This window comes from Rhizobiaceae bacterium (assembly GCA_023953845.1).
Classification (GTDB): domain Bacteria; phylum Pseudomonadota; class Alphaproteobacteria; order Rhizobiales; family Rhizobiaceae; genus Arvimicrobium.
The window spans coordinates 1,746,300-1,803,970 of the sequence record JAMLJC010000001.1; the positions used below are offsets into that span (position 1 = coordinate 1,746,300).

General features: G+C 64.8%; 50 protein-coding genes and 1 tRNA gene (2 of these 51 cut by a window edge). 24 read left to right on the plus strand and 27 right to left on the minus strand.

All coding sequences use genetic code 11. The features are described 5' to 3' along the window. Both M9955_08670 and M9955_08675 read left to right on the plus strand, forming a co-directional pair. Positions 1 to 178 carry the end of an ABC transporter permease gene (locus M9955_08670; GenBank protein ID MCO5081715.1) on the plus strand. 767 nt of this gene lie to the left of the window's left edge, so the window shows 178 of its 945 coding nt (coding positions 768-945); the start codon falls outside the window, past its left edge; its stop codon occupies positions 176 to 178. After that, positions 175 to 1,461, plus strand: a complete 1,287-nt coding sequence (locus M9955_08675) for an amidohydrolase family protein (protein ID MCO5081716.1) — start codon at positions 175 to 177, stop codon at positions 1,459 to 1,461. Before M9955_08670 ends, M9955_08675 begins: the two co-directional genes overlap by 4 nt. 4 nt (positions 1,462 to 1,465) lie before the next feature. On the opposite strand, the gene M9955_08680 is transcribed toward M9955_08675, so the two are convergent. Next, positions 1,466 to 2,263 (minus strand): SDR family oxidoreductase, encoded by a 798-nt coding sequence (locus M9955_08680; protein MCO5081717.1) that lies wholly within the window; start codon positions 2,261 to 2,263, stop codon positions 1,466 to 1,468. Between the two features lie 148 nt (positions 2,264 to 2,411). On the opposite strand from M9955_08680, the gene uxuA reads away from it, so the two are divergent. Both uxuA and M9955_08690 read left to right on the plus strand, forming a co-directional pair. Then, complete coding sequence (gene uxuA / locus M9955_08685; protein MCO5081718.1) at positions 2,412 to 3,611, plus strand: mannonate dehydratase; 1,200 nt, start codon at positions 2,412 to 2,414, stop codon at positions 3,609 to 3,611. Positions 3,612 to 3,721: 110 nt separating this feature from the next. After that, positions 3,722 to 3,997 carry a hypothetical protein gene (locus M9955_08690; GenBank protein MCO5081719.1) on the plus strand — a complete coding sequence of 92 codons (276 nt, stop codon included), beginning with the start codon at positions 3,722 to 3,724 and terminating at the stop codon, positions 3,995 to 3,997. A 12-nt stretch (positions 3,998 to 4,009) separates the two neighbouring features. Here the strand turns inward: M9955_08690 and M9955_08695 are convergent, their stop codons facing one another. The 7 genes from M9955_08695 to M9955_08725 form a co-directional block, all read right to left on the minus strand. Then, positions 4,010 to 4,915, minus strand: a complete 906-nt coding sequence (locus M9955_08695; protein ID MCO5081720.1) for a phosphotransferase family protein — start codon at positions 4,913 to 4,915, stop codon at positions 4,010 to 4,012. Then, positions 4,912 to 7,329 (minus strand): FAD-dependent oxidoreductase, encoded by a 2,418-nt coding sequence (locus tag M9955_08700; protein MCO5081721.1) that lies wholly within the window; start codon positions 7,327 to 7,329, stop codon positions 4,912 to 4,914. Before M9955_08700 ends, M9955_08695 begins: the two co-directional genes overlap by 4 nt. A gap of 223 nt (positions 7,330 to 7,552) precedes the next feature. Further along, positions 7,553 to 10,006, minus strand: coding sequence for an FAD-dependent oxidoreductase (locus M9955_08705; GenBank protein MCO5081722.1), 2,454 nt, complete (start codon positions 10,004 to 10,006; stop codon positions 7,553 to 7,555). Continuing rightward, positions 10,003 to 10,893 (minus strand): phosphotransferase family protein, encoded by an 891-nt coding sequence (locus tag M9955_08710; protein MCO5081723.1) that lies wholly within the window; start codon positions 10,891 to 10,893, stop codon positions 10,003 to 10,005. Before M9955_08710 ends, M9955_08705 begins: the two co-directional genes overlap by 4 nt. A gap of 187 nt (positions 10,894 to 11,080) precedes the next feature. After that, positions 11,081 to 13,102 (minus strand): ABC transporter permease subunit, encoded by a 2,022-nt coding sequence (locus M9955_08715; protein ID MCO5081724.1) that lies wholly within the window; start codon positions 13,100 to 13,102, stop codon positions 11,081 to 11,083. Between the two features lie 178 nt (positions 13,103 to 13,280). Next, positions 13,281 to 14,288 carry a betaine/proline/choline family ABC transporter ATP-binding protein gene (locus M9955_08720; protein MCO5081725.1) on the minus strand — a complete coding sequence of 336 codons (1,008 nt, stop codon included), beginning with the start codon at positions 14,286 to 14,288 and terminating at the stop codon, positions 13,281 to 13,283. Positions 14,289 to 14,308: 20 nt separating this feature from the next. Continuing rightward, positions 14,309 to 15,268 carry an ABC transporter substrate-binding protein gene (locus M9955_08725; protein ID MCO5081726.1) on the minus strand — a complete coding sequence of 320 codons (960 nt, stop codon included), beginning with the start codon at positions 15,266 to 15,268 and terminating at the stop codon, positions 14,309 to 14,311. Positions 15,269 to 15,487: 219 nt separating this feature from the next. Between M9955_08725 and M9955_08730 the strand changes: the two genes are divergently transcribed. From M9955_08730 to M9955_08780, 11 genes are all read left to right on the plus strand, one after another. Further along, on the plus strand, positions 15,488 to 16,270 hold the full coding sequence (locus tag M9955_08730; protein MCO5081727.1) for a DeoR/GlpR family DNA-binding transcription regulator: 783 nt from the start codon (positions 15,488 to 15,490) through the stop codon (positions 16,268 to 16,270). Between the two features lie 58 nt (positions 16,271 to 16,328). Then, positions 16,329 to 17,237, plus strand: coding sequence for a LysR substrate-binding domain-containing protein (locus tag M9955_08735; GenBank protein MCO5081728.1), 909 nt, complete (start codon positions 16,329 to 16,331; stop codon positions 17,235 to 17,237). Positions 17,238 to 17,336: 99 nt separating this feature from the next. Beyond that, on the plus strand, positions 17,337 to 18,347 hold the full coding sequence (gene gnd, locus M9955_08740; protein MCO5081729.1) for a decarboxylating 6-phosphogluconate dehydrogenase: 1,011 nt from the start codon (positions 17,337 to 17,339) through the stop codon (positions 18,345 to 18,347). Positions 18,348 to 18,500: 153 nt separating this feature from the next. Beyond that, positions 18,501 to 19,658: an ABC transporter substrate-binding protein gene (locus tag M9955_08745; GenBank protein MCO5081730.1), complete on the plus strand. Its 1,158-nt coding sequence runs from the start codon at positions 18,501 to 18,503 to the stop codon at positions 19,656 to 19,658. A 154-nt stretch (positions 19,659 to 19,812) separates the two neighbouring features. Next, the gene (locus M9955_08750; GenBank protein MCO5081731.1) at positions 19,813 to 20,811 is read left to right on the plus strand and encodes an ABC transporter ATP-binding protein; all 999 of its coding nucleotides are present in this window, start codon (positions 19,813 to 19,815) and stop codon (positions 20,809 to 20,811) included. Positions 20,812 to 20,816: 5 nt separating this feature from the next. After that, complete coding sequence (locus M9955_08755) at positions 20,817 to 21,764, plus strand: ABC transporter permease (protein ID MCO5081732.1); 948 nt, start codon at positions 20,817 to 20,819, stop codon at positions 21,762 to 21,764. Next, positions 21,754 to 22,569, plus strand: a complete 816-nt coding sequence (locus tag M9955_08760) for an ABC transporter permease (GenBank protein MCO5081733.1) — start codon at positions 21,754 to 21,756, stop codon at positions 22,567 to 22,569. The genes M9955_08755 and M9955_08760 overlap by 11 nt, the downstream gene beginning before the upstream one ends. Positions 22,570 to 22,670: 101 nt before the next feature. Further along, entirely contained in the window at positions 22,671 to 24,095 is a 1,425-nt protein-coding gene (locus M9955_08765; protein ID MCO5081734.1) for a gamma-aminobutyraldehyde dehydrogenase, read from the plus strand. Positions 24,096 to 24,204: 109 nt separating this feature from the next. Then, complete coding sequence (gene gabT / locus M9955_08770; GenBank protein MCO5081735.1) at positions 24,205 to 25,491, plus strand: 4-aminobutyrate--2-oxoglutarate transaminase; 1,287 nt, start codon at positions 24,205 to 24,207, stop codon at positions 25,489 to 25,491. 75 nt (positions 25,492 to 25,566) lie between these two features. Next, positions 25,567 to 26,421: a sugar phosphate isomerase/epimerase gene (locus M9955_08775; GenBank protein MCO5081736.1), complete on the plus strand. Its 855-nt coding sequence runs from the start codon at positions 25,567 to 25,569 to the stop codon at positions 26,419 to 26,421. 93 nt (positions 26,422 to 26,514) lie between these two features. Next, positions 26,515 to 27,084, plus strand: a complete 570-nt coding sequence (locus tag M9955_08780) for an NAD(P)H-dependent oxidoreductase (GenBank protein MCO5081737.1) — start codon at positions 26,515 to 26,517, stop codon at positions 27,082 to 27,084. A 41-nt stretch (positions 27,085 to 27,125) separates the two neighbouring features. On the opposite strand, the gene M9955_08785 is transcribed toward M9955_08780, so the two are convergent. The 6 genes from M9955_08785 to M9955_08810 all read right to left on the minus strand — a co-directional run bounded on the left by M9955_08785 (position 27,126) and on the right by M9955_08810 (position 34,353). Continuing rightward, the gene (locus M9955_08785; protein MCO5081738.1) at positions 27,126 to 27,473 is read right to left on the minus strand and encodes a formate dehydrogenase subunit delta; all 348 of its coding nucleotides are present in this window, start codon (positions 27,471 to 27,473) and stop codon (positions 27,126 to 27,128) included. After that, positions 27,463 to 28,308 carry a formate dehydrogenase accessory sulfurtransferase FdhD gene (fdhD, locus tag M9955_08790; protein ID MCO5081739.1) on the minus strand — a complete coding sequence of 282 codons (846 nt, stop codon included), beginning with the start codon at positions 28,306 to 28,308 and terminating at the stop codon, positions 27,463 to 27,465. Before fdhD ends, M9955_08785 begins: the two co-directional genes overlap by 11 nt. A gap of 52 nt (positions 28,309 to 28,360) precedes the next feature. After that, on the minus strand, positions 28,361 to 31,276 hold the full coding sequence (gene fdhF / locus M9955_08795; GenBank protein MCO5081740.1) for a formate dehydrogenase subunit alpha: 2,916 nt from the start codon (positions 31,274 to 31,276) through the stop codon (positions 28,361 to 28,363). A gap of 9 nt (positions 31,277 to 31,285) precedes the next feature. Then, positions 31,286 to 32,842: an NADH-quinone oxidoreductase subunit NuoF gene (locus M9955_08800; protein MCO5081741.1), complete on the minus strand. Its 1,557-nt coding sequence runs from the start codon at positions 32,840 to 32,842 to the stop codon at positions 31,286 to 31,288. Then, entirely contained in the window at positions 32,839 to 33,318 is a 480-nt protein-coding gene (locus tag M9955_08805) for a formate dehydrogenase subunit gamma (GenBank protein ID MCO5081742.1), read from the minus strand. The genes M9955_08800 and M9955_08805 overlap by 4 nt, the downstream gene beginning before the upstream one ends. A gap of 108 nt (positions 33,319 to 33,426) precedes the next feature. Beyond that, positions 33,427 to 34,353, minus strand: coding sequence for a LysR family transcriptional regulator (locus M9955_08810; GenBank protein MCO5081743.1), 927 nt, complete (start codon positions 34,351 to 34,353; stop codon positions 33,427 to 33,429). A 183-nt stretch (positions 34,354 to 34,536) separates the two neighbouring features. On the opposite strand from M9955_08810, the gene M9955_08815 reads away from it, so the two are divergent. Next, complete coding sequence (locus tag M9955_08815) at positions 34,537 to 35,697, plus strand: P-loop NTPase (GenBank protein ID MCO5081744.1); 1,161 nt, start codon at positions 34,537 to 34,539, stop codon at positions 35,695 to 35,697. A gap of 15 nt (positions 35,698 to 35,712) precedes the next feature. On the opposite strand, the gene M9955_08820 is transcribed toward M9955_08815, so the two are convergent. Beyond that, complete coding sequence (locus M9955_08820; protein MCO5081745.1) at positions 35,713 to 36,162, minus strand: carbon monoxide dehydrogenase subunit G; 450 nt, start codon at positions 36,160 to 36,162, stop codon at positions 35,713 to 35,715. 302 nt (positions 36,163 to 36,464) lie between these two features. Between M9955_08820 and M9955_08825 the strand changes: the two genes are divergently transcribed. Continuing rightward, on the plus strand, positions 36,465 to 38,267 hold the full coding sequence (locus tag M9955_08825) for a dihydroxy-acid dehydratase family protein (GenBank protein ID MCO5081746.1): 1,803 nt from the start codon (positions 36,465 to 36,467) through the stop codon (positions 38,265 to 38,267). 51 nt (positions 38,268 to 38,318) lie between these two features. On the opposite strand, the gene M9955_08830 is transcribed toward M9955_08825, so the two are convergent. Further along, complete coding sequence (locus M9955_08830; protein MCO5081747.1) at positions 38,319 to 38,789, minus strand: SRPBCC family protein; 471 nt, start codon at positions 38,787 to 38,789, stop codon at positions 38,319 to 38,321. Positions 38,790 to 39,010: 221 nt separating this feature from the next. Here M9955_08830 and M9955_08835 point away from each other — a divergent pair, with 221 nt between their 5' ends. Further along, on the plus strand, positions 39,011 to 39,292 hold the full coding sequence (locus M9955_08835; protein ID MCO5081748.1) for a hypothetical protein: 282 nt from the start codon (positions 39,011 to 39,013) through the stop codon (positions 39,290 to 39,292). An 82-nt stretch (positions 39,293 to 39,374) separates the two neighbouring features. After that, positions 39,375 to 41,606 (plus strand): caspase family protein, encoded by a 2,232-nt coding sequence (locus M9955_08840; GenBank protein ID MCO5081749.1) that lies wholly within the window; start codon positions 39,375 to 39,377, stop codon positions 41,604 to 41,606. Between the two features lie 9 nt (positions 41,607 to 41,615). Here the strand turns inward: M9955_08840 and M9955_08845 are convergent, their stop codons facing one another. After that, the gene (locus tag M9955_08845; protein ID MCO5081750.1) at positions 41,616 to 43,205 is read right to left on the minus strand and encodes a trimethylamine methyltransferase family protein; all 1,590 of its coding nucleotides are present in this window, start codon (positions 43,203 to 43,205) and stop codon (positions 41,616 to 41,618) included. 179 nt (positions 43,206 to 43,384) lie between these two features. Continuing rightward, positions 43,385 to 44,878, minus strand: a complete 1,494-nt coding sequence (locus M9955_08850) for a PLP-dependent aminotransferase family protein (GenBank protein MCO5081751.1) — start codon at positions 44,876 to 44,878, stop codon at positions 43,385 to 43,387. A gap of 251 nt (positions 44,879 to 45,129) precedes the next feature. On the opposite strand from M9955_08850, the gene pgi reads away from it, so the two are divergent. Both pgi and M9955_08860 read left to right on the plus strand, forming a co-directional pair. Then, on the plus strand, positions 45,130 to 46,767 hold the full coding sequence (gene pgi / locus M9955_08855; protein MCO5081752.1) for a glucose-6-phosphate isomerase: 1,638 nt from the start codon (positions 45,130 to 45,132) through the stop codon (positions 46,765 to 46,767). Positions 46,768 to 46,771: 4 nt separating this feature from the next. Beyond that, positions 46,772 to 47,482, plus strand: coding sequence for an HAD family hydrolase (locus tag M9955_08860; GenBank protein MCO5081753.1), 711 nt, complete (start codon positions 46,772 to 46,774; stop codon positions 47,480 to 47,482). Here the strand turns inward: M9955_08860 and M9955_08865 are convergent. Continuing rightward, positions 47,479 to 47,997: a disulfide bond formation protein B gene (locus M9955_08865; GenBank protein MCO5081754.1), complete on the minus strand. Its 519-nt coding sequence runs from the start codon at positions 47,995 to 47,997 to the stop codon at positions 47,479 to 47,481. The genes M9955_08860 and M9955_08865 overlap by 4 nt on opposite strands. Positions 47,998 to 48,024: 27 nt before the next feature. Then, positions 48,025 to 48,618: a DedA family protein gene (locus tag M9955_08870; protein ID MCO5081755.1), complete on the minus strand. Its 594-nt coding sequence runs from the start codon at positions 48,616 to 48,618 to the stop codon at positions 48,025 to 48,027. A 204-nt stretch (positions 48,619 to 48,822) separates the two neighbouring features. On the opposite strand from M9955_08870, the gene M9955_08875 reads away from it, so the two are divergent. Further along, positions 48,823 to 48,909: transfer RNA gene (locus M9955_08875), tRNA-Leu, on the plus strand. Here M9955_08875 and M9955_08880 read toward each other — a convergent pair. From M9955_08880 to M9955_08910, 7 genes are read right to left on the minus strand one after another with little or no spacing between them, the layout of a single operon-like run. Then, entirely contained in the window at positions 48,872 to 50,431 is a 1,560-nt protein-coding gene (locus M9955_08880) for a recombinase family protein (GenBank protein MCO5081756.1), read from the minus strand. The two genes, M9955_08875 and M9955_08880, sit on opposite strands and share 38 nt — an antisense overlap. 36 nt (positions 50,432 to 50,467) lie before the next feature. Next, positions 50,468 to 50,950: a recombinase family protein gene (locus tag M9955_08885; GenBank protein MCO5081757.1), complete on the minus strand. Its 483-nt coding sequence runs from the start codon at positions 50,948 to 50,950 to the stop codon at positions 50,468 to 50,470. Continuing rightward, the gene (locus M9955_08890; protein MCO5081758.1) at positions 50,947 to 51,282 is read right to left on the minus strand and encodes a hypothetical protein; all 336 of its coding nucleotides are present in this window, start codon (positions 51,280 to 51,282) and stop codon (positions 50,947 to 50,949) included. Before M9955_08890 ends, M9955_08885 begins: the two co-directional genes overlap by 4 nt. Continuing rightward, the gene (locus M9955_08895; protein ID MCO5081759.1) at positions 51,279 to 51,725 is read right to left on the minus strand and encodes a hypothetical protein; all 447 of its coding nucleotides are present in this window, start codon (positions 51,723 to 51,725) and stop codon (positions 51,279 to 51,281) included. Before M9955_08895 ends, M9955_08890 begins: the two co-directional genes overlap by 4 nt. Positions 51,726 to 51,727: 2 nt before the next feature. Next, the gene (locus M9955_08900) at positions 51,728 to 51,994 is read right to left on the minus strand and encodes a hypothetical protein (protein MCO5081760.1); all 267 of its coding nucleotides are present in this window, start codon (positions 51,992 to 51,994) and stop codon (positions 51,728 to 51,730) included. Continuing rightward, positions 51,991 to 53,388 carry a type IV secretory system conjugative DNA transfer family protein gene (locus M9955_08905; GenBank protein MCO5081761.1) on the minus strand — a complete coding sequence of 466 codons (1,398 nt, stop codon included), beginning with the start codon at positions 53,386 to 53,388 and terminating at the stop codon, positions 51,991 to 51,993. The genes M9955_08900 and M9955_08905 overlap by 4 nt, the downstream gene beginning before the upstream one ends. After that, on the minus strand, positions 53,381 to 54,058 hold the full coding sequence (locus M9955_08910) for a recombinase family protein (protein MCO5081762.1): 678 nt from the start codon (positions 54,056 to 54,058) through the stop codon (positions 53,381 to 53,383). Before M9955_08910 ends, M9955_08905 begins: the two co-directional genes overlap by 8 nt. A gap of 299 nt (positions 54,059 to 54,357) precedes the next feature. Here M9955_08910 and M9955_08915 point away from each other — a divergent pair, with 299 nt between their 5' ends. Both M9955_08915 and M9955_08920 read left to right on the plus strand, forming a co-directional pair. Then, complete coding sequence (locus M9955_08915; GenBank protein MCO5081763.1) at positions 54,358 to 55,074, plus strand: DNA methyltransferase; 717 nt, start codon at positions 54,358 to 54,360, stop codon at positions 55,072 to 55,074. A 135-nt stretch (positions 55,075 to 55,209) separates the two neighbouring features. Then, a protein-coding gene (locus M9955_08920) for a CHAT domain-containing protein (protein MCO5081764.1) crosses the window boundary here: on the plus strand, positions 55,210 to 57,671 show its 5' portion. The gene runs 1,135 nt beyond the window's last position; only the first 2,462 of its 3,597 coding nucleotides appear in the window; its start codon is at positions 55,210 to 55,212; its stop codon lies off the right edge, out of view.

A 57,671-nucleotide genomic window follows, 5' to 3' on the forward strand; every position in this document is an offset into this window, starting at 1 on the left:
CTTCGCCGCCTTCGATGCCTACCAGATCCGCCTGCAACAGCTTTCCGGCGGCGTCGTGCCCTATCAGGTCTTCCTGATGCTGCCCTACATCCTCTCCATCGTGGCCCTTGTGCTCGTCGCGCGCCGCGCGACATATCCCAAGGCGCTGATGATCCCTTACCAGAAAGGCGAAAGATGAGCTTTGACCTGATCGTCAAGGGCGGAACCCTGCCGGATGGCCGCGTCGCCGATATCGGCATCAGCGGCGAGACGATCGCCGCGATCGAGCCGAAGATCGATGCCGAGGCCGGGTGCGTCATCGATGCCGCCGACGATCTCGTCTCGCCGCCCTTCGTCGATCCGCACTTCCATATGGACGCGACGCTCAGCTACGGCATTCCGCGCATCAACAGGTCCGGCCTCCTGCTGGAAGGCATCGCGCTTTGGGGCGAGTTGAAGCAGGTGATGACCTATGAGGAGGTGCGCGACCGCGCGCTCGCCTATTGCGACTGGGCGGTCTCGATGGGCCTGCTCGCGATCCGCAGCCATGTCGACACCTGCGACGACCGGCTGCTCGGCGTCGATGCCTTGCTGGAGGTGAAGAAGACGGTCGCGCCCTATATCGACCTGCAGCTCGTCGCCTTCCCGCAGGACGGGTTCTACCGCGACCCGACCGCGCGCCAGAACACCATCCGCGCGCTGGACAAGGGCGTCGATGTCGTTGGCGGCATTCCGCATTTCGAGCGTACCATGGCCGACGGCACCCGCTCCGTCACCGAACTCTGCGAGATCGCCGCCGAGCGCGGGCTGATGATCGACCTGCATTGCGATGAATCCGACGATCCGCATTCGCGCCATATCGAGCAGCTTGTCTACGAGACGCAGCGGCTCGGGCTTCAGGGCAGGGCCAACGGCTCGCACCTGACCTCGATGCATTCGATGGACAATTATTACGTCTCGAAGCTTCTGCCCCTTATGGCGGAGGCCGAGGTGAGCGCGCTCCCCAACCCGCTCATCAACATCATGCTGCAGGGCCGGCACGACACCTTTCCGAAGCGGCGCGGCCTCACCCGCGTGAAGGAGATGCAGGCGCTCGGCATCAAGGTGGGCTGGGGCCAGGATTGCTGCATGGACCCGTGGTATTCGCTGGGCACGGCCGACATGCTCGACGTCGCCTTTATGGGCCTGCATGTGGCGCAGATGTCGTCGCCGGCCGACATGGCGAAGTGTTTCGACATGGTGACCAGCGTTAACGCGCAAATCATGGGCCTCGACCATCTCGGCCTTGAGGTCGGCAAGCGCGCCAGCCTCGTCGTGCTCGATGCCGGCAACCCCATCGAAGCAGTGCGGTTGCGCCCAGACCGGCTGTGCGTGATTTCGCGCGGCAAGGTGGTTTCGGAAAAGCCGAAACGCGATGCGAAGCTGACGCTCCCCGGCCGGCCGGGTATGATCAACCGGCGGCACGCTGTAGATTACTCGTAGCGGGCTACTTCACGCCCACGCCGGCCATCAGCCCACCATCGACAAGATAATCGCCGCCGGTGGAGAAGGCGGCGCGGTCGGAGGCGAGAAACGCCACCATCTCGGCCACTTCCTCCGGTTCGCCGACGCGGCCGAGCAGATGCGCCTCGCCGAAGCGGCGGATGACGGCGTCGACATCGGCATCCGGACCGTCGAAGACACGCGCGGCCATTTCCAGAAGCGGCGTGCGGATCGATCCCGGACTGATCGAATTGACGCGGATGCCCTGTTTCGCGTGATCCACCGCCATGGCACGCGTCAGCGCATGGATGGCGCCCTTGCTCGCCACATAGGCCGCGACATTGGGCTGGCAGTTGTAGCCCTGCACGGAGGAGATGCTGACGATGGCCCCGCCGCCGCGCTTCTCCATCAGCGGGATGCCGAAATGCGCGGTGAGATAGATGGAACCGACATTAACGGCGAGGCAATGATTCCATGTCTTCTCGTCGGTCGAGGTCACGGTGCCGTAGGGATGCGCGGCGGCTGCGTTGACGATGATGTCGAGACCGCCGAACTCCCGTTCGATCCGGCCGATCACCGACTCGACGGCCTTGCTGTCCGACACGTCGGCTTTCGCCACGGTCACCTTCAGCCCATCGTCCGCCGCGAGTCGCGCCATCGCGGCATTGACCTTCTCGTCGATGCCACAGGCCAGGACCACCGCCCCCGCGCGGGCGAGCCTGAACGCGGACGCGCGGCCGATGCCGCTGGTGCCGGTGACCAGCGCCACCTTGCCCGAGAACTCCGTGGCCAGATCCTTCATGTGACGTCCTCCCATCATCGTCGGCTATATCCGCAGCGCTTCTGGTAGACCTCAAAGCCGATGGGCGGACAAGAGGTTTTGGCTGCTGCCTCTTGTACTTTTCACGACCCTTTGGTTAGGAAAGCCGGTTCCGAGCGAGGAGATGAAAATGCGGCAGACATGGCGATGGTTCGGCGAAGACGACCCGGTGTCGCTCGACAACGTCAAGCAGGCGGGAGCCGTCGGCATCGTTTCCGCATTGCACCACATCTATGACGGCTCCGCCTGGCCTCAGGCCGAGGTCGATCGCCGGCGCGACGTCATTCAGGCGGCTGGGCTGACGTGGGACGTGGTGGAAAGCATTCCCGTCCGCAACGAGATCAAGATCGCGGACGGGAAGCGGGCGCAGGCGATCGATAGCTGGAAGGATTCCATGCGCGCCGTCGCCAAGGCCGGCGTGAAGACCATCTGCTACAACTTCATGCCCGTTGTGGACTGGACGCGCACGGATCTGCGCTGGCCGCTACCGACGACGGGGCTTGCCCTGCGCTTCGACGCCATCGACTTCGCCGCCTACGACATCTTCGTGCTGGAGCGCCCCGACGCGGACGGGAGCTACACGCCGGAACGGGTGAAGGAGGCGAAGGCGCGTTTCGAGGCGATGAGCGAGGAAAAGCTCGCCACCGTCGAACGCAACCTGATCGCCGGGCTGCCCGCGACGGAGCGCAAGTTCGACAGGCCGGCCTTTAGGCAGGCGCTGCTCGACTTCACCTCGATGAGCGACGACGAACTGCGCTCCAACCTGTTTTATTTCCTCAAGGAAATCGGGCCGATCGCCGACGATCTCGGCGTGCGCCTCTGCATCCATCCGGACGATCCGCCCTTCTCGCTGTTCGGCATGCCGCGCGTCGTCTCCACGGCGGCGGATGCGCGGCGCATCCTGAAAGCCTATGACTCGCCGAACAACGGCCTCACTTTCTGCACCGGTTCCTACGGCACGCGCGCCGACAACGATCTGCCGGCCATGGTGAAGGAGTTCGGCGACCGCATCCACTTCGCCCATCTGCGCAATATCACCATCGAGCCGGACGGCTCCTTTTACGAAGCCGAGCATCTCGAGGGCGGCACCGACATGGTGGCGGTGCTCGATGCGTTTCTCGCGGAACAGCAGAAGCGCAAGGATGTCGGCCGCGAGGACTGGATGATCCCCATGCGTCCCGACCATGGGCACCTGCTCGCCGACGACATCGACAAGACCCGCATCAACCCCGGCTATTCGCTGATCGGCCGGCTGAAAGGTTTGGCGGAACTGCGCGGCATCATGCGGGCGCTCGGCGCGACCAAATACCCGTCGCTCGGTCTGCACTGAGAATTTCGGCGCCGGCCGGTCTCCGCGAGGCCGAAGGAGGTTTCGCAGGCGCGGGCTCGACCTCTCGCGATAGTGGACTATTATAGTCAGCAATCGTGACGGAGGCGTCCATGCGTTCGAAAATTCTGATTGCGATCGCTCTGGCGGCGTTTGCCGCCGGCTGCACGACGATGACGCCGGAGGAGCGCCGCGCGGCGGACGAAGCGCAATGCCGTTCCTACGGTTTCTCGAAAAAGAACGACGCCTTCGCCGCCTGCCTGCAGCGCATCGAGCTTGACCGCCGCGCCCAGCGTCGCGCCGACGCGCTTACCTTCCATCGAGGCTACTACGACCCGTGGCTTTACCGACCAGTCATCGTCTATGCACGGCCGCCTGAGGCGAAATAGCACCGCGAGGGCTCAGCCCCGTCTCACCGCTTCGACATGCCGGGAAAAGTCGCGGGTCTCCATCAGCGCCTTGCAGCGCGCGAAGCGCCCGTCCGCATAGGCGCGGAAATCGTCAGCCGGATTGCCGCTGGCCAGCTGGATCAGCCCCCAAAGCGTCCACAAGAGGTCGCACATCGCCTTGTAGATGACGATGCGGCCCCGCTCGCCCAGCCGCGCCTCTCCACCGAAATAGGCACGGATCATCTCCTCCTCCTGCGCCTCTCCGAACTTGCCTTCGACGGAAAGGTCGCCAAGGTCCCACATCGGATCGTTCATGCCCGCATATTCCCAGTCGACGATCCACATGCGGTCGCCTGTGTCGAGAAAATTCTCGCAGAGCGGGTCGCAATGGCAGGCGACGTTTGGCAGGGGATGGGCAGCCAATGCGGAGCGGATGTCCTCAGCCTCGCGCACCACGTCGTGATAGCCGGAGGGGAGCGCGACATCCTTGGTCGACAGCACCTTGAGATAGTCGTCGATCATGGAAAACAGCTCGAACCGGAACGGGAACACGGCGCTGGACGTATGCAACCGGCGAAACGCTTCTCCGGCTCGCCCGGCTGCCCCCGCATTTAGCTTGAAGGTCGCCGGCGACATGGTCTGCGCACCCGCGATGAAGCGCGTGACCATCACCCCGTCGCGCGCGTCGAAATACAGCACTTCGGGGCTGACTCCGGCTTTTGCCGCTTCGCGCGCCGCCACGGCTTCATGCGCGCGGTTGATATATTCCTCAGTGCCCTTGCCGGGAATGCGCAGGCAGTAGTCGCTGACATGGAAGACGAGATTGGTGAGGCCGCCGAGCCGCGTGATGGGACCGACGTGATCTTCGAGCAGCGGGATGGCCGCCATGGCCTTGCGTGCGATGGCGATGTCCGTCATGCCTTCAGCCTCTCCATCCTTGAATCGTAGAGCACACGCGGCCCGCGCTGTGCCGGGTACGCCTTGCCGAACGCCTCGATCATGAAGTCGGTTCGGTCGGCAATCTCGACCGGCAGGTAGCCGAAGGCGATCGTCCTGCCGAGCGTGAAGCCGAACCCGGTCGAGGAGGTGGAGCCGACCACCTTGCCGTCAAGCAGGATCGCCTCGCCGCCATGCAGCGGCGCGAAGCCGTCCATGGTGAAGGAGCACAGTTTTCGCTTCACCCCCTCGGCCTTGATCCGCGCCAGCGCCTCGCGGCCGATGAAGTCGCCTTTCTCCAGCGCGACGGCAAAGCCCAGTCCCGCCTCGTAAGGATTGTAGTCGGGCGTGATGTCGCCGGACCAGTAGAGATAGCCTTTTTCCAGCCGGCAATGCTCGACGGCGCGATAGCCCGCATCGGCGATGCCGTGCGCCTCGCCCGCCTCGCGCAACGCCTCGTAGACATGAGCGGCGTATTCCTGCTCGACATAGAGTTCGTAGCCTAATTCGCCGACATAGCCGACGCGGACGGCAAGCGCCCGCGCATTGCCGACCTCGATCTCGCGTACCGTGAGGAACGGGAACGCGGCGTTGGAAAGGTCGTCGTCGCTGACGGCCTGCAACACGTCGCGGGCGCGGGGGCCGCATATGTTGATGGTCGCGATACGGTTTGTGACGTCCCGGATCGTCACATCCGCCGGCAGATGGCGCGACACCCAGTGGCGATCGCGTATGCCGAAGCCGGAACCGGTGATGAGGTAGAAAAGGTCATCGGCGACATGCAGGATGGTCACGTCCGCCTCGATGCCGCCTTTCTCGTTGCAGAGCTGCGTGTAGACGGCCTTGCCCGGCGCACCGGAAAGGTCGTTCGCGGCGATCCGTTGCAGCGCTTCGAAAGCACCCCTGCCGGAAATCTCGAATTTCGAGAACGAGCTTTGGTCGATCAGCGCCGCACGTTCGCGAATGGCGCGCGCCTCGCCGCCGACCGCGTCGAACCATCCCGGCTTGCCCTCGAATCTGCCGAGCTCGACGGCCTCGCTGCCCGGCAGGAGGAACCAGTTCGGCCGCTCCCAGCCGAATTTCGAGCCGAACACCGCGCCGCGCTCGCGCAACGTTTCGTGCAGCGGCGAGCGGCGCAGGCCGCGGGCGGCGTGCATCTCCTCGGCCGGCCAGTGGATCTTGTAGTAGGCGCCATAGGCCTCGATCGCGCGTTCCTCCAGATAGCGGCCCTGCGCCTGCACGGCGCCGAAGCGCCGCACGTCGAAGGGCCAGAGATCCATCCCGGCATCGCCGTGCAGGATCATGTTGGAGAGAGCGAGGCCCGCGCCGCCGGATGCCGCGATGCCCGCCGTGAAGCCGCAGGCGACATAGAAATTGTCGAGTTCCGGAGCCAGTCCCATGATCGGCTCGCCATCATAGGACACCGGGATCGGGCCGTTGATGACGGTCTGGATGCCGATCTCGTTGAGAACTGGCAGGCGATCGGCGGCCGGCAAAGCAAACAGCTCCAGCCGTTCCATGTTCGGCGCGAACAGCTCGCGGCCGAAATCGAGCGGCGGCTCGCCGCGCCAGCAACCTTTCGAGCCGTCCTCCCAGCCGCCGATGGCGAAGCTGCCGGTATCCGGCTTCAGGTAGAAATTGTTGTCGGGATCGCGCAGCGTGGTCAGGCCGGGATCGAAGGTGAGCTTCTTCTCGGTCAGGAAATACTGGTGCTCGACGATGCCGGCTGCCAGCGGCACGCCAGCCATCCGCCCCACGCGCTTGGCCCAGAGGCCGGCGCAGTTGACGAGGATGTCACAGGCTATGGTGCCGCCATTCGTCACCACGCCCACCGCCCGGCGTCCCTCGACAACAATTTCTTCGACGCAGACCCCTTCCTCGATCCTTGCGCCGTTCTGCCGCGCGCCCTTGGCATAGGCCATGGTCAGCGAATAGGGGTCGATATAGCCGTCGCCCGGAATGTAGGCCGCACCCTCGATGCCGTCCTTGACGATATAGGGGAAGTGCTTTTCCGCTTCGTCGGGCGTCAGCGAATGGCACTCGACGCCAAAGCTCTTGGCCTGGCCCATGGAGCGGCGGATTTCGCTCCAGCGCGCCGCGCTTCCGGCCAGTCGGAGCGAGCCGACCTTCTTCCAGGCGATGTGCTGGCCGGTCTCTTCCTCCAGCCGGTCGAAGACCGCGACGGAATTCTGCATCAGGCGGGTAAGGTTGCGTTTTCCCCGCAGCTGTCCGACGAGGCCGGCCGCATGCCAGGTGCAGCCGTGGGTGAGCATCGCCTTTTCGACGAGCAGGACGTCCTTCGCGCCGTCCCGAGCGAGATGATAGGCGAGCGACGTGCCGATGGCACCGCCGCCGATGACGAGGATATGGACATGACGGTCGGCGCGGAAGGTCATGAGCGGTTTCCTCCTGCGGCGTGTCCCCTTACACCCCCCTCTGTCCTGCCGGACATCTCCCCCTCAAGGGGGGAGATCGGCAGCTTGAGCGCTGTCGATTTCGTCCAACGTTGGCGATTTACGTGAACCGACCTGACAGCCGATCTCCCCCCTTGAGGGGGAGATGTCCGGCAGGACAGAGGGGGGTGGTGCGGAGCACCGGCTTTGATCATCGCAAAGATACTCACCCCTTCACCCTCTCGGCTTTGGGATCGTAGAGCGGTTCGAGATGGATTCTCGCCGGCGTCTTTTCCATCGCCACGACCAGTTCGTAATCGCCGCCCGTCAGGAAATCGTCGGATACGCCATCGGCATTGCGCACATAGCCGTAGCCGATGTTCCGGCCGATCGTGTAGCCGAAGCCGCCGCTGGTGAGGTAGCCGACCGGCTGGCGGTTGCGCAGGATCGTCTCGCGACCGACGAGAACGATGTCGGGGTCGTCCACGGTGAAGCCCGCGAAGCGTTTCGTGAGGAGCGCGCCGTTCACCTTCTCCAAGGCCCGTCGCCCGAGGAAATCGGTGTTCTTCCTGAGCTTCACCGCCCAGCCGAGGCCCGCCTCCAAAGGCGTGTCGTTCGGCGTGATGTCCGACCCCCAGGCGCGATAGCCTTTTTCGAGCCTGAGCGATTCGAGCGCGCGGTAGCCGACCGGCCGGATGCCGGAGGGCTTGCCCCCGGCCATCAGCGCGTCGAACACCTCGCCGGTCGCGTCGATCGGTATATGCAGTTCCCAGCCGAGTTCGCCGACATAGGTGACGCGCAGCGCCCACACCGTGCGACCGGCAATGTCGATCTCGCGGACATGACCGAATGGGAAGGCGGTGTTTGACACATCCGCGTCGGTGACAGCCGCGAGCACGTCGCGAGCCCTGGGCCCCATCAGTGACAGCGCGCCGAAATCCTCGGTGACGTCGGTCAGCGTCACCTTCATGTCGCTGCCGATATGATCCCTGATCCAGCCGAGATCGTGCGCGCGGAAGCCGGTGCCGGTGACGATGTAGAACTTTTCCTCGCCGAGCCGCGCGACGGTCAGATCCGCCTCGATGCCGCCGCGCGTGTTGAGCAGTTGCGTGTAGGTGAGACGGCCGACGGGCTTGGCCACGTCGTTGGCGCAGATCCAGTCCAGCGCGCGCTGCGCGTCCGGTCCCGTCAGTTCGTATTTCGCGAAGGACGACTGGTCGAAGACGCCGACCGCCTCGCGCACGTGCCGATGCTCGTCGCCCACCGGTCCGAACCAGTTCTGGCGGCCCATCGAGTAGACGTCCTCGACCGCCATGCCGTCCGGCGCGAACCAGTTCGGCCGTTCCCAGCCGAGCTTCGAGCCGAACACCGCGCGATGCGCCCTCAGCCTCTCGTAGAGAGGCGAGACGATATAGGGTCGACCCGACTGGTATTCCTCATGCGGGAAGGCAATGGTGTAGTGCTTGCCATAGGCTTCCAGCGTGCGGTCGCGCACCCAGTTCCGGTCGCGATGCAGGCCGGAGAACCGGCGGATATCGACCACCCAGAGGTCGAGCGGCGCCTCGCCGTCCACCACCCATTGCGCCAACACCCAGCCGGCGCCGCCGCCGCTGGCGATGCCGAAGGCGTTGAAGCCGGCGCCGACGAACATGTTCGGACATTCCGGCGCGACGCCGAGGATGAAATTGCCGTCCGGCGTAAAACTCTCCGGGCCGTTGATCATCTGCTTGACGCCGACTTTCTCCAGAGCCGGCACGCGTGCGATGGCCTGCGTCATATGTTGTTCGAAATGATCGAAATCGTCGTCGAACAGGCGGAATTCCCATTCGTTCGGGACGTCGCCGCCGGGCAACCCGGTTTCCCAAGCCTGCGGGTTCGGCTCGTAGCCGCCCATGACGAGGCCGCCGACCTCCTCCTTGAAATAGGTAAGGCGGTCCGGGTCGCGGATCGTCGGCGCGTCGGCGGCCAGCCCCTCGATCTTCTCGGTGATGATGTATTGATGCTTCACCGGCTGCAGCGGCACGTTGATGGCGGCCATCGCGCCCACCTGCCGCGCCCACTGGCCCGCGCAGTTCACGACCTTCTCGCAGGCAATGTCGCCCTGATCGGTCTTCACCGCAACGATGCGGCCGTCCTTCATGTCGAAGCCGGTGACGCGAACGCCCTCGAACAGCTTCGCGCCGTGCATGCGCGCGCCCTTGGCGAGCGACTGCGTGATGTCGGAGGGCGAGGCCTGCCCATCCGTCGGCAGCCAGGACGCGCCGACCAGATCGGACGTCTCCATCAGCGGCCACATCGTCTTGACCTCGGCCGGGGACAGCAGCGCCATGTCCATGCCGAAACTCTTTGCCGTGGTGGCAAGCCGGCGGAACTCGGTCCAGCGGTCCCGGTTGGTCGCGAGCCGCAGGCAGCCGGTCATCTTCCAGCCGGTTTCGAGCCCGGTCTCGTCCTTCAGGGTCTTGTAGAGCTCGACGGAATATTTGAGCACGCGCGTGATCGAGGCCGACGAGCGGAGTTGCCCGACCAGCCCGGCCGCATGCCATGTCGAGCCGGACGTCAGTCTGCCCTGTTCGAGCAGGATCACGTCCGCCCTGTGGTCGCGCGCCAGATGATAGGCGGTGGAGCAGCCGATGATGCCGCCGCCGATGACGACGATCTGGGCATGGCTGGGCAGGGTCATGAGCGGTTCGTCCCGTATTGTGTTCTGTAGGCGTCCAGCGCGGCGTCGAGCCGGGCCAGATTCTCTTCCGTGTAAGCGACGTAATCGACGCCCGGCGCGTCGAGATGGAGTTCCGACACCATGCTCCACATGGCCTCGCGCAGCAGCGAGGCGACCTGCATGGCGGCGAAAGAATGGCGGATGCCGGCATCGGGCTTGCGGCCAAAATAGGCCGCCATCAGCGTTTCGGATTCTTCCGCGTTCATTCCTGAGTTCGAGGCCGCGCCGGCAAGATCGAACATGGCCGTGTTGAAGCCGGCATACTCGAAATCGATCAGCCAGAGCTTGTCGCCGTCATCGAGAAAATTGGCCGGCAAAAGATCGTTGTGGCCGAAGATGACCGGCAGCGGCGCCTGCGCCTTCTCCATCTCGTCGGCGAGGTCGAGATAGCGCGGAAGCTCCAGCGTCAGGCGGCTGCTGCTGGCGGCCAGCGTGCGCGCATAGTCGCGGATGACGTGGAACACCCAGAACATGAAGCCCGCGCCGGACACATGCTTTGGCATCTCGTCATGGAAGCGGCGGACAAGCTTGCCGATACGCTCGGCATTTGCCCGGACATCGTCCCCATCGAAGGTTTTGGCGCCCAGAAATTGCGTCACCAGAACGCCGGTTTCGGAAAAATGCACCGCAGGCCCGAAACCGGCCGCGTGGGCGGCGCGCGCCGTCATCGCCTCGCGGTCGCGATAGACGTGATGGAACGGATAATCCTTGCCGAACCGCACGACGTGACCGCCCGCTGCGTCGCGCACGAAATAGTTCGCGTTGGAAAGCCCGCCGGACAGCGGCGCAATTTCGATCGCACCGTTCCAGCAGGGCAACGCCCGGATGCGGTCCTCGGCGGCGGTCATGTCGGGAGTCGGACCATGAATATGGAAGCAGCGAAGGCGCTCCTCGAAGTACCCCCACCCCGTACCCCTCCCCACAAGGGGGAGCGGGATTCTGAGACGTCGACGCCTCCCTCCCCCTTGTGGGGAGGGGTACGGGGTGGAGGCCCCGATACCGAGCATTGGAGCGCGAACACAGGACGACGCACGATCACACCAGCCCCAGCCGCTTCTTCACCCGTCCCGCGCCGGCGGAGATCAGGCGGTCGGCGATGATGGCGATGAAGGCGATGGCCAGTCCCGCGACGATGCCGCGTCCGGTGTCCGCCTTGGTCAGCGCGATATAGACCTCCTGGCCGAGGTCGCGCGTGCCGACCAGCGCGGTGATGACGAGCATCGACAGCGCGAACATGATGGTCTGGTTGATGCCGAGCAGGATTTCCGGCAGCGCCAGCTTCAGCTTGATCTTTGTGAGAAGCTGCCATGGCGTGCAGCCCATGGCGCGGCCTGCCTCGATCAGCCGCCGGTCGACCCGTCTGATGCCGAGCACCGTGTAGCGAATCGCTGGCACCACCGAATAGGCGACCACCGCGATCATGGCGGTGAAATCGCCGACGCGGAACAGCATCACCACCGGCATGAGATAGACGAAGGACGGCAGCGTCTGCAGCGTGTCGATCACCACCTGCACCCAGCGCCAGAGCTTTTCGCGCTCGGCGGTGAGGATGCCGATGGGAATACCGATCAGCGCCGCCACGATCACCGAGATGCCGCAGAGATAGACGGTGATCGTCGCCTTCTCCCACTGGCCGGTCGCCGCGATGAGCGTTGCCAGCGCGGCGACGAGCGTAGCCAGCCGCCAGCCGCCGAGCCGCCAGCCCGCGAAGGCGAGAAGGCCGGTCACGCCGAGCCACGGCAGTTCGCCAAGGAACCGCTTCGCCGGCACCAGCACGTTGAGCAGCACGGCGTTCTTCACGGCTTCCAGCGTGTCGAAGAAGTTTATGTTGATCCATTTGACGATCTCGTCCCAAAAGCTTCCGGTCGAGAGTTCGTGCACCTTTGGATAGTTCTGGATCGCCGGCAGGATCAAGCCGGCGAGCGCGGTGACGACAACCAGCGCCAGCGCGGCGAGCGTGTAGGGATGTCGTGCCGCGAAGCCGGCGTCGCCTCCGGCCGCCTGCGGCTGCGACGCCTTTCTCGCGAAAGCCTGGCTTAGCCGGTCGAGGGCGATGGCGAGCGCGACGATGGCGAAGCCGGCTTCGAGCCCCGCCCCGATCTGCAGGCGGCGAAGCGCGCCGAGCACGTCGAAACCGAGCCCGCCCGCGCCGATCATGGAGGCGATGATGACCATGTTGAGGGACAGCATGATCACCTGGTTGACGCCAACCATCAGGCTGTCCTGCGCGCTCGGCACCATGACGCGCCACGTCATCTGCCTGCGCGTGCAGCCGATCATGCGGCCGAGATCGAGGACTTCCGAAGGCACGCCGCGCAGCGCCAGCGCGGTGATGCGCGTCATCGGCGGCATAGCGTAGATGACGGTCGCGATCACGGCGGCGGTCGGGCCGAAGCCGAACAGGACGAGGATCGGCACGAGATAGGCGAAGACGGGAATCGTCTGCATCAGGTCGAGCAGCGGCGTGATGGCGCGTTCGACCGCCGGCCAGCGATAGGACGCGATGCCGAGCAGCAATCCGCCGATCACGCCGATGGGAACCGCGACGAGGATCGAGGCCAGCGTCACCATGGCGCTGTTCCACTGGCCGAACACGGCAAGGAAGCCGAAGCAGGCGGCGACCAGCAGGGCGAGCCTGCGCCCGCCGGCATGATAGCCCATCAGGGCGACGATTCCGATCACCGCGATCCATGACAGCGGAGGCACGATCTGCACCGCGCTCGACCCCTGTCCGGAGAGGAAGCCGGTGGAGAGCAGGCTGAGCGCGAAGCGGTAGGGCACGTCGATGATCGCGGCGATGAAACGCGTGAGTTCGGCGAAGGTGAAGAGGCCGAAATTGGCCTCGTTCACCAGCCATTTCATGAAATTGCCGATCCACTTTGCTGCCGGAACGAGCCATGCCTTCGGCCAGACGAAGGCCCAGCCGGCGTTTTGCTTGCCGAGAAGGCAGAGCCCGACGAACAGCACGCCCGCGACCAGCCAGAGGAGCGAGATGCGGCTCGTCATGCGCGGGGCGATGACGTCGCGGTGCGCGGTGTCGAGGACAGGAAGGGTCATGGGGAGGCGCCACCAGCTCCCTCCCCCTTGCGGGGAGGGTGGCCGGACGTAGTCCGGCCGGGTGGGGTACGTGCGGCAGTGCTCGACGTTCTGTTGGCGTCGTGCGGGTGGAGGGCACCCCACCCTCCCCTCGAGAGGGAGGGAGCGCCGGCCACAAGGTAGCTCACGTCGCTCACAATCATCCCCGCATCATCAGATCGACGACATCCGCGCGCTGGAGCGCCCCGGCGGTGTTCCCGTCGGCATCCTCCACGCGCAAGAGGTCAGCGCCGGACTGGAAAAGCGGCGCCGCTTCCGCCACCGTCGCGCGCTCTTTCACCGCCGCGCCGTTTAGCCCCGCCGGCGCTGCCTTCATGATCGAGCCGACGCGCACGACCTTCGCCCTGGTGACGCTGCGCGTGAACTCGGCCACGTAGTCGGTGGCGGGGCTGAGCACCAGCTCTTCGGGCGTGCCGCATTGCACGATCGCGCCGTCCTTCATGATGGCGATGCGATCCGCCAGCCGGATCGCCTCGTCGAAATCGTGCGTGATGAAGACGATGGTTTTCCGCAGCACCGATTGCAGCCGCATGAACTCGTCCTGCATCTCGCGCCGGATCAGCGGATCGAGCGCCGAGAACGGCTCGTCGAGAAACCAGAGCTCCGGCTCGACCGCCAGCGAGCGCGCGATGCCGACGCGTTGCTGCTGGCCGCCGGAAAGCTCGCGCGGAAAGAAGTTCTCCTTGCCGGCGAGGCCGACGAGCTCGACCATCTTTCGTGCCCGCACCTCGCGCTGGCTGCGCTCCACGCCCTGCACTTCCAGCGGGAAGGCGACGTTGGACAGCACCGTCATGTGCGGCAGCAGCGCAAAGTTCTGGAATACCATGCCCATCTGGTGACGGCGGATTTCGACCATCCGGCTTTCGGACGCCGCGAGCAGGTTCTCGCCGTTGAACAGGATCTCGCCCGCCGTCGGCTCGATCAGGCGCGAGAGACAGCGGACAAGCGTGGACTTGCCGGACCCCGACAGGCCCATGATGACGAAGATTTCGCCGGTCTCGACTTCGATATTGACGTCACGGACCGCGCCGACGAGACCGGCGCGCGCCAGATCCTCACCCGAAGGCTGGCGCCCGCCGGAAAACTGTTCCGCGGCGCCGGCGCCGAAAACCTTCCAGACGTTCCGGCAGACGAGTTTACCAGTCATCGCGCGGCTGTGGCGGGCGTCTACTTCTTGATCCAATCCGACCAGCGCGGCTCGTTGGCGGCCATCCACGCCTGCACCGTCTCGCTCACCGACTTGCCGTTGATGTCGACGTCGGTGATCATCTGGCCCATCTCGTCATTGTTGACGGTGAAAGCCTTGATCGCCTGGTAGGCGCCTGGCCACTTGTCCTTCACGCCGGCCCAGCCGACCTTCCAGATCTCGCCGAAGGGTTTTCCGCAATCGTAGAGCGCATCCGGGTTGGAGCCCCATTTCGGGTCGGTGTAGCACTCCTTGGTGTATTGCGGGAATTCGATCCACTCGCCCTTGTACTTGGCCGGCGCCCAATGCGGCGCGTAGATCCATAGCAGGATCGGCGCCTGCCGCTGATAAGCGCTTTCCAGCTCGGCGAAGAGCGCGGCGTCGGTGCCGGCATGGATCACCTCGAAAGGCAGGTCGAGCGCCTCGACGCGCTCGTCGTCGAAGCCGCCCCATGTGACCGGCCCGCCGAGATAGCGGCCCTTCGGCGCGGTCTCCGCCGTCGAGAAGGCTTCGGCGCAGGCCTCATCCTTCAGTGCTTCCCAGTTGGGCAGGCCGGGGCATTTCTCCTTCATATATTCCGGAAACCACCATTCTTCCTTGGCCTGCATGCCGGTCGGGCCGAAATTCTCCGTCTTGCCGGTGGCGAGCGAGGCGTCCATGGCGTCACGGCCGGTCGTCTCCCACATTTCCATCGCCACATGCAGGTCGCCGGTTTCCAGCCCGGCGAACTGCGCCAGATAGTCGGCCTGCACATATTCGACGCTGTAGCCGGCCTTCTTCAGCACTTCGCCCATGATCTCGGTGGTGATGAGCTGACCGGTCCAGTCATGCAGCGTCAGCTTGATGGGATCGGTGGATTCCTGTGCGACGGCCGGCGTCAGCGCGACGGCGCTGGAAAAGGCCAGCGCGAACGCGGCATGTTTCAATGAGAAAAAGCGCATATGGAGCCTCCTGCTCGCCCGATGGCTATTGTTAGCGACATGCCGGCTCTCGTGTCCGGTTCTGCCTGGTTCCCGTTCCCACTGTCTTGCACTTGGTGTTGAGTTGTCAACGCAACTCTGTGGTTTTCTTTGTGATTTTGTGACGAACCGGTTGTAATTAGCCTGGAGTGCGGGGAATATGCCCGCAAAATCGGGCAGCTCATCGGGTCAGGGAACGACATGAACCATTCCAAGCGCCATGGCGAGATTCTGCGCCTGCTGCAGGAGGAGGGGACGATCACCATCGCCGCTCTGGCGGAGCGGCTGAACGTGTCGCTGGAAACCATCCGCCGCGACGTGAAGCCTCTCACCAATGACGGTTCGGTGCTGAAGATGCACGGCGCGATCAGCCTGCCGTCGCTGGCGGGCGAGGCGCCGTTCGAGCGGCGCATGCGCGAGAACGCCGAGGCCAAGCGCGCCATCGCGCGCCGGGTCGCGGCGACGATACAGGACGGCGATTCCGTCATGCTGGACACCGGCACGACGACGAGCTTTCTGGCCCGCGAGCTGATCGGCCACCGCCGGCTCACCGTCATCACCAATTCGTCCGACATCGCGCGCACGCTCGCCACCGTAAACGGCAACAAGGTCTATATGGCCGGCGGCGAGCTGCGCAGCGACAGCGGCGCGGCCTTCGGCGTCTCGGCGATCGAGTTCGTCAGCCGCTTCACGGTCGCGCATGCGGTCATCTCGGTCGGCGCCATTGATGCCGCGATCGGCGTCATGGACTACGATCTCGACGAGGCGGAATTCGCCCGCATGGTGCTTTCGCGCGGCGCCCGCACCATCGTCGTGACGGACCATACGAAATTCGGCCGCCATGGCCTCGTCAAGGTGTGCGACTTCGCGGATGTCCGCGAATTGTTTACCGACCGCCTACCGCCCCGCGATGTCGCACTGGCGTTGCAGGAGGCCGGCGTGCAGGTGACCGTCGCCAACGGCTTGCGCGAGGCGGCGGCCTGATCGGGTAAGAGGCAGCCGGCGCTGGCGCGTCGGCGCGGCTTCGTTATGATCGCGCCTCATGGCCTTCACGCTCCGCCAGCTCCAGTTCTTCGTAGCGGTCGCCGAGCGCGGGTCCGTGCTGCGGGCCGCGCAGCATCTGTCGATCTCGCAATCCTCCGTCACCGAGGCGATCAAGGAGCTTGAGCGCGACCTCGGCGTCGAGCTTTTCGACCGCCATCCGCGCGGCCTGACCATCACGCACAAGGGCCATCAGTTCCTGCGTCATGCGACCAAGATCCTGGCCGACGTGTCCGACGCCCGCCGCACCTTTTCCGGCGAACAGGCGGCGGCCGGACGCCTGCAGCTCGGCGTCACCTCGCTCGTCGCCGGCTATGTGCTTTCCGATCTGCTCGCGCGCTACCGCCGTGCCTTTCCCGGCGTCGAGGTCACAGCGATCGAGGACAATGGCGACTATCTCGAACATCTGCTCATCGGCGGCGAACTGGATGTCGCCGTCATGGTCATCTCGAATTTGCGGGACCGCATGGCGTTGCAGGCCGAGATCCTGGAGGTCTCGCCTTACAGGCTCTGGCTGCCGCTCGGCCACAAGCTGTCCTCTGCCGAGATCATCGGCATCAACGACGTCGCCAGTGAGCCGCTGATCATGCTCACCGTGGACGAGATCGAGGAGAATACGGGCAAGCTGCTGGTGGCGCTCGGTGCGCGGCCGCATGTCGCCTTCCGCACGCGCTCCGTAGAGGCCGTGCGCAGCCTCGTCGCCACCGGCGCCGGCATCGCGCTGCTGCCCGATCTGGTCTACCGCCCGTGGTCGCTGGAAGGAGACCGCATCGAGTCCCGCGACGTGTCGGGCTCGCTGCCGGTGGTGCAGGTAGGCATGGTCTGGCGGCGCGGCTCCAGCCTGCCGGAATCGGCGCGCGATTTCATCGGCATCGCCCAGACCCACCGCAGCGGGCGCCAGCGTTCTTAGGATTGTGCGCTGGACTTGCCGGCCGGAAGACTGTCACCATGTTCTTTCGTCTTAGGCACCTGAATGCCGTCGACATCCTTGCGAAAGACCGGAGCGAACATGCAGATCGGAATGATGGGACTGGGGCGGATGGGCGCCAACATGGTGCGCCGGCTGATGCGCGGCGGTCATGATTGCGTCGTCTACGACATCAATCCGGCGAGCGTCGAGGCGTTGGCGAAGTCGGGCGCGACCGGTGCCTCTTCCGTGGAAGAGTTCGTCGGCAGGCTTGAAAAGCCCCGGGTTGTCTGGCTGATGCTGCCGGCGGCGATCACCCGGCGCGTCGCCGAGCAGGTCGCCGCCTTGCTGGAGCCGGGGGACATTGTCATCGACGGGGGCAATTCGCACTATCATGACGCCGTCGATCAGGCGGCGAAGTTCGCCGAGCGCGGCCTGAGCTTCGTCGATGTGGGCACCAGTGGCGGCGTCTGGGGGCTCGACCGCGGCTACTGCCTGATGATCGGCGGGCCGGATGCGGCCGTCCGTCACCTCGATCCGGTCTTCGCGGCGCTCGCCCCCGGATCCGACGAAGGCGTTCCCGCTGCCTCCGGGGACCTTGGCACCGCGCATCTCGGCTACCTGCATTGCGGTCCGAGCGGCGCCGGCCACTTCGTGAAGATGGTTCACAACGGCATCGAATATGGCGTGATGGCCGCCTATGCCGAGGGTATGAACATCCTCAAATCCGCCAATGCAGGCAAGCGCCCGCGCGAGGCCGACGCCGAGACCAGCCCCTTGCCGACGCCGCAATATTATCAGTTCGACATCGATCTGGCGGCAGTCGCCGAGGTCTGGCGGCACGGCAGCGTCATCGGCTCGTGGCTGCTCGATCTCACCGCCGCAGCACTCAAGGACGACCCGGCACTGAAGGCTTTCGGCGGACGCGTGTCGGATTCCGGCGAGGGTCGCTGGACGCTGAAGGCTGCGATCGACACCGGCGTGCCGGCGCCTGTCCTGTCTTCAGCCTTGTTCGACCGCTTCAGTTCGCAGGGGGAGTCGGAATTCGCCGACAAGCTGCTCTCGGCGATGCGTTTTGCCTTCGGCGGACATGCTGAGAAACCGAAGGGCTGAGATCAAGTCGCCGCATCCGAGCGGTTTAGGTATCGGAATTTCCGATAACTCGGTTCTCTCGAATGGAAATTGCGAAACCTCTAAATTCGTATCACGTTGACGATCAGAGTTACGCCGCCACCGGAGAGCGGCCCTCGAATGGGAGACGTGACGATGAAATCCTTTCTGAAGACGTGTACGGCATTGACGCTTTCGCTCGGCATGGCCGGACAGGCGCTGGCGCAGGTGAAGGAGATCGGCGCAGGCGAAGGTCAGGTGAACATCATCGCCTGGGCGGGCTATATCGAACGTGGCGAGACCGACAAGGCGTTCGACTGGGTCACCAAGTTCGAGGAAGCGACGGGCTGCAAGGTCAACGTCAAGACGGCGGCCACCTCGGACGAGATGGTCGCGCTGATGAACGAAGGCGGCTTCGACCTCGTCACGGCGTCCGGCGACGCCTCGCTTCGCCTCATCGCCGGCAAGCGCGTGCAGCCGGTCAACGTGGACCTCATCAAAAGCTGGTCGGCAGTCGACGACCGCCTCAAGGACGCCCCGTGGCACACGGTCGACGGCGTCCACTATGGCGTCCCCTACATGTGGGGTCCGAACGTCCTCATGTATAACACCAACGCCATCAAGACGAAGCCGACTTCGTGGAAGGTGGTGTTCGAGGAGACGACACTGGACGACGGCAAGTCGAACAAGGGACGCGTGCAGGCCTATGACGGCCCGATCCATGTCGCCGACGCCGCGCTCTATCTGATGACGCACAAGCCCGATCTCGGCATCAAGGACCCGTATCAGCTCAACGAGGACCAGTACAAGGCGGCGCTCGAACTACTGCGCCAGCAGCGCACGCTCGTCGGCCGCTACTGGCATGACGCCTTCATCCAGATCGACGACTTCAAGAACGAGGGCGTGGTCGCGTCCGGGTCGTGGCCGTTCCAGGTCAACCTGCTGAAGGCCGACAAGCAGCCGGTCGACTCGGTGTTTCCGGACGAAGGCGTGACAGGGTGGGCCGACACGACGATGATGCATGTCGACAGCGCCAACCCTAACTGCTCCTACATGTGGATGGAGCATTCGCTGTCGTCGAACCTCCAGAGCGATCTCGGCGTGTGGTTCGGCGCCAACCCGTCGGTTCCGGCGGCCTGCACGGATGGTCGCGGCATGCTGACCAAGGAGACCTGCACTGCCAACGGTTTCGACAATTTCGAGAAGGTCCACTTCTGGACGACGCCGACCACGAAATGCGCCACCCAGAACGACCAGTGCGTGCCGTACTATCGCTGGGTCTCCGATTACATCGGCGTGATCGGCGGCCGCTGATCAACTCCTACCCTTCCCCCTTTTGGGAAGGTCGACACGAGGCGGCGGGGTGAAGTCAGACAAATCTGTCCGCTCACCCTTGCTCGCTCCTGTGGCGCGACCTCTCGCATGAGGGAGGTGAGGCGCAGCCACGCTTCCGCAGTGTAGAAGAGCCATGACCGCAGCCGTTTCGTTTCAGAAAGTCTCGCGCCATTTCGGCTCCGTCCGCGCGGTCGACGCCGTCGATCTCGACATCAGGCCCGGCGAGTTCTTTGCCATGCTCGGGCCTTCGGGCTCCGGCAAGACGACCTGCCTGCGCCTGATCGCCGGTTTCGAGCAGCCCACCGCCGGCCACATCGAGATATTCGGCGAAAGTGCGGACGGGGTGCCGCCCTACCGGCGCAATGTCAACACGGTCTTTCAGGACTATGCGCTCTTTCCGCACCTCAACGTGCTGGACAATGTCGCCTACGGCCTGATGGTGAAGGGTGTCGGCAAGACGGAGCGGCTGGCGCAGGCCGAGGATGCGCTGAAGCTGGTGCAGCTTCCCGGATATGGTGCGCGCCGGCCGGGTCAACTGTCCGGCGGCCAGCGTCAGCGCGTGGCGCTTGCCCGCGCGCTCGTCAATCAACCCAAGGTGTTGCTGCTCGACGAGCCGCTGGGAGCGCTCGACCTCAAGCTGCGCGAGAACATGCAGGAGGAGCTGAAGCTCCTGCAAAAATCGCTCGGCATCACCTTCGTCTTCGTGACCCACGACCAGGGCGAGGCGCTTTCGATGGCCGATCGCGTCGCCGTCTTCAACGACGGCAGGATCATGCAGGTCGGCACGCCGGAGGAAATCTACCAGAAGCCGCAAACCCGCTTCGTGGCGGATTTCGTCGGTTCGTCCAACGTGCTGCCGCCCGACTTCGTGCAGCGCTATTCGGGGCAGCGGCGCTGGGGCAGCCTGCGGCCCGAGCAGATTCGCGTCGCCCGCGCCACAAGCGGCGACGGCGTGCCGGCCCGTGTCGTTGCGAAGAACTATCTCGGGGCGGCGACGCGGCTCGCGCTCGATGCATCGGGCCTGCGCCTGCACGCCACGCTGCCGGCCGGCGCTCCGGTGCCGGAGGCGGGCGAAGACGTGATCCTCACCTTCAATCGCGAGCATCTGCACGTCATGGAGGGTGAGGGGTGAGCGCTCTGCAGGCTTCCGCCCCGGCCATCCAGCCATCGACCGGCGGCATTGCCGGTGCGCTGTCGGATCTTTTCTGGCGGCGGCCGAAGGTGCCGCTGCTTTTGATGCTGCTCCCGCCGGTTCTCTGGCTCGGCATCGTCTATCTCGGCTCGCTCCTTGCGCTTCTGCTGCAGAGCTTCTTCTCGATCGACGAGTTCTCGGGCCTCGTGAACCGCGAGTTCACGCTGAAGACCTATGGGGAATTGCTGCAGCCTTCCAATCTGGACATCATCGTCCGCACGGTGTCGATGGCGGCGCTGGTGACGCTGGCTTCGGCCGTGATCGCGTTTCCCATCGCCTATTTCGCGGCCCGCTATGCGCGGGGCAAATGGAAGGCGCTGTTCTATCTCGGCGTGATGATGCCACTGTGGTCGAGCTATCTGGTCAAGATCTATGCCTGGAAGCTGATCCTCGCCAAGGAAGGCATCCTGACCTGGTTCCTCGGCAAGGTGCATCTGAACTGGCTGCTCGACGCATGGCTGTCGCTGCCGGTCGTCGGCGGCAATTCGCTTTCGGTATCCTTCACCGGCACGTTCATCGTCTTCGTCTATGTCTGGATGCCGTTCATGATCCTGCCGATACAGGCCGCACTCGAGCGCGTGCCCGGCAATCTGGTCGAGGCGTCGTCCGACCTTGGCGCCTCGCCCAGCCAGACGTTTCGCAACGTGCTCTTTCCGCTGGCGCTGCCTGGCATCGTGGCCGGCTCGATCTTCACCTTCTCGCTGACGCTCGGCGACTACATCATCCCGCAGATCATCGGCACGTCGCGGCTGTTCATCGGCCAGGCCGTCTACGCCCATCAGGGCACCGCCGGCAACATACCGCTCGCCGCCGCCTTTTCCGTCGTGCCGATCGTCGTGATGGGTATCTATCTCTGGGGCGCCAAACGCATGGGGGCGTTCGATGCGCTCTGATCCCAACACCCGCGCGCCGCTGGCGTTGAAGATCGCCGCCGCCGGCGGGCTGCTTTTCCTGCATCTGCCGATCCTGCTGATCTTCGTCTACGCCTTCACGACGGAAGAGAAGAGCTATCAGTGGCCGCCGCCGGGGCTGACGCTGCAATGGTTCGCCGTCACCTGGAACAGGCCGGACGTGTGGGAGGCCCTGAAACTGTCCGTGCAGGTCGCGTCCATTGCCACGGCCATCGCGCTGGTGCTCGGCACGCTGTGCGCCGCCGCCATCTCCGGCACGAAGTTCTTCGGCCGCGAGGCGATCTCGCTGCTGGTCATCCTGCCGATCGCACTGCCCGGCATCATCACCGGCATCTCGCTGCGCTCGGCCTTCTCGCTGATGGAGATACCCTTCTCCACCTGGACCATCATTCTCGGTCACGCCACCTTCTGCGTGGTCGTCGTCTACAACAACGCGGTGGCGCGGTTCCGGCGGACCTCCAGATCGATGATCGAGGCCTCGATGGACCTCGGCGCCAACGGCTTCCAGACCTTCCGCCATGTCGTGCTGCCGAACATCGGCACCGCCCTCGTGGCCGGCGGCATGCTGGCCTTCGCGCTGTCCTTCGACGAGGTGATCGTCACCACCTTCACCGCCGGCCAGCAGCAGACGCTCCCGATCTGGATGCTGGAAGAGCTTGTCAGGCCGCGCCAGCGGCCGGTCACCAATGTCGTGGCGATGGTCGTCGTGCTGGTCACGCTGCTGCCGATCCTCGCCGCCTATTACCTCACGCGCGACGGCGATCAGATCGCCGGGGCGGGAAAGTGAAAACAGTGATCAGTGAACCGTGAGCGGCGAACAGTGAAACCCTGACTGCTCGGTTCACTGCTCGCTGTTTACGGTTCACCGATCCCAACAGGGAGAACACCATGGACACCAGAATGCTGATCGGCTCGAAGTTCGAGGCCGGCACTGAGACGGAGGAAGCCGTCCTCAATCCGAAAACCGGCGAAACGATCCTCGACCTGCCCGAGGCGAGCCAGTCGCAGATCGAGGCGGCCGTGGCGGCGGCCGAACGGGCCTTCGCCACATGGTCGCGCACGACGCCTTCCCAGCGCTCCGGCTATCTTCTGCAGATCGCCGACGCCATCGAGAAGAACGCAGAAGTGTTCGCGAAGCTGGAAGCGCTGAACTGCGGCAAGCCGATCAACGCGGTGCTGAACGACGAGATCCCAGCCATTGTCGACTGCTACCGCTTCTTCGCCGGTGCGGTCCGCACCATGCCGGGGGCGATCGCTGGCGAATATCTTCCGGGCTTCACCTCGATGATACGCCGCGACCCGATCGGCCTCGTCGCCTCCATTGCACCGTGGAACTATCCGCTGATGATGATGGCGTGGAAGCTAGCGCCGGCGATCGCCGGCGGCAACACGGTGGTTTTCAAGCCATCCGAGCAGACGCCGCTGACGGCGCTGAAGCTCGGCGCGCTTCTGGCCGACATCCTGCCGGAAGGGGTCGTCAACATCGTGCTCGGCCGGGGCGAGAGCGTCGGCAACACGCTGATCAATCATCCGAAGATCAACATGATCTCCATCACCGGTGACGTCGCCACCGGCAAGAAGGTGCTGCAGGCCGCCGCCAAGTCGGTCAAGCGCACCCATCTGGAGCTTGGCGGCAAGGCTCCGGTGATCGTCTTCGACGACGCCGATCTCGACGCCGTCGTCTCCGGCCTGCGCGCCTTCGGCTATTACAATGCCGGGCAGGATTGCACCGCCGCCTGCCGCATCTATGCCGGCAGGAAGGTCTACGACAAGCTCGTCGCCGATCTCTCCTCGGCTGTCTCGACCATAAAGTTCAACCAGCCGGACGATACGGAAAACGAGATCGGACCGCTCATCTCGAAGCGTCAGCGCGACCGTGTAGCCTCCTTCGTCGAGCGCGCCGCCGAACTGAAGCATATCGAGATCACCACCGGCGGCAAGCCGGGCGAGGGTGGCGGCTTCTTCTATCAGCCGACCGTGGTCGCCGGCGCGCTGCAGGAAGACGAGATCGTGCGCCGCGAAGTTTTTGGGCCGGTGGTTTCGGTGACGCGCTTCTCGGATGTGGACGAGGCGGTGAACTGGGCCAACGACAGCGACTACGGCCTTGCCTCATCGGTCTGGACGAAGGATGTCGGCCGCGCCATGGCGACGGCGTCGCGGCTGCAATATGGCTGCACCTGGATCAACACGCACTTCATGCTGACCAACGAGATGCCGCATGGCGGCCTGAAGCAGTCCGGCTATGGCAAGGACATGTCGCTCTACGCGCTGGAGGACTACACCGCCGTCCGGCACGTCATGGTCGCTCACTGATCGGCCGCCTGCGCCGGCTTTGGCTCCGCCGTCCGGCATGGCGAGGCCCTATGAATCCGCCCGGAGCGCACCTATTCCGGGCATGATACCGACCGAGGGATAACGCACCATGTCCGCCAACGCTTCACTTCAGTCACGCCGCGTCGCCGCCGTACCGCGCGGCGTCGGCACGGCCTTTCCCGTCTTCGCCGACCGCGCGCAGGATGCCGAGGTCTGGGACGTTGAAGGCAAGCGCTACATAGACTTTGCAGGCGGCATCGCGGTGCTCAACACCGGCCATCGTCACCCCAAGGTGATCAAGGCGGTCAAGGACCAGCTCGACCGCTTCACCCATACCTGCTTCCAGGTTCTGCCCTATGAGCCCTATCTCGAACTTGCGGAGCGGCTGAACAAGCTCGCGCCCATCAAGGGAGAGGCGAAGACGATCTTCCTGTCGACAGGCGCGGAAGCCGTCGAGAACGCCATCAAGATTGCGAAAGCCCATACGGGCCGTCCCGGCGTCATCGCTTTTTCTGGCGCGTTTCACGGACGCACCACCCTCGGCATGTCGCTCACCGGCAAGGTAGCACCCTATCGTAAGAAGTTCGGGCCGGCGCTGCCCCACATCTACCACCTGCCATTCCCGACGCTCGACAATGGCATGACGGTCGCCGACACGCTGCGGGCGATGGAATTCCTCTTTCGCGCCGACATCGAACCGGCGCAGGTCGCGGCCATCATCATCGAACCCGTGCAGGGCGAGGGCGGCTTCCATCCCGCGCCGACCGAACTGCTGGAAGCGATCCGCGCCACCTGCGACGAGCATGGCATCGTCATGATCGCCGATGAGATCCAGACCGGCTTCGCGCGCACGGGAAAGATGTTCGGCATCGAGGTGAGCGGCGTCGAGCCGGACCTCATCACCGTGGCAAAGTCTCTGGCCGGCGGGTTCCCGCTGTCCGGCGTCGTCGGCAAGGCCGAAATCATGGACGCGCCGGAACCGGGCGGCCTCGGCGGCACCTATGCCGGCAATCCACTGGCGCTGGTGGCCGCGCTCGCCGTGCTCGACGTGATTGAGGAGGAAAAGCTCATTGCGCGCGCCGAACATGTCGGCCGCAAGATCAGGGACGCGGTCGTCAAGGCTTCGCAGCGCAACGACACGGTGCCGGTGGCGAATCTGCGCGGGCCCGGCGCCATGGTCGCCTTCGACATCGTGAAGAAGCGCGGCACCAATGACCCGGACGCCGACACTACAAAGCGCGTTATCCAGTCGGCCATAGGCGACGGTCTCGTGCTCCTTTCCTGCGGCGTGCATGCCAACACGCTGCGCATCCTCGTGCCGCTGACGGCTTCGGACGCGGTGCTCGATGAGGGTCTTGCCAAGCTGGAAAAGGCGTTGGTGGCGGCCAACGCATAGCCGTCTCGCGCGACAGCTTGCGCCCTTCGCGGAAACCTGCAATCTGGTCGGACCAGATTGCAGGGAGGGCGATCAGTGAAAATCGGCTTTAACATGTTCCTGTGGACGACCAATGTCGGCAGGAAGCACGAACCCATTCTTCGCGACATCAAGGCGACCGGCTATGACGGCGTCGAGATACCGATCTTCGAGGGCACGCCGGACGATTTCGCGCGCCTCGGCGACATGCTCGACCGTATCGGATTGGAGCGCACCGCCGTCACCGCCATGGGCGACCCCGCCATGAACCTGATCGGCGATGCGGCCGCCCGCAAGGCCGGTATCGCCTACATGAAGTGGGCGCTGGATTGCTGCGCCGCGCTCGGCGCGGACAAGATCATGGGGCCGATGCATTCGACGCTTGGCCATTTCAGCGGCACGGGACCGACCGCGGCGGAAGGGAAGCGTTCCGTTTCCTCGCAGCGCGCCATCGGCGATCATGCGATGAAGCGGGGCGTCACCGTGGGACTTGAGGCGCTGAACCGCTTCGAATGTTATCTGCTTAACACCATGGCGGATCTCTCGGAACACATCGACGAGATCGGGCACCCGAACATCAAGGGTATGTATGACACCTTCCACGCCAATATCGAGGAAGCCGATCCGGTCGGGGCCTATACGAAGCATGTGAAGGACATCGTCCACATCCACATCTCCGAGAATGACCGGGGCGTGCCGGGACGCGGCAACATACCGTGGGCGGAGACCTTCGCGGCCATCCGCAACAGCGGTTATGACGACTGGCTAACCATCGAGGCGTTCGGGCGCGGCCTGAAGGACCTTGCGGCGGCAACGAAGGTCTGGCGCGATTTCGCGGAAAGCCCCGAAGCTGTCTATCGCGACGGCTTCAGGCATATCAGGGAAAGCTGGAAGAAGGCCGGGAAGGCGTAGGGCACCGGAAGGATACCAGGGCACTTTCAGGTATCTTCTTGCTGCATGGCTTGCCCACTCGATATGAGGAATAATCATATCGAGTGGGCACGCATGACATTGAAACTACAGACCATCATCTGCAGCATCCGCCCTGGGCGCATCGGCCCCAAAGTCGGCGAATGGTTTCACGGCGTGGCAGCCGGCCATGGCGGGTTCGAGGCGGAACTCGTCGATCTCGCGGATTTCCACCTGCCGCTGCTCGACGAGGCGAAGCATCCGCGCATGCAGCAATATGAGCATGACCATACGAAGAAATGGGCGGCCAGCGTGGCGTCGGCGGACGCCTATGCTTTCGTCACGCCCGAATACGATTATTTTCCGCCCGCCTCGCTCGTCAACGCCGTGCAGTTCGTCGCACGGGAATGGCATTACAAGCCGGCCGGCATCGTCAGCTATGGCGGCATTTCGGGAGGGTTGCGCGCCGCCCAGGCAGAAAAGCTGCTGTTCACTGCCGTCAAGATGATGCCAATGGCGGAAGGTGTGCCGATTCCGATGGTGACTCAGCATATCGGCGAAGACGGCGTATTCCGGCCCACCGATGTGATTGCCGATGGTGCGAAGCTGATGCTGGACGAACTTCACAAATGGGCGACGGCGCTCAAGCCGCTGCACGCCGGCTGAACGGCGTGATCTGATTCCTGAAAGCTGAGGCTTCGGCCCTGCTACCCCTGCGAAGCGGCGATGTTCGATGTCGCCTCGCCGGCCGCATTGCCCTTGTCGCCGGGGACACCGGCATCGGCCTGCTCGGCCTGAAACAACGACACGGGTGCGGATGGCCGTCTGATCTTCATGGCCGCCTCCTTGACGATCGGCAGCATGCCTTCGCCGCCCGCGTCGAACACTTCGAAGAAATGCCGCCGCATGCGCGGCTCCCAGAACTTGTTGATGTGCTCGGCAACGCCGGCAACGCCTTCGTCATGCGGCTTGGACAGGAAGAAGGTGCCGATCTGGTTGGCCATGCGGATGATCTTGGCGATCACCAGATCGCCGTGACTCTCCTCATGCGACATGGCGCTTGTCTCCCTCTGCCGATCTGCCTGCGCCGGAAATCACGCGTCCGGCATGGGTAAAAACGTCGAACTCGTCGCCACGCACCAGCGCCACCAGCGTCATGCCAGCTTCTTCGGCCGTGCGTATCGCCAGCGCGGTTGGCGCCGACACGGCGATGATGAACGGTGCGCCGATGGCCGCCGTCTTCTGCACCATCTCGACGGACACGCGGCTGGTGACGACGACCGCGCCGCTTGCGCCCCCGGTGCCCGCCTTGCTTAGCGCGCCGGCCAGTTTGTCGAGCGCATTGTGCCGTCCGACATCCTCGCGCGCCGCGACGATGCCCGCGCCCGGCAAGTAGAAGCCGGCGGCGTGAACCGCGCCGGTCTCCGCATGCAGGGGCTGCTTCCTCGAGAGCAGCCGCACCGCCTCGCTGATCTGGTTCGCATTCAACGCAAGTCGCGAGCGGCCGACGGCTTCGACGCTGCGCATCGCTTCCTCAATGGATTCGATGCCGCACAAACCGCATCCGACCGGGCCCGCTAGCCGCCGTCGCCGCGCCTCGAAACGCGTATTCGCCTTGTCTCTGAGCCGGATCTGGATGTCGATACCCGCGCCGAGGTCCTCCACTTCGATTGCCTCGATCTCGTCAGGCGAGGCGACGATACCCTCGGTCAGCGAGAAGCCGAGCGCGAAATCCTCGAAATCCGCCGGCGACGCCATCATTACCGCATGCGTCGTGCCGCCATAGGAAAGTGCGATCGGCATTTCCTCCGGAACCGCGCGATTCGCGGTGAAATCGCCGGCCACGCGATGCGCGATGCGGGGCGCGGTGGCAAGGGGAGGGCGGGTCATGACGCGACCTGCCGATGGCGGGGCGGAGGTGCTACGCGCCACATAGCCCTGTCTACTCCGCAGCTTCCAGATGCCCCTCGATCCGCCGGCTGCGGCGCGACAGTTCCTCGTACTCCCGCTGCCAGTCGCTCGGGCCGTTGGACGGCATCACCTGAACCGCCGTCACCTTGTATTCAGGGCAGTTGGTGGCCCAGTCGGAGAAGTCGGTGGTGATGACGTTGGCCTGCGTGTCCGGGTGGTGGAAGGTCGTGTAGACCACGCCCGGCGCGACACGCTCCGTGATCAGCGCGCGCAGCGTCGTCTCGCCGGCGCGGGAGGAGAGCCGCACCCAGTCGCCGTCGCGGATGCCGCGTTGCTCGGCGTCGTGCGGATGGATCTCCAGCCGGTCTTCCGCGTGCCACACGACATTCTCCGTGCGCCGCGTCTGCGCGCCGACATTGTATTGCGACAGGATGCGGCCGGTCGTGAGCAGAAGCGGGAAGCGCGGCCCGGTCTTCTCGTCGGTCGCGACATATTCGGTGCGGATGAACTTGCCCTTGCCGCGCACGAAGCCGCCGACATGCATGATCGGCGTGCCTTCCGGCGCCTTCTCGTTGCATGGCCACTGCACGGAACCCATACGCTCCAGAAGGTCGTAGGAGACATTGGCGAAGCTCGGCGTCGTCGCCGCGATCTCGTCCATGATCTCGGACGGATGAGTGTAGTTCCAGTCGAGGCCCATGGCGCGGGCCATCTCCTGCGTCACCTCCCAGTCGGCATAGCCGTTCTTCGGCGCGATCACCTTTCGCACGCGATTTATTCGACGTTCCGCGTTGGTGAAGGTCCCGTCCTTCTCCAGGAAGGTCGAGCCCGGCAGGAAGACATGCGCGTAGTTGGCCGTCTCGTTGAGGAAGAGGTCGTGGACGACCACGCATTCCATGGCGGCGAGGCCGGCCGAAACGTGCTTCGTGTCGGGGTCGGACTGCAATATATCCTCACCCTGCACGTAGAGGCCCAGGAAGGTGCCTTCCACGGCCGCGTCCAGCATGTTCGGGATGCGCAGGCCCGGCTCGTTGTCGAGCTTCACGCCCCACAGCGCCTCGTAGATGTCACGCGTTTCCTCGCCCGAAATATGCCGGTAGCCCGGCAGCTCATGCGGGAACGAACCCATGTCGCAGGAGCCCTGGACATTGTTCTGGCCGCGCAGCGGGTTCACGCCGACACCGCGACGGCCGATATTGCCCGTCGCCATTGCGAGATTGGCGATCGCCATCACCGCGGTGGAGCCCTGGCTGTGCTCGGTGACGCCGAGGCCGTAATAGATGGCGGCGTTGCCGCCGGTCGCGTAGAGCCGGGCGGCCTGCCGGATGCGTTCCGCCGGCACGCCGGAAAGCTTCTCGATCGCTTCCGGGCTGTTGCTCTTGTCCGCGACGAAGGCCGCCCAGTCCTCGAATTCCGACCAGTCGCAACGCTCGCGGATGAATTTTTCGTTGAACAACCCTTCCGTCACGATGACATGCGCCAGCGACGTGACGACCGCGACGTTCGTGCCGGGCTTCAGCGGCAGATGGCAAGTGGCCTTGGCGTGGACGGAATCCACCGTCTCGGTGACGCGCGGATCGAGCACGATCAGCTTCGCGCCTTGTCGGATGCGCTTCTTCATGCGCGAGGCGAAGACCGGGTGCGCAGCGGAGGGATTCGCGCCGATCACCATGATGACGTCCGCCTCGTCGACGGAATCGAAATCCTGCGTGCCGGCCGAGGTGCCATAGGTCTGGCCGAGACCGTAGCCGGTCGGCGAATGGCAGACGCGGGCGCAGGTATCGACATTGTTGTTGCCAAAACCCTGCCGCACCAGCTTCTGGACGAGATAGGTCTCCTCATTGGTGCAGCGCGAGGATGTGATGCCGCCCACCGCGCCGCGCCCGTATTGGTACTGGATGCGCCGGAACTCGCTGGCGATGTGGGCAAACGCCTGTTCCCAGCTCACCTCGCGCCACGGATCGGAAATCTTCTCGCGGATCATCGGGTTGAGGATACGGTCCTTATGGGTGGCATACCCGTAGGCGAAGCGGCCCTTGACGCAGGAATGCCCGTGATTGGCCATGCCGCCCTTGAAGGGCATCATGCGCACGATCTCGTCGTTCTTGATCTCGGCCTTGAAGGAGCAGCCCACGCCGCAATAGGCGCAGGTGGTGACGACGGATCGCTCCGGCATGCCCTTTTCGAGCACGGATTTCTCGCGCAATGCATCGGTCGGGCAGGCCTGCACGCAGGCTCCGCAGGACACGCATTCGGAACCGATGAAGTCCTCGTGCATGCCGGGGACGATGCGCGACTCGAAGCCGCGTCCCTCAATCGTCAGGGCGAAGGTTCCCTGCACCTCCTCGCAGGCGCGCACGCAGCGCGAGCAGACGATGCACTGCGCCGGATCGTAGGCGAAATAGGGGTTGGACTCGTCGCGGACGAGGTAGTCGACGGTCAGCGAGCCGTGGCCCGGCGCGACGCCTTCATCCGGCTTGACGTGGTTGCGGCCGCCGACGCCGTAGCGGTTCTCGGTGAGGCCTACCGACCGCGCCACCTGGTCGAACTCGCTGGCGCCTGTGCCGGCCTTCTCGTTCCAGCCCGTCGGATGGTCCGAGACATAGAGCTCCATGACGCCGCGCCGGATGGCGTCCAGCCGGTCGCTTTGCGTGCGCACGACCATGCCCTCGCCGACCGGCGTCGTGCAGGAGGCGGGAGTGCCGTTGCGGCCCTCGATCTCGACCAGGCAGATGCGGCAGGAGCCGAACGAGTCCAGCATGTCCGTCGCGCACAGTTTCGGAATCTCGACGCCGGCTTCCATCGAGGCGCGCATGATCGACGTGCCCTCGGGCACCGTGATGGCGCGACCGTCGACGGTCAGCGTCACCTGCTTCTGCGCCGTCGAGGCAGGCGTGCCGTAGTCGATCTCTTCCACCAGCGTCGGGATGTCGGCCATGATGTTCATCGTCCGCTCCTATTCCGCAGCCACGCGCACCGGCGCCGGCTTGAAATCCTCGGGGAAGTGGGTGAGGGCGCTCATCACCGGATAGGGCGTGAAGCCGCCGAGCGCGCAAAGCGAGCCGAACTTCATCGTGTTGCAGAGGTCTGTGACGAGCTCAAGATTCTTCTCCGGCTGGATACCGGCCGCCACCTTGTCCAGCGTCTCCACCCCGCGCGTCGAGCCGATGCGGCATGGCGTGCACTTGCCGCAGCTCTCGACGGCGCAGAACTCCATGGCGAAACGCGCCATCTTCAGCATGTCGGCCGTGTCGTCGAACACGGTGATGCCGGCATGGCCGATCAGCCCGTCCTTCGCCGCGAAGGCTTCGTAGTCGAACGGCGTGTCGAACAGCGCGCGCGGGAAATAGGCGCCCAGCGGCCCGCCGACCTGCACCGCCTTGACCGGGCGTCCGCTCGCCGTGCCGCCGCCGATGCCGTCGACGATCTCGCCCAGCGTCAGGCCGAAGGCGGTCTCGAACAAGCCGCCATATCTGACATTGCCGGCGATCTGGATCGGGATCGTGCCGCGCGAGCGGCCCATGCCGAAATTCTTGTAGAACTCCGCGCCCCTGTCCATGATGATCGGCACGGAGGCGAGCGAGATCACGTTGTTGATCACGGTCGGCTTGCCGAAAAGCCCTTCTATCGCCGGCAGCGGCGGCTTGGCGCGGACCACGCCGCGCTTGCCCTCCAGCGAGTTGAGCAGCGACGTCTCCTCGCCGCAGACATAGGCGCCCGCGCCGACCCGCACCTCCATGTCGAAGGCATGGGCGGAGCCGAGCACATTGACGCCGAGCACCCCGGCGCGCCGCGCGATCTCGACCGCCTTCCGCATCTTGACGACGGCGTGCGGATATTCGGAGCGGATATAGATGAAGCCCTTCGTCGCGCCGGTCGCGATGCCGGCGATCGCCATGCCCTCGATGAGCACGAAGGGATCGCCTTCCATGACCATGCGGTCGGCGAAGGTGGCGCTGTCGCCCTCGTCGGCATTGCAAACGATGTATTTCCGGTCGGCGACGGCGTTGAGCACCGTATTCCACTTGATGCCAGTCGGGAAGCCGGCGCCGCCGCGTCCGCGCAGGCCGCTGTCCGTAACCTGCTTGACGATGTCGGCGGGCGCCATCGACACAGCCTTCCTCAGTCCGGTCAGGCCGCCATGCGCGCGGTAGTCGTCAAGCGACAGCGGGTCGGTGATGCCGCAGCGCGCGAAGGTCAGGCGGATCTGCCGCGCAAGGAAGGGCAACTCCTCCGGATTGCCCAGCGACAGGCTATGCATGCCGCCCGTGGCGAGGCCCGCATCGAACAGGCCCGGCACGTCCCTTGCCTTCACTGGCCCATAAGCGACGCGGCCGAATTCGGCCGCCACTTCGATCATCGGCTCCAGCCAGAACATGCCGCGCGATCCGTTGCGGACGATCTTCGCATCGATGCCGCGCGCCGCGATTTCGGCCACGACAGCCTTCGCGACTTTTTCGGCGCCCAGCGCCAGCGCGGCGGAATCGTCGGGAATATAGATGGTGACGGTCATGTCCGCACCGCCTCGACGATCTCCTCGATCGCCTCATCATCGACGCGGCCTATCACTTCTCCGTCGAGCATGGCCGACGGCCCGCAGGCGCAGAGGCCGAGGCAATAGACCGGCTCGAGCGTCACAGAACCGTCGCTCGTCGTCTCGTGGAAACCGATGCCGAGCGCCTGCTTCACCTTCGACGCGACGCCGTCCGAGCCCATAGACTGGCAAGCTTCCGCCTGGCACAGCTTCAGCACGTGCCGGCCGGCCGGAACCTTGCGATAGTCGTGATAGAAGCTCACGACGCCGTAGACCTCGGCCCGCGACATGTTCAGTTCATGCGCGATGACGGGCAGGGACTCCCTCGGAACGTATCCGAACTCTTCCTGAAGGTCGTGAAGGATGGGCAGCAGAGGACCTTCAAGATCCTTCAGGCCTGCGATCACCTCGACGGTGCGCTGCTCGATCTCGGTACTTGCGGGCTGCATCGCCATGCAGCGCCCTCCCTGAATCCGCGTCACGCCTGACGCTAAGTTCTTATCACAGCAGAAGAAACCGCCAGGATCAATAAAGCTGTGCCGTGGTTTGATAGAAGATTTCTATCAAACTTCGGACTCTTTATCGATATCGCGGCGGGCGCGGCGGAAATCGTCCGCAAGCGTCATCGCCTCGTCCAGCAGCGCCGCCACCAGCGGCGTATGCGGCTCGCGCGGCGTCGCGACCAGCCCGACCGTATGGCTGGCATCCGGCTTGACGATGGGAATGGCGCGGATCGGCTCCGCGAAGCCGAAGGTTTCAGCGAGGTTGAGCGGCATGATCGACGACCACTTGCCCGTGCGGATATGCGAGAAGAGCACGATCATCGAGTTGGACTCCAGCGTCGGCCTCACGACGACGCCGGCTTCGCCGAGATGCTGGTCGATGATGCGCCGGTTCTGCATGTCGGGCGTCAGCAGGCAGAGCGGCAACTCGCTGATCTCGGCCCACGATACCGTTTCGCGTTCGGAATATCTGGTGCCGGCGGCGGTGATGAGCTGGTAGCGCTCGGAATAGAGCGGCACGGAGACGACCCGACCGAGCGGCTCGTTCTCCAGATAGGTGATGCCCGCATCGACATCGAAATTGGCGAGCATGGACAGCGTCTCGATGGAGGTACGCGACAGGATCGAAAAGGTGACGCCGGGGTGCTTCTCGCGGAACGGCGTGGTGAGCCGCGGGATCATCGCCAACGCCGTCGGTATCGCGGCGATGCGGATGCGGCCGGTCAGGCCGCGCTTGGCGGCGCGCATTTCCTCCCGCATGGCGCGCGCGTCGCCGGTAATGCGCCGAGCCCAGGAAAGCACCTGTTCGCCCTCCGGCGTCAGGCCCTGGAAGCGCGAGCCGCGCTGCACCAGCATGACGCCGAGCTGGTCCTCGAGCTGCTTGATCGCGGCCGACAGGGTCGGCTGGGTGATGCCGAGATCCTCGGCGGCGCGGCCGAAATGCCGGGCCTTGGCCAGCGCCATGAAGAATTCGAGCTTGTCGATCATGGCCCGAGCCTAGAGAGGTTCGGATGCGGAAGAAAGACGGCGACAGGAGAAGGCCTGCCGGCCGTTGGCGCCAGCAGCTTCCTTGGCCTCCCTCTCGAACCACAGCCGGCCGCGACCATGGCGACGCTTGGTTCGCGCGGCCCGATGGACTATCTGAACGGCTGAACCAGTCGGGCAAGGCCAATGAACGTCACCAGAGAAGCCGTCATCGAGAAGCTGAGGACCGTCAACGGTCCCGATTTTTCGGGCAACATCGTCGATCTCGGCCTGGTGTCCGAGATTTTCATCGCCGATTCGAAGGTGTTCTTTTCCGTCACCGTACCTGCGGCGCGCGCGCAGGAACTCGAGCCGCTGCGTGCAGCGGCGGAGCGCGCCGTGAAGTCGATACCGGGCGTCGCCGGGGCTGTCGTGGCGCTGACAGCGGAAAAGAAGGGCGGCGGCATGGAAGCCGCGCAGCCGCGGCCCGTCCCGAAGCCAGCACAGGCGCGTGCCACTGCAACACCTCCGGCCCCGCCGTCGCAGACCAGCGGCCGCCGCGGCGTTCCCGGCATCGCCTCGATCATCGCGGTCGCGTCCGGGAAGGGCGGCGTCGGCAAGTCGACCACAGCCGTCAATCTGGCTCTCGGTCTGGCCGCCATCGGCCTGAAGGTCGGCATACTGGACGCCGACATCTACGGCCCCTCCATGCCGCGCCTGCTCGGCGTGACGGGAAAGCCAGAGACGGTCGACGGCCGCATTCTGAGGCCGAAGGAGCGCTACGGGCTCAAGGTCATGTCGATGGGTTTCCTCGTCGAGGAGGAGACGCCGATGATCTGGCGCGGGCCGATGGTCATATCGGCCCTCACCCAGATGCTGCGTGAAGTCGAATGGGGTCCCCTCGACGTGCTGGTGGTCGACATGCCGCCCGGCACGGGCGATGCGCAGCTGACCATGGCGCAGCAGGTGCCGCTGGCCGGTGCGGTCATCGTCTCGACCCCGCAGGATCTGGCGCTGATCGATGCGCGCAAGGGCCTCAACATGTTCCGCAAGGTCGACGTGCCGCTGCTCGGCATCGTCGAAAACATGAGCTACTTCATCGCTCCCGATACCGGCAAGCGCTACGATATCTTCGGGCATGGCGGCGCGCGCAGGGAGGCGGAGCGGCTTGGCGTCGCCTTTCTCGGCGCGGTGCCGCTGGAGATGCGGACGCGCGAAACCTCGGACGCCGGCACGCCGGTCGTGGTGGCGGAGCCGGAAAGCGCGCAGGCGAAGGTCTATCGCGACATCGCCGCCAAGGTCTGGTCGCGGCTGCGGGAGGAGCGCGGCGCAGCCGAAGCCGCCGTTCCGCAGATCGTGTTCGAGTAGCGGTTACGACGCGCGCTATGCGCCGACCTTCTCCCCGAAGGTCGAGAAGAATTCGCCCGCCAGCTTCTTCGACGTCGAGGTGATCAGGCGGCTGCCGAGCTGCGCGATCTTGCCGCCGACATCGGCCTTTGCCTCGTATTTCAACAGGGTCATACCTGGGCCGTCCTCGGTCAATGTGACGTCCGCGCCGCCCTTGGCGAACCCGGCTATGCCACCCTTGCCCTCGCCCTGGATGGTGTAGGAATTCGGCGGGTTCAGGTTCTTCAGCGTCACCGCGCCGTTGAAGGTTGCCTTGATCGGCCCGATCTTCAGCACGACCGTGGCCGCGAGATCGTTGTCGGAGGTCTTTTCGAGGCTTTGACAGCCGGGGATGCACTGTTTCAGGACTTCCGGATCGTTGAGCGCGGCCCACACCTTGTCGATCGGCGCCGCGATCTTCTCCTCGCCTTCGATAACCAGAGCCATGCGATCCTCCTGCCTTGCGGGTTCTATCTGGTACCCCGGCGTCGCGAAGCTGTCCATCGCGCCGAGAGTGAAGATTCGGCGTAGGCTTGAAGGAGGCGGGACGAGTTCCGGAAGCTCTCCGTAGTGTCTGAATGGGGCAGAGGCTCGGGCAGCGATTACTCCGATTTATCAGACTTGCGCTGCCAAAAGCACTGGTAGGACGGCACGGCGCTGCGACTTGTCGCAGGAACAGACGATGCTACCCCTTGCCCCGATGGTAGCGTTGTCATAACGATTGCCGCAAGGATTCCAGGGAGTGACCGATGGACGGGCCAGTTACCAAGAAAAAATACCGGTCTCAGGAGTGGTTTGACAATCCTGACAATCCGGGGATGACGGCGCTTTATCTCGAGCGTTATCTGAACTTCGGTCTGACGCGGGAGGAGTTGCAGTCCGGCAAGCCGATCGTCGGCATTGCGCAGACGGGGTCGGACCTGTCGCCCTGCAACCGGCACCATATCGAGCTGGCCAAGCGCATCCGCTCCGGCATCGAGGCGGCGGGCGGCATCCCGATGGAGTTCCCGGTCCATCCGATCCAGGAGACGGGCAAGCGGCCGACGGCGACGCTCGACCGCAATCTGGCCTATCTGGGACTGGTGGAGCTGCTCTACGGCTATCCGCTGGACGGGGTGGTGCTGACCATCGGCTGCGACAAGACCACGCCGGCGCTGTTGATGGCGGCGGCGACCGTCAACCTGCCGGCCATCGCCTTCTCCGTCGGCCCGATGCTGAATGGCTGGCACCGGGGCGAGCGGACGGGCTCCGGCACCATCGCCTGGAAGGCGCGGGAGCTGCATGCCGCCGGCAAGATCGACTACAACGAGTTCATGGAGCTTGTCGCCTCGTCGGCGCCGTCGGTCGGCTATTGCAACACGATGGGCACGGCGACGACGATGAACAGCCTTGCCGAGGCGCTCGGCATGCAGCTTCCCGGCTCGGCGGCGATCCCGGCGCCCTATCGCGAGCGCGGCCAGATGGCCTATGCGACGGGCAAGCGCATCGTCGACATGGTCAGGGAGGATCTGAAGCCCTCCGACATCATGACGCGCAAGGCCTTCGAGAACGCCATCGTCATCAACTCGGCCATCGGCGGCTCGACCAATGCGCCGATCCACCTCAACGCCATCGCGCGCCATCTCGGCGTCGAGCTCGACAATGACGACTGGCAGAAGATCGGCCACGAGATCCCGCTGCTGGTCAATCTGCAGCCGGCCGGCGAGTATCTGGGCGAGGACTACCACCATGCCGGCGGCGTGCCGGCGGTGGCGATGGAACTGATGAAGGCCGACCTGCTGCCGCACCCGGACGCGCTGACGGTCAATGGCAGGACGATCGGCGACAACTGCAAGGGCGTCGAGAACCTCGACACCCGTGTGATCATGACGGTGGCCGAGCCGATGAAGCGGGCGGCCGGCTTCATCAACCTCAAGGGCAATTTGTTCGACAGCGCCATCATGAAGACCAGCGTGATCTCGCCCGAGTTCCGCGACCGCTACCTGTCGAACCCGAACGATCCGGAGGCCTTCGAGGGCAGGGCGATGGTGTTCGACGGGCCGGAGGACTATCACAGGCGCATCGACGACCCGTCGCTGGGCATCGACGAGTTCACGGTGCTGTTCATGCGCGGCACCGGGCCGATCGGCTATCCGGGCGGCGCGGAGGTGGTGAACATGCAGCCGCCGGACTATCTGATCAGGAAGGGCGTGCTGTCCTTGCCCTGCATCGGCGACGGGCGGCAGTCGGGCACGTCGGGCTCGCCGTCGATCCTCAACGCGGCGCCGGAGGCGGCCATCGGCGGCGGACTGGCCCTGCTCAAGTCCGGCGACCGGGTGCGCATCGATCTGAGGAAGGGCACGGCCGACATCCTGATCCCGGAGGCGGAACTGGAGGAGCGGCGCAAGGCGCTCGCGGCCAGAGGCGGCTACCAGTATCCGAAGAGCCAGACGCCGTGGCAGGAGATCCAGCGCTCCATGGTCGACCAGTTCGACGAGGGCATGGTGCTCAAGCCGGCCATCAAATACCGCGACGTCGCCCACACAAGCGGCGTGCCACGCGACAATCATTGACGCCATCAGGCAGAAAGGGTGAGGGCAGCGCCCTCGCCCTTCATGCCGACTTCAGATGGTTTTCGCCAGATCCTCGAGTTGCTGGGCGCATTGCATCCAGCCCTCGTGAAATCCCATCTTCTCGTGGGCGTCCCGGTCTTCCTTCGTCCAGTGGCCGGCGCGCGCCGTATAGCGCGTCTTGCCGCCTTCGTCCTCGAAGGTGACGGTGCCGACGAAGAACGGTTTTTCGGACGGCACCCAGGCCTCGGTGAAAGCGTCGGTGAAGACGATCTTCTCGTTCGGCACGACTTCCAGATAGACGCCGCGGTTCGGATATTCGTTGCCCGCGGGATCGGCCATGACGACGAAGCTGGACCCGCCGGCCCGCGGATCGGTCTCCGCGCGCGGCGTCGACCAGGGCTTCGGCGTGAACCATTGCGTGATCAGTTCAGCTTCGGTCCAGCAGCGGAACAGCTTGTCGCGCGGCGCGTCGATCAGCTTCGTGATGACCAGTTCGAGGTCATTGTTCGGCGTGGCTTCCATCATCGTCTCCGTTGTCGGTCTGATGCTACAAGGACGTGCGCACGTGACCGTTCCGACACCCTTCGGAAAATAAACCCGGCAGGCTCCGGAATGCTGCCTGTCCCGAGGTTCTTTCATCTTCCGCTCAAATCATCGTGCAACGGCCACGCGAGCGGCGATGTTGTCTGCGGCCGATGATGGAGGCATAGTGCGGCGTCATCCTTTCGGGCGGGAGGTGAAGCATGAGGAAATGGGCTCTGACAGGCGCAGCGTTCGTTCTGCTGTCGGTGGGCGGAGGCGCAACGATACAGCAGGTCGAGGCGGCCTCGCCGACGAGCAGCTTCTGCAAGCGCTGGTATGCCGACATCACGAAGAAGCCGGCGAAACGCGCCATGGCGCTGTCGGAGGATGGCAAGACCTGTCATTCGGTGTGGGGCGTCAGCAGTCAGGGCGCCGCTGACCGTCAGGCCGTGCATGGCTGTCAGGATGGCGGCAAGCGCAAATGCAGCGTTGTCCGTAGATAGGCCATACTCTCTGCGCAATCGCGCGTCATCCTGTCGGACGAAACTGGGGATTGCGGTATTGGGCTGCCGCACGGCGATGCTGTTGGGCGTTTTGATGCTGGCCGTGACGGTGGCCGGCACGATGCCGTCACACGCCGCGAAACGGGTCGCGCTCGTCATCGGCAACAGCGGCTACGAAAACCTGTCGACCCTCTCCAACCCGGTGCGCGACGCCGCCAGAATGGCCGAGATCGTTTCCGCGAACGGCTTCGAGGTGATGCGCTGCGGCGACGGCGCCGCAGGCTGCTTCGATCTCGATCGCGGCGACATGCTGGACGCGCTGGAAGACTTTCGCGACATGGCCGAGGGCGCCGATGTGGCGCTGGTGTTCTACGCCGGCCACGGCATGCAGACGGCGGAAGGCAACGTGCTCGCTCCGACCGATATCGAGGTCTCCTGCGAGGATTGGCGCGCGCGCCGCGCCGTGCTGCTGGACGACGTGCTCGGGGCGATGGAGGGGGCGAAGGAGAAGATCGTCATCATCGACGCCTGCCGCAACGATCCCTTCAAGGCCCAGCAATGCATGGCGCGGGGCGCGCGTCCGCTCTCCTTCGGCAGCATCGCCGTGCCGGACTCCGTCTCGCGCTTCCTTCTGATGACGTCGACGCAGAATGGACAGGTCGCGCAGGACGGCCGCGCCGGCGAGCATTCGCCTTTCGCGGAAGCGCTTTTCAACGTCATGGAAAGCGCGCCCGGGCAGCGCTTCGATCAGCTTCTCGACCGCGTGACGAAGCGTGTTGTGGAGCGCACGGCGGCGGCGAATTTCACCCAGATACCGGAAATCCTCATCCGTGGCGGCGCGCCCGAATCCTGCCTTGCCGCCGGCAATTGCGAGGGCGTCTCCGGCGACGCCGACCTGCGCCGGGAGATCGCCGAGCTGAAGGCGAGGAATGCCCGCAACCAGGAGTATGAGGAGATCGTCGTCGCGCTTCTGGAGAATGCCGGCTACGGGGATCTCGATTCGATTCCCGCAACCGAGCGCCAGCGTTTCTTCGATGGCATCATGGCGGCAGGGCGCGCTCTTTCGGCGAAGGGCGAGCAGGGCGAGGTGGCGCTGGCCGCCCTGCGCAGCGGCGACATGGATGCCGCCGAAGCCGTTTTCCAGCGCGACCTGAAAGAGGCCAGGCATGCGGCCGCAAAGGAGCGTGAGCGGGCGGCCGAAAGCGCGCGGCATCTGGCGGCGCTGGCGCGGCCGCACGATACCGGCAAGGCGGCGGAATACTACGCTGAGGCGGCCGAACTCGATCCTGCAAACGCCCAGAACTGGATCGATCTCGCCGAAACCTCCCTCGCGACCGGCGACCAGCCGACGGCGGCGGGAGCCTATGAGAAAGCGGTCGTGCTTGCCAGGAAAGGGTCTGCCTCGCCCGAACAACGCGTCTGGGCCTTCGAGGGGTCGGCGGACATCGAATGGAACGCCGGCCGCCCCGAAGTCGCCGCCGACCTTTACGGCCAGGCAGCCGACGCCGCGCGCGAGGCATTGGTCGCTGAGCCGTTCAACACTGGCCTGAAGCGCGGCCTGATCGTCACGCACTACAATATCGGCCATCTTGCCATGGACGACGGCCGCTTCGAGGAGGCGCTGTCGAATTTCGACGCCGGCCTGAAGCTGGCCGAACAACTCGCGGCGGAGGAGCCCTCGAACCCCGTCTGGCAGTTCGACATAGGCCGCGCCTACGAGCGCATCGGCCGTACGCGGCAGGCGATGGGAGAGCTGCAGCCGGCGCTGGAGGCGTACCGCAAGAAGCACGACATCATGGCGGCGGTTCTGGCGCGGGACCCGTCCGACGCCACATGGATACGAGACCTGTCGCTCGCGGACGAATTTCTCGGCGACGTGGCGCTGGCGCAGAGCGACCGGGACGGAGCGGTGGCGCGCTACGAGGCGAGCCTCGCGCGCATGATACCGCTGCGCGATTCCGATCCGTCCAACGCCGACCATCAACGCTTCACCTCGGTGACGCATCTCAAGGCGGGCGACGTGCTGGAGGCGATGGGCGAGCTCGACCGGGCGCGCGAGCATTTCCGCAAGGGGATGGAGATCAGCGAAAGGCTGGTCGATCTCGACCCCTACAACGGCACCTGGAACTGGGACCTTTTCCGCGCCTACCAGCGGATGGCATCCTCGACGCCGCCTGGTACGGAATGGCACCGCAAGGCGCTGGCCGCGATCGAGAAGATGGACGAGGAAGGTCTGCTCGCCGACGACAACCGTCAATGGATCGGGATCACGCGCGAACGGCTCGAAGCGAGTTTGACTAAGACGGCGAAATAGCGTCGGCGTTCAGCCACCCATGCCCGAACGCGGCAGCGCGATGAGGTCGCCGAAGCGCGCCCGCAGCCGGTCGTCGAGCGCCTTCGGCACGTGGCGCGGGAAGCGGCTCGCCAGCACCCGCTTCTTCTCCTCGATGGCGCGCGAAAGGATGTCGGGTCGGCCCTTCTCGTTCCATTCCTTCGGCGAGAAGCGGTCGCCGACGGCGGGATAGAAGTATTCCGTCTGCATCAGCCTGAGCGTCTGCTCATTGCCGAGATAGTGGCCCGGCCCGTTCATGCAGACATCGGCGATGGTGCTTATCGACAGCGCCGCGTCGGACACGTCGATGCCGCGCACGCAGCGCAGGCAATGGCCGAGCATGTCGTTGTCGATGATCAGGCTTTCGAGGCAGAAGCCGAGCAGCGAGGCATGCATCCCGGCGGATTCGTAGACGAGGTTGAGACCCGACAGGCCGGCCATGACATTGGTGATGCCCTTTTCGTAGCCGGACTGGATATCGGGCAGCTTCGAATCCGCCATGCCCGCCGCCGAGCCCCCGGGCAGGTCGTAGAATTGCGCCATCTGCGCGCAGGCCGCCGTGAGCAGCGCCTGTTCTGCCGACCCGCCGGACATTGCGCCCGTCCTGAGATCGGAGACGAACGGCCATGTGCCGAAGATCGCCGGATGGCCGGGTTTCAGCGCGTTAACATAGACCAACCCGGCCAGCACCTCCGCCACGGCCTGCACGACGGCGCCGGCGATCGCCGCCGGAGCGGTCGCGCCAGCCTGTCCGGCCGAGAGCAGAAGGATGGGGATGCCACCCTCGACGCAGGCTTCCAGCACGCCGCAGGCGTCCTCGGCGAATTTCATCGGCGGTACGACGAAGCAGTTCGAATTTGAGATGAACGGCCGCGCGCGAAAATTCTCCTCGCCGCCGGCAATGGCGTAAAGCATCTCCAGCGCCGGAGCGACGTTCTCGCGCACGGTGAAAGACGTGCCGACATGCTTCGACGTACCCATCACGCAGGCGTAGAGCGTGTTGAAGTCCATCGCCAGCGGATCGGGTATGTCGCGCGGCACCATCGGGCGCTGGAAGAAATGGATGTTGTCCAGCCCGTCCACGAGCCGCGCGGCGTCGTATATGTCCTGCAGCAGGCTCTCGCGGTATTCGCGCTTCTCGACATCCACCAGATGCACCGCAGCGCCCGCCGTGCCGAAATGGACGCGCGTGCCCTGGATCACCATGTCGTGCCTGGGGTCCTGCCCATGGAGGGTGAAGTTGCGGGCGGCGCGCTTGATTGTATCGAGCACCAGCGCCCGGGGAAATCGGATGCGCCCGTCCGCGCCGTGATCGGCGCCGACCCGCGTCAGCGCCTCGATGCAGCTCGGTATCGCATTGGCGAAACCGACCGTCTCCAGCACCGTCAGCACGGCCTCGTGTATGCGTTCGAGGTCGTTCTGGCTCAGCGGCCTGTAGCGTCCGCCTTCGAGGCCCGCGCGCACTGGACGAATGTCTTCGGCCAGCGGAGCGGCTCTCAGCGCGCGCCGCGCTTCACGACCGCCGGCGCGCCGGCTGCCTTTCTCCGTTGGGATTTCCTGCGTTTCGAGCGCGCTCGTCATGCGACACGCCACCTTTCCGCCGGCAGTCTGCGCCTCGCGGCGTTTATTGTCCGGCTGGTTCCCTTGTTCGTTGTGCGAATTATCTAGCCGTGTCGACGGGCTATGGGTAGTCCAGAGGACCGTGCCGTCTATGCCAGAACGGCCGGCAATGCCGGCCGCTTTTGAGGCGTTATGCCTTGTTACGCCGCCGCGGGCCTGCGCCCGGCGGCGGTAGCCAGTTCGCGGATGCCGGGTTCGATGTGCTGGAGCGCGATGGACGATATGCCGAGCCGCATGAAGCGGCTGGGTTTGTCGGCGTGATCGAAGAAGCGGTCGCCCGGCTCAATGATGACGCTGCGGGCCGCGGCGGCTTCGGCGATGCCGCGCGCATCCGTGCCGCGCGGGCCTTCCAGCCATATCGACGTGCCGCCCGCCGAGTCGGTCGGCCGCCATTCCGGCAGGAAAGCCGAAATAGCCTGGACCAACCTCTTGCGCCTGTCCTCGAAGGCGGTGGAGAGCCGTCTCACCAGCGCGTCGTGGTGGCCGAGCGACAGGAAGAGCGCGATCGCCCGCTGGTTGTTGGCGGGCGGATGCCGGAGCATGAAGCGCCTGAGCGCTCTCAGTTCGGCGATAAGATCGGCCGAGGCGACGATGTAGCCGATGCGCAGGCCCGGCGCGAGCGTCTTCGACATCGAGCCGACATAGACGACGCGGCCGCTGCGATCGAGGCTCTTCAGCGCCTGCTGCGGCGCCTCGTCGAACAACTGGCTGTCGTAGCCGTCCTCGATGACGATCTGGTTGTCGCGCGCGGCGCGGGCCAGAAGGTCCTGCCGGCGCTCGGCGGACAACGGCACCATGGTCGGGCAGTGATGGCTGGGCGTCACGAAGACGAAGCCGGCGTCCGACGGGATGGCGGACGTCACGATGCCCGAATGATCCACCGGAACCGGCGCGATCTCGGCGCCTGCGAGCCGGAAGATGGAGCGCGCATCCGGGTAGCCGGGGTCCTCCATCGCCACCTTGCTGCCCTTCGCCATCAGCAGCGTCGCCAGCATGTAGAGCGCGTTCTGCGCCCCCAGCGTCACGATAATCTCGTCGGGATTGGCGAAGATGCCGCGCCGGGGCAGGAGCCTGGCCTGGATCTGTTCGATCAGCAGCGGGTCGTCGCGATCCACCATGTCGGCCGCCCAGTTGCGAATCTCCAGCACGGCGAGCGCCATGCGGTTGCATTCGCGCCACTCGGCGGTCGGAAACAGCGTCGGATCGAACTGGCCGTAGACGAAGGGATAGCTCGACTTGATCCAGTTGCGGTAATTCGCCGAGGGCGGCATCTCGCTCGCCGCGATCTGCCGCCGCGCCTTCCAGTCGATCGTATTGGCCGCTTCCGGCGGCTTGCGGCCGGGCTTTGCCGGGGTTGCCAGCACGTCGGGATTGACGAAATGGCCGCGCCGCTCGCGCGCGATCAGAAATCCCTGGTCGACCAGTTGCTGGAAGGCCAGCACCACCGTGCCGCGCGCCACGCCGAGCTTTTCCGCGAGTATGCGGCAGGAGGGGAGCGGCATGGACGCCGCGATCTGGCGGTCGAGGATCGCCGCGACGATCGCCTGCCGGATCTGCGCCTGCAGCGTCTGGCCCGACTCGGGCGAGATTCGGAACAGACCTGACCATATGGCTGCATCATTGCGCTGCGACATCGGCGCCTCCCGTGGCTACCTGGATTCTTCGTGGCTGTACCAATTTGTATGATTGGTCCAAACGGTTGCACCAGTAAATTTTTCTGATCCTTCTGATTTATGCCAGTGATCGATCGCGTCAGCCGGGTCATGAGGGCAGATTCTTTCCGGCATTCCGGCAGCCTGGAGAATTTGGCCCTGAACATCTATCTCGCCGCCGTCGAACGTCTGCTAAGGTGCGTCTGATCGATCGCAAATTCCGGAGTTCTCTCTTGAGCCGCAACGCCTTCGCCGCCGCCCTTTCGAAGCTGAAAGCCCACCGCGACGACAATCCCGTCGATCTTCGGCAGGCCTTTGCCGACGACGCCGGCCGTTTCTCGAAATTCTCCCTGGTGCTCGACGACCTGCTGCTCGATTGGTCCAAATGCGCGGTCGCGGACGAGACGATGCAGCTTCTGGCGGGACTGGCGGAGGCTGCCGGCGTCGAGAAGCGTCGCGCCGCCATGTTCGCCGGGGACAAGATCAATGGCACCGAGCGCCGCGCGGTGCTCCACACGGCCTTGCGCGCCCCGAGGAATGCGGTGATCGACGTCGACGGCGAGAATGTCGTGCCCGGCGTCCATGCCGTGCTGGATGCCATGGGCGCCTTCGCCGACGCCGTGCGCAGCGGCGCGGCGACCGGCGCCACGGGCAAGAAGATCACCGACATCGTCAACATCGGCATAGGCGGCTCCGACCTTGGGCCCGTCATGGCGACGCTGGCGCTCGCCCCGTACCACGACGGTCCGCGCGCGCATTTCGTGTCCAACATAGACGGCGCGCATATCCACGACGTGCTGAAGGGTCTTTCTGCCGAGACCACGCTTTTCATCGTCGCGTCCAAGACGTTCACCACCATCGAGACCATGACCAACGCCGAGACGGCGCGGCGCTGGGTCGAGGCGGCGCTGGGTGGAGGAGCCGTCGGCAAGCACTTCTGCGCCGTCTCCACGGCGCTCGACCTTGTCGCCAGATTCGGCATCGACAAGGATCGCGTCTTCGGCTTCTGGGACTGGGTCGGCGGCCGGTATTCTCTCTGGTCGGCGATCGGCCTGCCGATCATGATCGCCGTCGGGCCTGAGAATTTTCGCGCCTTCCTCGAAGGCGCCCATGCGATGGATCGCCATTTCGCCACTGCGCCGGCGCTCCGCAACATGCCGATCATCATGGGGCTCATCGGCTTCTGGCATCGGGTCGTTTGCGCCTGTCCGGCGCGCGCGGTCATTCCCTACGATCAGCGGCTCGCTCGCCTGCCGGCCTATCTGCAACAGCTCGACATGGAATCGAACGGCAAGAGCGTGACGCTGGATGGCGGCCCGGTCGCGACGCCCACCGGCCCGCTGGTCTGGGGCGAGCCGGGCACCAACGGCCAGCACGCTTTCTTCCAGCTTCTGCATCAGGGCACGGATACCATCCCCGTCGAGTTCATCGTCGCCGCCAACGGCCACGAACCCGACCTGAAATTCCATCATGAGCTGCTGCTCGCCAATTGTCTGGCGCAGTCGCAGGCGCTGATGAAAGGCCGCACGCTCGAGGAAGCGAAGGCCCAGATGTCGGCCAGGGGCATGGTGCCGGACGAGGTCGACCGCGTCGCGCCGCACCGCGTGTTCTCCGGCAACCGGCCGAGCATCACGCTCATCCACCGCCTGCTCGATCCCTTCGCGCTCGGCCGCCTGATCGCGCTCTACGAGCACCGGGTCTTCGTCGAAGGCGTGTTGTTCGACATCAACTCCTTCGATCAGTGGGGCGTGGAACTCGGCAAGGAACTGGCGACGAACCTGCTGCCGGTCGTTCAGGGCAAAGGCGATGCCGCGGGCGACGCCTCGACGGCGGGATTGCTCGGTCATATTCACGCCCTGCAGGAGGCGTGACGATTTGACGGCGATAAGGGGTGTCCTGTTCGACAAGGACGGGACCTTGGTGGATTTCCAGCGCACCTGGTATGCGATCGGCGACATGATGGCGCTGGAGGCGGCCGGCGGCGACCGGCAGCGCGCCAATGCGCTCATGGCGGAGGCGGGCTACGACTACGACGTGGCCGGCTTCCGCGCGGACTCCGTCTTCGCCGCCGGCACCAATGCGGACATCGTGTCGCTCTGGTATCCGCTCCTTGCCGGCGAGCTCCGCGCCGCCATGGTCAAGCATTTCGACACGGTGACCGCCGAGCAGGGCGCCATGCAGGCGGTCGCGCTGGAAGGCATCAGGGACATGCTGAAGACGTTGCATGCGTCCGGCTACCGCCTCGGCCTCTGCACCAACGATTCCACGTCCGGTGCCGAAAAGACGCTGCTCGCGCTCGGCGTGGCGCAGATGTTCGACGCGGCCTACGGCTATGATGCGGTGGCCAATCCCAAGCCCGCGCCGGATGCGGTGCATGCCTTCTGCGACCTGACCGGCCTTAAGCCTGCCGAGGTCGCCATGGTCGGCGACAACGGCCACGACCTCGAAATGGCGCGCGCTGCCGGATGCGGCCTTGCGGTCGGCGTGCTTTCCGGCACCGGCACGCGCGCGTCGCTGGCGCCGCTGGCCGACATCATTCTGCCATCCGCTATCGAATTGCCGGGCCTGCTGGCGGCGCGGTCCTAACCCCGCGCGAAGGCTGCCCGAAAAGCGATCGCCGCCAGAACCAGGCTGGCCACGGCGTTCCAGCCGGCCATCGACAGGCCGAGGATGCGCAGCGCGGCCTTGTCGCAGGAGGGCGGCACGACCGTATCGATCGCGTCGAGCACGCCGTTGCTGCCGCCGGTGACGGTCGACATATCGACCACGCCGCAATCGGTCGGTCCGGGCCACCAGCCCCATTCGACGCCGGAATGATAGACGCCGAGATAGAGTCCGTAGGCCATCAGCAGCCCGCCGGCGAGCAGCAGCAGCCGCGTCACCATCGCCGGCAGCCGCAGCGTTGCGGAAGCGAAGGCAAGCAGCATCAACGGCGCGCCGACATAGTAGGGCATGCGCTGCTCGTAGCAGAGCTTGCACGGTATGTAGCCGCCGATGTGCTGGAAGCCGAGCGCGGTGCCGACCGTCGCTGCCATGGCGAGCGCGAGGAAGATCGCGGCGATGGTCTGCGTGCGGCCGGTCGGAGAGGTGATTGCCATCATGAGGTATAAATCTCGGAACCGGCTGCGTCAGGTCAGGAGCTTGTAGAGGATATAGAGCAGAATCACGGCGGCCGCCCCGGCTGCGGCGATCAGTCCGAGGCGTTTCTCGATGAAATGGCGGATCGCCTCGCCATAGCGCCGGAGCAGCCAGGCCAGCAGCCAGAAGCGCGCGCCACGCGCAACGATCGCCGAAAGAATGAAGATCCAGATGTTGACGCCGATGACGCCGGACAGGATGGTCACCACCTTGATCGGCGGAAGATGCGCGAGGCCGGAAGTGACGAGCATCAGCAGGATGAAGCCCGTCGCCTCGCCTTCGGACGGTATCAGCGCCTCGAACTCGTCGAGCTTTCCGTAGAATTCCAGCACCGGCTTGGCCAGTGTTTCATAGGCATAGTGGCCGAGCATCCATCCGGCGATGCCGCCCAGCACGGAAGCGACCGTCGCCACGATGGCGTAGCGATAGGCTCTGTCCGGGCGCGCTATCGCCATCGGCACGTAAAGCACGTCGGCCGGCACGAGGAACACCGAGCTTTCGATGAAGGCGATGATCGCCAGCCACCACTCGGCCGACTTTCGCGCCGCCAGCGACATGGTCCATTCGTAAAGTCCGCGAAGCATGCGATCCCCTCAGGCTTGCCGCGTGTGTAGGGGCTATCCGCCTGGCGCACAATGGGTCTGGCAAGCCGTGCGGCGAACCGCGGGCGATCATGACGACATCGTGAAATCAAACCGTCGGCATGCGGCGACGACGTTTGCGGCCAGGAGAGTTGACGACCGCGGCGCGGGCGTATAGTGCGCTGCCGTCGGCCCGCTCAGGGCTTGGCCCCTGTGGCGGAATTGGTAGACGCGACAGACTCAAAATCTGTTGCCTTCACGGGCGTGCTGGTTCGATCCCGGCCAGGGGCACCATTTGCATATTTTGCATTTTCATGTCTCCTAACAATTTGAAAGTTAAGGATGTTTCGGCGGTTCGATAACCGTTTTTCCGGGCGTATGGCAGGCGCTCGGCGAACACGAGTTTGAGCACCGCACGGCGGTCCTCAAGGCGGTCCGAATGCCAAAGTTTCCAAGGACTTGCGAGAAAGTCCATCGCGGTTCGATAAGTTTCGCGGAATGAGGCGAGCGGCCTGCCGCAATTGGCGATTTTTTCCTTCGCTACCGCCTTCTCAATTTCGAGGTCCCGCACACGCTTCTCATAGGCCGCCACGACAGATTCGTTGGTCGTCTCGACAAGGCGGTCGATGATCTGCTCGATCTTTTTATCGATCGTTCGCAGATTGCCCTCCCATTCGACAACCTGTTGGCGGCCGGATGTCAGCTTGCGATTCCAGAGATCGCGCAGCATGTCGAAGGCAAGCTGGAACAGCCCCTGCGATGGCACGAGGCAAGCGAGCAGCGTCTCGAAGTCCCCTTCAATATCCTCCTTGCGGATGGATTTCCGGTATTCCGGGCAACCCGTCGTGTCGCAGAGATAGTAAGCGTATCTGCGGTAGCGGCCCTTTGACCAGCCTGCCGTCAGCGGCTCGTTGCAGCAGTCGCACAGCACGAATCCGCGCAGCGGGAAATCCTGATTCAGGTCCTTGCGGGCTGGGGCCTTCGCGGCGCCGAGCCGTCGGTCCTGCACCGTTTTCCACGTTTCGACGGACACCAGCGGTTCATGCACGCCGGGGATGAGGTGTATATCCCATTTCGGAACGGTGATGAGGCCGGCATAGAGGGGCTTGGCAAGCATCCGGGCAACTTGCTCCCAATGTACCCTACCCTTGCGGTCCTTCGGCCATGCGGGCTGGTTTTCGAGGTAGCGCACGATCTCGGCCTGGGTCTGGAAAACGCCGCTGGCGAAGCCCTCGAACACATGCGTCACGATCGAGGCGAGCGGCTCGTCGCGCACCAGTCTGGCGACACTGCCGGGCACTTCCGCGAACCGATAGCCGACCGGAGGATAGAACAGCCAATACCCGTTGCGGGTATGCGCTTGCATCTTCTGGATAACTTGGCGCCGGTTCTGCTCACGTTCCAGTTCGCCCTGCGCGGCGAGGATCGTTTCAGTAAACTTGCCTTCCGGAGTTTCCTCGAACCTGAAGTTCAGGCATTCGACGCGGGCTCCGCGCAATTTGAAAGCCTGTCGCAAACGGATGTGGAATTCGGTGTCGCGCGCAAAACGTTTGAGGTCGTCGAAAATGACGACATAGCCTCTCGTCTTCGGCTGCGCGTCGAGATAGCTGAGCAGTGCAACCATGCCGGGGCGCCGCATGAAGTCGCCGCCGCCCGAAACACTGTCAGGAAACACGGCCTCGACCTCGTATCCCGTGCTCTGCGCATACTGGCGGCAGCGCATTTCCTGCGATTCGAGGCCGTTCCCTTCATCGTCCTGCTTCGCGGTGGAGACGCGGCAATAGATGAGGGCTTTCGTCGGTTCTTTCTCCGTCATGTCATGGGTCACTTTCTCCGGCGGCGGGCATGGCATCTATTCGAGGCCAGTCCCTTTGTTCGTAGCGTCGCCCGCGTCTTGCAGCTCTTCCCTGGATCGCGAGACTTCGGCATCATCTTGCGCGATGGCTATGCACAAATCTTCCACGAGATTTTTTTCAGGCCCTTCCCCGAACTTGCGGGAACGGGTTTTCAAAGTGGCGCCTCTCTCGCCGATTGCATAGCGCAACTCGGTATACACCGACATCTCACGGGCGAGCACGCTGACATCGTCCACGATAACGGCGAATGGTTCCGTCCGACGTTCATCAAGGAAGCGGAACATTTGCTTCAAGCCGGGCCGCGAGGCGATTGTTCCGGGGGCTGCGTCAGGGAAGGCGGCAACGACGTCATGGCCTTGCAGCGCGGCATACTCGCGGCAACGCTTCTCTTGTCCGTCGATAACGGCATTTCTGCTATTTGCCGGTGTCGACGCGACACGGGTATAAATGATGGCTTTCTTCAAATTGTTATCAGTCACAATGGATTCTTTCTCCTTCGGCTCTTCCCAGAATTCGACTGGAAAACGCACGAAAGGCCGGCTGTTTGTTGGGATGGATCGGGTGATTCTAGCATCGTCCTTTCGGCCGGCGCATCTCTTGTGTCCGACTTATCCCCAGCCCGCAGGGCCTGCTGGACCGGATCGTCGCCGAAGGCGCGGTCGACAAAATTCTGCATGATGTGCCAGACGGCACGCAAGAGTTCCGTCTTCCGCTCCTCCGGCATGTCGAGGTGCGCGACATGGCGGCGATATTTTTCGAGGTCGATGTCGCTCGCGGCCCGGCTCCGGGATCGGCTATCTGCGTCGGTCACATCCGCCTCCGGCGCGGCCGGTCTGGCCCGGCCGCTGGTCCGGCTCCTTCAAAGTCGCCCCGACCAAGGCTGCCGGCACGAGCGTCCATGCCGTCCGTGAAACGGAAGCGGGGTTCGTAGGCGAAGTCGGATGAAGGACTTTCGAGGATGACGCCGGCCTCGCGCAATGCGGCCGGCGCTCTCCAGTTCGTTTTCTCGGCAATCACCACATGAGAGTCGGGGTGATGGCCGGCGAGATAAACGAGCGCGTCCGGCAACGCCGTCTGATCGCCCGGGTCCTGGGTCGGAAAGTCGTAGAACACCTTCACGACTTCATAGCCCTTGCGAGCCGCATAGGCTCGGCCTCTCGCCTCCTGAGATTGCAATGCCAGTTCCTGGGTCCCCACATGGCTGCTCGCCACGTGGCAGTATATGACAGCCTTTCGCGCTCGTTGTCCGCTCATGGCTACCTCCGGTATTCCATGCGCGAGCGCGAGCGGGACGCTTCACGGCGGGAAGGCTGACGCTCGGAGGATTCCGTGCGCTGGTCGGAACGTTCGTCCTCATCCCGATCCCGCGCGCGCGACCGTGTGCGGCTATCGTCGCGTTCCTGGCCCCGTTCGCGCTGTTCCTTTTCGGCTTCGATCTGCGGACGGTAGAACCGTTCCTCGATGTCCTTGCCCCACTCGTAGAAGTCGAGGCCGGCTTCGGCGTCCTTGAACTCCTCCTTCATGAGACGCTTGGCGCCGGCATCCTCCCAGGCGTCCGCAGCGTGACCCTCGGGTCGGCCTTCAGCGCCGCGCCTTCCAGCGGGTTATCGCCGAGGAACCAGCAATAGGGAGCGATCTGGTTCTGCCGGATTTTCTTGCAGTGGATGAACCCCACGCCCGGAATCTCGATGATCTGCTCATCCGGCGGCAGCCGCATCAATTCGTCGGCGCTGCGGACACGATCGCGTCCGGTGTTGAAATTCCCGGTTAAAATGTCCTTGTCCGAGCTGACACCGAGGCCCCAGCCTATGGTGGTCTGCTCGCCGATGGCGCGGCTCAGCCGCTCCGCCTCTTCGTAGTTCGTGATCTTGAGGTACTGCTTGACCGTGCAGTTCTCTTCGAGGATGGCGGTTTCCTTCTCGCCGTATTTGCGCACGATGTCCTGGCGCGACTGCACGAGGAAATGGCTGCGCACCCCGTATGAGCGTTGAATGGTGATTCGATTGAGCGCATCGCGCAGCGGTGCGTTACAGAACTCATCCAATATGAGGTCCATGCGCCCCGGCGTGCCGGCGAGCTTTTCGTTCAGCAGCGAAAGGAAATGCAGCGCGAAGAAAGATCCGAGCCGGTCGGCGTGGCGCACCGGATTGATGAAGCAGACGACCCAGCCGTCGACAATCAGTTGCCGATGGGTGAGCGTCGGCGTCCGTCCCGCGTTCTTGAGCGCGCCGGACGCGAACGGCTTGAGCGACATGAGCGCCGCGCCGAGATGCTGGGCGTAGTGTTCGGGGTTGTAGCGGCGCATCTCCAGAATCTGCTTGGCGGCCGCCTTGACATGGTCCTCGCCTTCCTCGGCCTCGATCTCCAGCGCGCTCACCCAGCTATCCGGGTCGGCCAGAAGCGCCTGAAGACCGCCGGGAAAGACAAGATGCGGCGCATGCGCCAGAAGCACATTCAGGCCGGTCTCCTTGAAGCCGCGAGGTTCATTGCGCCAATACAGGTTGCGCAGGTCATCCTTCGGCTCTTCGGTCAGCACGTGATTGATGTTCTCGATGGCGAAGGGAAGATCGAAAGGGTTGCTCCGGGCCATGTCCGGCAGGTCGCCGAACGGGTTGAGCGATATTCTGTATGGCGCGAGTTCGGGCCGCTCGCCGAATTCGTCGACGATGCCGAACCTGCGGCCGTACTTTTCGCAGAGCGGCGCGATCTGTGCCGCGATCTCGCCGGACTTGACATCATTGATAAAAATGGCGCGGCCCGTATCGGCCAGCAAGGACAGGACGGTCGGCATCGACACGCAGGTCGTCTTGCCGCCGCCCGTCGCGGCAAAGGTCAGCGACGAACCGGCATTGTAGGGCTCATAGATCGGACGGCCATCGAAGGTCAGGCCGATGACGCGGCGAGGCAGGTCATTCATCCGAGCAGACCCCTTTCGCGCGGTTCTTCCTCGCTGATCGCGCTCGCGACTTCGCGGGTTTCTGCCGGGCACCCTGTGCCGGTTCCGGCCGGACGCCGAATTCGTCGACGATGGCGAAATTGCAGCCGTACTTCTCCAAGAGCGGCGCAATCCGCGCCGCGATCTCGCCTGATTTGGTGTCAGTAACGACCAAAGCGCGGCCTATATCGGCAAGCGGCGACAGGATGTTCGGCATCGACACGCAGGTCGTCTTGCCGCCTGGTGACGGGGCGAAGGTCAACGACGGGCCGGCATTGAAAGATTCGCAGATCGGACGGCCATCGAAGGTCAGGCCGATGACGCGGCGAGGCAGGTCATTCAGGCCCGCGCCGCGCCGGCGCAGGCGCTCGATCACGCCCATCAGTTCCATGACGTTGCGGCCCAGCCGGTCGAGCTTCCAAACGACCAGCAGATCGCCCGCACCGCAGCACTCCATGGCCGCGCCGAGGCCATGCCCGATTCCGCTATCGCCTGACCGCCATTCCGAGATGATGAGATCGCATCTGGCCGCCTCCAGCGCCCTGTGCTGGAGGTCCAGTCGCTGCCGCCGCGTCGAAACGCGCGCGTAGCCGATCAGCATGGCAGGGCGAGCCGGAAGCACGGCCTGAAAAGTCCTTTCGCGGGTTGGCAAGGATCATCCCGGACGGGATGCGGGAGAAGAGTATGGGCGATGACCCAAGCTGCCGCAACGGTGGCCCGCCTGTGCCTACAGACGTGTGCGATCATGGTTTGCGGCCTCCCATCGCCGGCCTCGCGTCCTTGCAGCCGTCATCGGTCGGGTCTGCGCCAGCCGCGCGGCGCTGCAAGGCATCCAGCCGTATCGCCAGAGGGTCCCTCGGCCGGAGCCTCCTTGCACCACCGCTCATCCGTCCGGCGCTTCGGGTCCCCGACCGGCCGCAATGACGCGGGCCGGAACAAGGAGCAACGACAATGACGACCGCCACCACCTTCGGATATCGGGCCCGCACAGCCACCGCGCGTTGCGTCCGCACTGCCGCAATCCAGACCCGCAACGCCGTTCTGCTCGGCGATTGCATCCGCCTCATGCGCGATCTTCCCGCCGCCAGCGTGGATTTCGTGCTGACCGACCCGCCCTATCTGTGCCGCTACCGCGACCGCGACGGCCGCACCGTCCTCAACGATGCCGACGATTCCTGGGTCTATCCAGCCTTCGCGCAAATCCACCGAGTTCTCAAGCGGGATTCCTTCTGCATCAGCTTCTACGGCTGGAACCAGGCGGACACCTTTGTGTCGGCCTGGCGTAAGGCCGGGTTCTATCCCGCCGGACACATCGTCTTCGCCAAGCCCTATAGCAGCAAATCGCGCTATCTGACCTATCGGCACGAATGCGCCTACCTGCTTGCCAAGGGCCAGCCGAAGCTGCCGGAAAACCCGCTGCCCGATGTGATGCCGTGGCACTATACGCATAACCGCCTTCATCCGACGCAGAAGCCCGTCGAACCTCTGGCCGACCTGATCTCAAGCTTCTGCCCGGAAGGCGGGCTGGTCCTCGACCCGTTTTGCGGTTCTGGCTCGACCCTCGTAGCCGCCCGCGAGTGCGGCCGCGACTGGCTCGGTATCGAACTCGACGCCGCACATCACCGAACCGCGACGGCGCGGCTGCGGACAACTGTTCCGCGCTTCTGATGGGCGCGGATATCAGTCGCCATGTCGTTCTGCTTCAATCGCCGAGGAACAGCAGATGATGCGGTTTGCCCGTTCGCCATGTTTGTGCCAATCGTCTGGAGCTATCTGCAAGCGGCAGGGCTTGGGAGCGACAGGATGGACTTTCTTCGGCCACCGGCGCTTGCCGGATTGATGGGCGTCATTCTTTTCGGCGGCATCGTCTCTGTCACGGCCGCCTCGGCCTCTGCCCTTTCCGACCGGTACGCGGCCGCCGTCCAGCAGCTTCTCGACAGCCGTCAGCCGGCCGAGGCCGAGGCCCAGGCGCGAGCCGGCCTGCGGGAAGTCGTGGCGGCCGAGGGGGAGAACTCGCTTGCCACCGCGAACATGAACCGGCTGCTCGGCGATGCGCTCTACGAACAGCGGAAGTTCGCGGAGGCCGAGCCGCATTTCCGTGCGGCTTTGTCGACCCGGCAGAGACTTCTGGGCAACGCGCATGCCGACACGGCAACCTCCGCCGGCGACCTCGGCTACACGCTCAGACAACTGGGCCGGCTCGACGAAGCGGAACAATACTATCAACTTGCCGTGGATGCACGCATCGCGGCGCTCGGTGCGAACCATGCGACGACGGTGCATAGCTGGCAGCGCCTGGCCCGCCTCGTCGACCAGCGCGGAGACTATCTCCGCGCCGCGTCCTTGATGGACAAGGCGCTGGAGGCCGGCCGCATTGCCTTCGACACCGGAGATCCGATCCTCGTGGGATGGATAGGCGAGCGTGCGGCCATGCTGCATGACGGCGGCGATGTGGCGCGTGCGGAGGCGGACTACCGTGCCGTCCTGCGCGCCGCCGGCGAAGGCATCGTTCCGGCCGACGGGCAGATTGCGGCGACGGCTCTGACCGGGCTTGGCAATCTTCTGGTCGCGGATGGCCGTTTCAAGGAAGCTGGGGAGAATTATCGTCGCGCGCTGGCTGCGAATGAACGGCTCCACGGTCCTCAGGATGTGACGGTCGCTGCCTCGCTTGAATCGCTGGGGCGCCTAATGGAACGCCAGGAAAAAGCGGCGGCGGCATTGCCATTCTACGAGCGCGCCCTGTCGATCCGCGAGGCTTCAGGCGGGGCGGCGGATGCCGCGACCGCATCGCTACTGATGCGGCTCGGCACCACGATGATGAGCCTCGACCGCTCGGCCGATGCCGAACGGGTGTTCCGCCGGCTCATGGCGGCGCAGGAAAGGCTGAACGGTGCCGATTCCGCGCCGATGGCCGACGCGTTGCGCTGGATCGCCAATGCCGCGAACCGGCAGGACCGCACGGCCGAGGCGGAAAACGCACTGAAACGGGCGTTGGCGATCGATGAGGCGAAGCTGTCGTCCGGCCATCCCTACATCGCCTTCGATCTGGTGCTGCTGGCCAATCTCTACTCCTCGCAGGATCGCTTGTCGGAGGCCCGTCCGCTTCTCGAACGCGGGCTGGCCTTGATGGAAGCGGGCGAATCCGGAAAGGGGAGCCTTCCCGCCGTCCGCTCCTCCCTTGCCTACATACTCGTCATCGAGGGCGATCTGGACGGAGCAGCCGCCCTCATGACGCGCTCGCTGGAGGAGTTGCGCACAGCAGATCGCGGAGCAGCCCAGATCGCCGGGGCGAGCGTCTCTCTGGCCCAGATCAAGGTGCGGCAGGAGAAGCTCGACGAGGCGGAGCGGCTTGCCGCGGACGCGGAGCGCATCTATGCCGACCTGGCGCCGCAAGGGCGTCAGCACATGCGGGTCATGACGCTGCGCGGCGATATCGCCATGCGACGCGGCGACACGGAAGCGGCCCTTTTCGTCTATCGCTCGGTTCTCGATCGGCTGGTGGCGACCTATGGCGCGGACAACCCGGAAACGGCGATGGCGCGGTTCGATCTCGGCCGCGTCCATTTCGCCAGAGGCGAATTCGCGGCCGCCGCGCAGTCCTTGGAGAAGGGCACCGAACTGGTCGAGCGTGTCGCGGCGATCGACGCCGCCGCCGCCTTCGCCACCCGTACCGGCGCGATCGAGGATCAGGCCATCGGCAGGGGCGCAACCTTCGACGGGTTGGTGAAGAGCTACGATCGTCTTCGCCGCACGGGTGGAGATAACGGTGAGCTGAAGGAGAAGTCCTTCCTGATCGCCCAGCGCGTGATCGAATCGCAAGCGGCGCAGGCACTGGCCCAGATGGCGGCGCGCCAGGCGTCTGGCGATGGCGATCTGGCCGAACTGGCGCGCCGCCGGCAGGACGAGGTGGCCCGCTGGCGCAAGGCGGATCTCAAGCTGAACGCCGCCCTGGCGGTGGACACCTCGAAACGCGATAGTGCGGCGGTGGCCGCCATTCGTTCCGAACTTCAGGCGGCCGATACGGCCATTGCCGAGGTCGACCAGCGTCTTGCCCGCGCATTCCCGAAATTCGCGGAACTCCAGCAGCCCGCCTCGCTGGATTTCGAGGCGATCCGGCAGCGCTTGGACGAGAACGAGGTATTACTGTTCTTCGCCGACACGGCGCGTTTCGCCGACGCCGGCTTCGAGACCTATCTCTGGGCGGTTCCCAAGACCGGCGAGCCACGCTGGATCCGGCTGGAGCGCTCGACCGGCGAACTGCTCGC

Coding starts and splice junctions, on each gene's coding strand:
- M9955_08810 (MCO5081743.1), bottom strand. CDS start 34,353: ATGATCGACAAGCTCGAATTCTTCATGGCGCTGGCCAAGGCCCGGCAT.
- uxuA (MCO5081718.1), top strand. CDS start 2,412: ATGCGGCAGACATGGCGATGGTTCGGCGAAGACGACCCGGTGTCGCTC.
- M9955_08915 (MCO5081763.1), top strand. CDS start 54,358: ATGACGACCGCCACCACCTTCGGATATCGGGCCCGCACAGCCACCGCG.
- M9955_08800 (MCO5081741.1), bottom strand. CDS start 32,842: ATGACCGTCACCATCTATATTCCCGACGATTCCGCCGCGCTGGCGCTG.
- M9955_08905 (MCO5081761.1), bottom strand. CDS start 53,388: ATGAATGACCTGCCTCGCCGCGTCATCGGCCTGACCTTCGATGGCCGT.
- M9955_08785 (MCO5081738.1), bottom strand. CDS start 27,473: ATGTCGCATGAGGAGAGTCACGGCGATCTGGTGATCGCCAAGATCATC.
- M9955_08715 (MCO5081724.1), bottom strand. CDS start 13,102: ATGACCCTTCCTGTCCTCGACACCGCGCACCGCGACGTCATCGCCCCG.
- M9955_08710 (MCO5081723.1), bottom strand. CDS start 10,893: ATGACCGCCGCCGAGGACCGCATCCGGGCGTTGCCCTGCTGGAACGGT.
- M9955_08735 (MCO5081728.1), top strand. CDS start 16,329: ATGGCCTTCACGCTCCGCCAGCTCCAGTTCTTCGTAGCGGTCGCCGAG.
- M9955_08900 (MCO5081760.1), bottom strand. CDS start 51,994: ATGAAGGAGGAGTTCAAGGACGCCGAAGCCGGCCTCGACTTCTACGAG.
- M9955_08820 (MCO5081745.1), bottom strand. CDS start 36,162: ATGGCTCTGGTTATCGAAGGCGAGGAGAAGATCGCGGCGCCGATCGAC.
- M9955_08805 (MCO5081742.1), bottom strand. CDS start 33,318: ATGGCGATGCAGCCCGCAAGTACCGAGATCGAGCAGCGCACCGTCGAG.
- M9955_08720 (MCO5081725.1), bottom strand. CDS start 14,288: ATGACTGGTAAACTCGTCTGCCGGAACGTCTGGAAGGTTTTCGGCGCC.
- M9955_08745 (MCO5081730.1), top strand. CDS start 18,501: ATGAAATCCTTTCTGAAGACGTGTACGGCATTGACGCTTTCGCTCGGC.
- M9955_08700 (MCO5081721.1), bottom strand. CDS start 7,329: ATGACCTTCCGCGCCGACCGTCATGTCCATATCCTCGTCATCGGCGGC.
- M9955_08880 (MCO5081756.1), bottom strand. CDS start 50,431: ATGACGGAGAAAGAACCGACGAAAGCCCTCATCTATTGCCGCGTCTCC.
- fdhD (MCO5081739.1), bottom strand. CDS start 28,308: ATGACCCGCCCTCCCCTTGCCACCGCGCCCCGCATCGCGCATCGCGTG.
- M9955_08815 (MCO5081744.1), top strand. CDS start 34,537: ATGAACGTCACCAGAGAAGCCGTCATCGAGAAGCTGAGGACCGTCAAC.
- M9955_08730 (MCO5081727.1), top strand. CDS start 15,488: ATGAACCATTCCAAGCGCCATGGCGAGATTCTGCGCCTGCTGCAGGAG.
- M9955_08765 (MCO5081734.1), top strand. CDS start 22,671: ATGGACACCAGAATGCTGATCGGCTCGAAGTTCGAGGCCGGCACTGAG.
- M9955_08830 (MCO5081747.1), bottom strand. CDS start 38,789: ATGGAAGCCACGCCGAACAATGACCTCGAACTGGTCATCACGAAGCTG.
- M9955_08675 (MCO5081716.1), top strand. CDS start 175: ATGAGCTTTGACCTGATCGTCAAGGGCGGAACCCTGCCGGATGGCCGC.
- M9955_08695 (MCO5081720.1), bottom strand. CDS start 4,915: ATGACGGACATCGCCATCGCACGCAAGGCCATGGCGGCCATCCCGCTG.
- M9955_08705 (MCO5081722.1), bottom strand. CDS start 10,006: ATGACCCTGCCCAGCCATGCCCAGATCGTCGTCATCGGCGGCGGCATC.
- gnd (MCO5081729.1), top strand. CDS start 17,337: ATGCAGATCGGAATGATGGGACTGGGGCGGATGGGCGCCAACATGGTG.
- M9955_08780 (MCO5081737.1), top strand. CDS start 26,515: ATGACATTGAAACTACAGACCATCATCTGCAGCATCCGCCCTGGGCGC.
- M9955_08750 (MCO5081731.1), top strand. CDS start 19,813: ATGACCGCAGCCGTTTCGTTTCAGAAAGTCTCGCGCCATTTCGGCTCC.
- M9955_08760 (MCO5081733.1), top strand. CDS start 21,754: ATGCGCTCTGATCCCAACACCCGCGCGCCGCTGGCGTTGAAGATCGCC.
- M9955_08870 (MCO5081755.1), bottom strand. CDS start 48,618: ATGCTTCGCGGACTTTACGAATGGACCATGTCGCTGGCGGCGCGAAAG.
- M9955_08835 (MCO5081748.1), top strand. CDS start 39,011: ATGAGGAAATGGGCTCTGACAGGCGCAGCGTTCGTTCTGCTGTCGGTG.
- M9955_08825 (MCO5081746.1), top strand. CDS start 36,465: ATGGACGGGCCAGTTACCAAGAAAAAATACCGGTCTCAGGAGTGGTTT.
- M9955_08725 (MCO5081726.1), bottom strand. CDS start 15,268: ATGCGCTTTTTCTCATTGAAACATGCCGCGTTCGCGCTGGCCTTTTCC.
- M9955_08895 (MCO5081759.1), bottom strand. CDS start 51,725: ATGAGCGGACAACGAGCGCGAAAGGCTGTCATATACTGCCACGTGGCG.
- M9955_08865 (MCO5081754.1), bottom strand. CDS start 47,997: ATGATGGCAATCACCTCTCCGACCGGCCGCACGCAGACCATCGCCGCG.
- gabT (MCO5081735.1), top strand. CDS start 24,205: ATGTCCGCCAACGCTTCACTTCAGTCACGCCGCGTCGCCGCCGTACCG.
- M9955_08680 (MCO5081717.1), bottom strand. CDS start 2,263: ATGAAGGATCTGGCCACGGAGTTCTCGGGCAAGGTGGCGCTGGTCACC.
- M9955_08845 (MCO5081750.1), bottom strand. CDS start 43,205: ATGACGAGCGCGCTCGAAACGCAGGAAATCCCAACGGAGAAAGGCAGC.
- M9955_08850 (MCO5081751.1), bottom strand. CDS start 44,878: ATGTCGCAGCGCAATGATGCAGCCATATGGTCAGGTCTGTTCCGAATC.
- fdhF (MCO5081740.1), bottom strand. CDS start 31,276: ATGAACATCATGGCCGACATCCCGACGCTGGTGGAAGAGATCGACTAC.
- M9955_08690 (MCO5081719.1), top strand. CDS start 3,722: ATGCGTTCGAAAATTCTGATTGCGATCGCTCTGGCGGCGTTTGCCGCC.